This is a genomic window from Undibacterium sp. Ji83W (assembly GCF_049340385.1).
In the GTDB taxonomy this organism is placed as follows: domain Bacteria; phylum Pseudomonadota; class Gammaproteobacteria; order Burkholderiales; family Burkholderiaceae_D; genus Undibacterium.
Map to the genome: position 1 here is coordinate 1 of NZ_JBMPOZ010000023.1, position 57,148 is coordinate 57,148.

53 protein-coding genes and 5 tRNA genes (1 of these 58 cut by a window edge) are annotated in these 57,148 nt (G+C 48.3%); 22 read left to right on the top strand and 36 right to left on the bottom strand.

From position 1 onward, the window contains the following. Both ACO0LD_RS26435 and ACO0LD_RS26440 read right to left on the bottom strand, forming a co-directional pair. Positions 1 to 1,608: hypothetical protein (locus ACO0LD_RS26435; protein WP_423011578.1), on the bottom strand; the 1,608-nt coding region annotated here is incomplete at its 3' end. Positions 1,609 to 2,568: 960 nt separating this feature from the next. Further along, complete coding sequence (locus tag ACO0LD_RS26440; RefSeq protein WP_423011580.1) at positions 2,569 to 3,816, bottom strand: MFS transporter; 1,248 nt, start codon at positions 3,814 to 3,816, stop codon at positions 2,569 to 2,571. Positions 3,817 to 3,912: 96 nt separating this feature from the next. Between ACO0LD_RS26440 and ACO0LD_RS26445 the strand changes: the two genes are divergently transcribed. The 7 genes from ACO0LD_RS26445 to ACO0LD_RS26475 all read left to right on the top strand — a co-directional run bounded on the left by ACO0LD_RS26445 (position 3,913) and on the right by ACO0LD_RS26475 (position 8,092). After that, positions 3,913 to 4,881: a LysR family transcriptional regulator gene (locus tag ACO0LD_RS26445; RefSeq protein WP_423011582.1), complete on the top strand. Its 969-nt coding sequence runs from the start codon at positions 3,913 to 3,915 to the stop codon at positions 4,879 to 4,881. A 78-nt stretch (positions 4,882 to 4,959) separates the two neighbouring features. Beyond that, positions 4,960 to 5,030 (top strand) — tRNA-Leu (locus ACO0LD_RS26450). Positions 5,031 to 5,120: 90 nt separating this feature from the next. Further along, positions 5,121 to 5,194: transfer RNA gene (locus ACO0LD_RS26455), tRNA-Ala, on the top strand. A 102-nt stretch (positions 5,195 to 5,296) separates the two neighbouring features. Continuing rightward, positions 5,297 to 5,367 (top strand) — tRNA-Ala (locus tag ACO0LD_RS26460). An 88-nt stretch (positions 5,368 to 5,455) separates the two neighbouring features. Next, positions 5,456 to 5,527, top strand: a tRNA-OTHER gene (locus ACO0LD_RS26465). 56 nt (positions 5,528 to 5,583) lie between these two features. Then, positions 5,584 to 6,897, top strand: a complete 1,314-nt coding sequence (locus ACO0LD_RS26470; RefSeq protein WP_423011584.1) for an SDR family NAD(P)-dependent oxidoreductase — start codon at positions 5,584 to 5,586, stop codon at positions 6,895 to 6,897. Continuing rightward, positions 6,887 to 8,092, top strand: coding sequence for a hypothetical protein (locus tag ACO0LD_RS26475; RefSeq protein ID WP_423011586.1), 1,206 nt, complete (start codon positions 6,887 to 6,889; stop codon positions 8,090 to 8,092). The genes ACO0LD_RS26470 and ACO0LD_RS26475 overlap by 11 nt, the downstream gene beginning before the upstream one ends. Before the next feature lie 244 nt (positions 8,093 to 8,336). Here ACO0LD_RS26475 and ACO0LD_RS26480 read toward each other — a convergent pair whose 3' ends face one another. The 4 genes from ACO0LD_RS26480 to ACO0LD_RS26495 all read right to left on the bottom strand — a co-directional run bounded on the left by ACO0LD_RS26480 (position 8,337) and on the right by ACO0LD_RS26495 (position 12,107). Next, on the bottom strand, positions 8,337 to 8,816 hold the full coding sequence (locus ACO0LD_RS26480) for a TfoX/Sxy family protein (RefSeq protein ID WP_423011588.1): 480 nt from the start codon (positions 8,814 to 8,816) through the stop codon (positions 8,337 to 8,339). Between the two features lie 28 nt (positions 8,817 to 8,844). After that, on the bottom strand, positions 8,845 to 10,446 hold the full coding sequence (locus tag ACO0LD_RS26485; protein WP_423011590.1) for a hypothetical protein: 1,602 nt from the start codon (positions 10,444 to 10,446) through the stop codon (positions 8,845 to 8,847). A 208-nt stretch (positions 10,447 to 10,654) separates the two neighbouring features. After that, a complete protein-coding gene (locus tag ACO0LD_RS26490; protein WP_423011592.1) occupies positions 10,655 to 11,059 on the bottom strand; it encodes a DUF1801 domain-containing protein in 405 nt (134 codons plus the stop codon). Between the two features lie 52 nt (positions 11,060 to 11,111). Further along, entirely contained in the window at positions 11,112 to 12,107 is a 996-nt protein-coding gene (locus ACO0LD_RS26495) for an AraC family transcriptional regulator (RefSeq protein WP_423011594.1), read from the bottom strand. Between the two features lie 136 nt (positions 12,108 to 12,243). Here ACO0LD_RS26495 and ACO0LD_RS26500 point away from each other — a divergent pair, with 136 nt between their 5' ends. The 3 genes from ACO0LD_RS26500 to ACO0LD_RS26510 all read left to right on the top strand — a co-directional run bounded on the left by ACO0LD_RS26500 (position 12,244) and on the right by ACO0LD_RS26510 (position 16,058). Next, a complete protein-coding gene (locus tag ACO0LD_RS26500; RefSeq protein WP_423011800.1) occupies positions 12,244 to 13,140 on the top strand; it encodes an SDR family oxidoreductase in 897 nt (298 codons plus the stop codon). Between the two features lie 201 nt (positions 13,141 to 13,341). Then, complete coding sequence (locus ACO0LD_RS26505) at positions 13,342 to 15,522, top strand: prolyl oligopeptidase family serine peptidase (RefSeq protein ID WP_423011596.1); 2,181 nt, start codon at positions 13,342 to 13,344, stop codon at positions 15,520 to 15,522. Positions 15,523 to 15,551: 29 nt separating this feature from the next. Further along, positions 15,552 to 16,058, top strand: a complete 507-nt coding sequence (locus tag ACO0LD_RS26510; protein ID WP_423011598.1) for an NADAR family protein — start codon at positions 15,552 to 15,554, stop codon at positions 16,056 to 16,058. Between the two features lie 228 nt (positions 16,059 to 16,286). On the opposite strand, the gene ACO0LD_RS26515 is transcribed toward ACO0LD_RS26510, so the two are convergent. The 4 genes from ACO0LD_RS26515 to ACO0LD_RS26530 all read right to left on the bottom strand — a co-directional run bounded on the left by ACO0LD_RS26515 (position 16,287) and on the right by ACO0LD_RS26530 (position 20,401). After that, a complete protein-coding gene (locus ACO0LD_RS26515) occupies positions 16,287 to 16,592 on the bottom strand; it encodes a putative quinol monooxygenase (RefSeq protein ID WP_423011600.1) in 306 nt (101 codons plus the stop codon). Between the two features lie 212 nt (positions 16,593 to 16,804). Beyond that, positions 16,805 to 17,437: a hypothetical protein gene (locus tag ACO0LD_RS26520; RefSeq protein WP_423011602.1), complete on the bottom strand. Its 633-nt coding sequence runs from the start codon at positions 17,435 to 17,437 to the stop codon at positions 16,805 to 16,807. A gap of 236 nt (positions 17,438 to 17,673) precedes the next feature. After that, positions 17,674 to 18,930 (bottom strand): DUF4861 family protein, encoded by a 1,257-nt coding sequence (locus tag ACO0LD_RS26525; RefSeq protein WP_423011604.1) that lies wholly within the window; start codon positions 18,928 to 18,930, stop codon positions 17,674 to 17,676. Positions 18,931 to 18,967: 37 nt separating this feature from the next. Next, positions 18,968 to 20,401 (bottom strand): glycoside hydrolase family 88/105 protein, encoded by a 1,434-nt coding sequence (locus ACO0LD_RS26530; protein WP_423011606.1) that lies wholly within the window; start codon positions 20,399 to 20,401, stop codon positions 18,968 to 18,970. Positions 20,402 to 20,640: 239 nt separating this feature from the next. Here ACO0LD_RS26530 and ACO0LD_RS26535 point away from each other — a divergent pair, with 239 nt between their 5' ends. After that, entirely contained in the window at positions 20,641 to 21,624 is a 984-nt protein-coding gene (locus ACO0LD_RS26535) for an alpha/beta fold hydrolase (protein ID WP_423011608.1), read from the top strand. 102 nt (positions 21,625 to 21,726) lie between these two features. Here the strand turns inward: ACO0LD_RS26535 and ACO0LD_RS26540 are convergent, their stop codons facing one another. The 6 genes from ACO0LD_RS26540 to ACO0LD_RS26565 all read right to left on the bottom strand — a co-directional run bounded on the left by ACO0LD_RS26540 (position 21,727) and on the right by ACO0LD_RS26565 (position 26,859). After that, a complete protein-coding gene (locus ACO0LD_RS26540) occupies positions 21,727 to 22,041 on the bottom strand; it encodes a hypothetical protein (protein ID WP_423011610.1) in 315 nt (104 codons plus the stop codon). A gap of 107 nt (positions 22,042 to 22,148) precedes the next feature. After that, positions 22,149 to 22,478, bottom strand: coding sequence for a hypothetical protein (locus ACO0LD_RS26545; protein WP_423011612.1), 330 nt, complete (start codon positions 22,476 to 22,478; stop codon positions 22,149 to 22,151). 13 nt (positions 22,479 to 22,491) lie between these two features. Beyond that, complete coding sequence (locus ACO0LD_RS26550) at positions 22,492 to 22,779, bottom strand: hypothetical protein (RefSeq protein WP_423011614.1); 288 nt, start codon at positions 22,777 to 22,779, stop codon at positions 22,492 to 22,494. A gap of 454 nt (positions 22,780 to 23,233) precedes the next feature. After that, the gene (locus ACO0LD_RS26555; RefSeq protein WP_423011616.1) at positions 23,234 to 25,231 is read right to left on the bottom strand and encodes a sulfatase-like hydrolase/transferase; all 1,998 of its coding nucleotides are present in this window, start codon (positions 25,229 to 25,231) and stop codon (positions 23,234 to 23,236) included. Positions 25,232 to 25,579: 348 nt separating this feature from the next. Continuing rightward, complete coding sequence (locus ACO0LD_RS26560; RefSeq protein ID WP_423011618.1) at positions 25,580 to 26,137, bottom strand: hypothetical protein; 558 nt, start codon at positions 26,135 to 26,137, stop codon at positions 25,580 to 25,582. A 470-nt stretch (positions 26,138 to 26,607) separates the two neighbouring features. Then, positions 26,608 to 26,859: a hypothetical protein gene (locus ACO0LD_RS26565; protein WP_423011620.1), complete on the bottom strand. Its 252-nt coding sequence runs from the start codon at positions 26,857 to 26,859 to the stop codon at positions 26,608 to 26,610. Positions 26,860 to 26,861: 2 nt separating this feature from the next. Here ACO0LD_RS26565 and ACO0LD_RS26570 point away from each other — a divergent pair, with 2 nt between their 5' ends. Both ACO0LD_RS26570 and ACO0LD_RS26575 read left to right on the top strand, forming a co-directional pair. Continuing rightward, positions 26,862 to 28,433 carry a sensor domain-containing diguanylate cyclase gene (locus tag ACO0LD_RS26570; RefSeq protein WP_423011622.1) on the top strand — a complete coding sequence of 524 codons (1,572 nt, stop codon included), beginning with the start codon at positions 26,862 to 26,864 and terminating at the stop codon, positions 28,431 to 28,433. 266 nt (positions 28,434 to 28,699) lie between these two features. Beyond that, positions 28,700 to 28,773, top strand: a tRNA-Gly gene (locus ACO0LD_RS26575). Between the two features lie 63 nt (positions 28,774 to 28,836). Here ACO0LD_RS26575 and ACO0LD_RS26580 read toward each other — a convergent pair. From ACO0LD_RS26580 to ACO0LD_RS26605, 6 genes are all read right to left on the bottom strand, one after another. Continuing rightward, positions 28,837 to 29,826: a tyrosine-type recombinase/integrase gene (locus tag ACO0LD_RS26580; RefSeq protein ID WP_423011624.1), complete on the bottom strand. Its 990-nt coding sequence runs from the start codon at positions 29,824 to 29,826 to the stop codon at positions 28,837 to 28,839. 19 nt (positions 29,827 to 29,845) lie between these two features. Beyond that, entirely contained in the window at positions 29,846 to 30,061 is a 216-nt protein-coding gene (locus ACO0LD_RS26585; protein ID WP_423011626.1) for a DUF4224 domain-containing protein, read from the bottom strand. A 49-nt stretch (positions 30,062 to 30,110) separates the two neighbouring features. Next, entirely contained in the window at positions 30,111 to 30,479 is a 369-nt protein-coding gene (locus ACO0LD_RS26590) for a hypothetical protein (protein ID WP_423011628.1), read from the bottom strand. 373 nt (positions 30,480 to 30,852) lie between these two features. Further along, positions 30,853 to 31,029: a hypothetical protein gene (locus ACO0LD_RS26595; protein WP_423011630.1), complete on the bottom strand. Its 177-nt coding sequence runs from the start codon at positions 31,027 to 31,029 to the stop codon at positions 30,853 to 30,855. Positions 31,030 to 31,036: 7 nt separating this feature from the next. Then, the gene (locus tag ACO0LD_RS26600; RefSeq protein ID WP_423011632.1) at positions 31,037 to 31,372 is read right to left on the bottom strand and encodes a hypothetical protein; all 336 of its coding nucleotides are present in this window, start codon (positions 31,370 to 31,372) and stop codon (positions 31,037 to 31,039) included. Between the two features lie 23 nt (positions 31,373 to 31,395). Then, the gene (locus tag ACO0LD_RS26605) at positions 31,396 to 32,727 is read right to left on the bottom strand and encodes a replication initiation factor domain-containing protein (RefSeq protein WP_423011634.1); all 1,332 of its coding nucleotides are present in this window, start codon (positions 32,725 to 32,727) and stop codon (positions 31,396 to 31,398) included. Between the two features lie 135 nt (positions 32,728 to 32,862). Here ACO0LD_RS26605 and ACO0LD_RS26610 point away from each other — a divergent pair, with 135 nt between their 5' ends. Then, positions 32,863 to 33,354, top strand: a complete 492-nt coding sequence (locus tag ACO0LD_RS26610; RefSeq protein ID WP_423011636.1) for a hypothetical protein — start codon at positions 32,863 to 32,865, stop codon at positions 33,352 to 33,354. Between the two features lie 843 nt (positions 33,355 to 34,197). Here ACO0LD_RS26610 and ACO0LD_RS26615 read toward each other — a convergent pair. Genes ACO0LD_RS26615 through ACO0LD_RS26625 form a run of 3 tightly spaced genes read right to left on the bottom strand, consistent with a single transcriptional unit; the run spans position 34,198 to position 39,399 of the window. Continuing rightward, the gene (locus ACO0LD_RS26615; protein WP_423011638.1) at positions 34,198 to 35,550 is read right to left on the bottom strand and encodes a TniQ family protein; all 1,353 of its coding nucleotides are present in this window, start codon (positions 35,548 to 35,550) and stop codon (positions 34,198 to 34,200) included. After that, complete coding sequence (locus tag ACO0LD_RS26620; protein ID WP_423011640.1) at positions 35,537 to 36,646, bottom strand: ATP-binding protein; 1,110 nt, start codon at positions 36,644 to 36,646, stop codon at positions 35,537 to 35,539. The genes ACO0LD_RS26615 and ACO0LD_RS26620 overlap by 14 nt, the downstream gene beginning before the upstream one ends. Beyond that, a complete protein-coding gene (locus ACO0LD_RS26625; RefSeq protein WP_423011642.1) occupies positions 36,643 to 39,399 on the bottom strand; it encodes a DNA-binding domain-containing protein in 2,757 nt (918 codons plus the stop codon). Before ACO0LD_RS26625 ends, ACO0LD_RS26620 begins: the two co-directional genes overlap by 4 nt. Before the next feature lie 525 nt (positions 39,400 to 39,924). Here ACO0LD_RS26625 and ACO0LD_RS26630 point away from each other — a divergent pair. Next, on the top strand, positions 39,925 to 40,830 hold the full coding sequence (locus ACO0LD_RS26630) for a hypothetical protein (RefSeq protein WP_423011644.1): 906 nt from the start codon (positions 39,925 to 39,927) through the stop codon (positions 40,828 to 40,830). Positions 40,831 to 40,931: 101 nt separating this feature from the next. Here ACO0LD_RS26630 and ACO0LD_RS26635 read toward each other — a convergent pair whose 3' ends face one another. Both ACO0LD_RS26635 and ACO0LD_RS26640 read right to left on the bottom strand, forming a co-directional pair. Continuing rightward, a complete protein-coding gene (locus ACO0LD_RS26635) occupies positions 40,932 to 41,288 on the bottom strand; it encodes a hypothetical protein (protein WP_423011646.1) in 357 nt (118 codons plus the stop codon). A gap of 480 nt (positions 41,289 to 41,768) precedes the next feature. Continuing rightward, positions 41,769 to 42,152, bottom strand: a complete 384-nt coding sequence (locus ACO0LD_RS26640; RefSeq protein ID WP_423011648.1) for a hypothetical protein — start codon at positions 42,150 to 42,152, stop codon at positions 41,769 to 41,771. A 216-nt stretch (positions 42,153 to 42,368) separates the two neighbouring features. Here ACO0LD_RS26640 and ACO0LD_RS26645 point away from each other — a divergent pair, with 216 nt between their 5' ends. After that, positions 42,369 to 42,686: a hypothetical protein gene (locus ACO0LD_RS26645; protein WP_423011650.1), complete on the top strand. Its 318-nt coding sequence runs from the start codon at positions 42,369 to 42,371 to the stop codon at positions 42,684 to 42,686. Between the two features lie 75 nt (positions 42,687 to 42,761). Here ACO0LD_RS26645 and ACO0LD_RS26650 read toward each other — a convergent pair whose 3' ends face one another. Further along, positions 42,762 to 43,880, bottom strand: coding sequence for a hypothetical protein (locus ACO0LD_RS26650; protein WP_423011652.1), 1,119 nt, complete (start codon positions 43,878 to 43,880; stop codon positions 42,762 to 42,764). Between the two features lie 208 nt (positions 43,881 to 44,088). On the opposite strand from ACO0LD_RS26650, the gene ACO0LD_RS26655 reads away from it, so the two are divergent. The 5 genes from ACO0LD_RS26655 (at position 44,089) to ACO0LD_RS26675 (ending at position 48,011) form a co-directional block, all read left to right on the top strand. Continuing rightward, positions 44,089 to 44,424 (top strand): hypothetical protein, encoded by a 336-nt coding sequence (locus ACO0LD_RS26655; protein WP_423011654.1) that lies wholly within the window; start codon positions 44,089 to 44,091, stop codon positions 44,422 to 44,424. Beyond that, positions 44,421 to 45,641: a PfkB family carbohydrate kinase gene (locus tag ACO0LD_RS26660; protein WP_423011656.1), complete on the top strand. Its 1,221-nt coding sequence runs from the start codon at positions 44,421 to 44,423 to the stop codon at positions 45,639 to 45,641. The genes ACO0LD_RS26655 and ACO0LD_RS26660 overlap by 4 nt, the downstream gene beginning before the upstream one ends. Then, positions 45,638 to 46,234, top strand: a complete 597-nt coding sequence (locus ACO0LD_RS26665) for a 7-cyano-7-deazaguanine synthase (protein WP_423011658.1) — start codon at positions 45,638 to 45,640, stop codon at positions 46,232 to 46,234. Before ACO0LD_RS26660 ends, ACO0LD_RS26665 begins: the two co-directional genes overlap by 4 nt. Before the next feature lie 257 nt (positions 46,235 to 46,491). Continuing rightward, positions 46,492 to 47,166, top strand: coding sequence for a DNA adenine methylase (locus ACO0LD_RS26670; RefSeq protein WP_423011660.1), 675 nt, complete (start codon positions 46,492 to 46,494; stop codon positions 47,164 to 47,166). Continuing rightward, positions 47,166 to 48,011 carry a hypothetical protein gene (locus tag ACO0LD_RS26675; protein WP_423011662.1) on the top strand — a complete coding sequence of 282 codons (846 nt, stop codon included), beginning with the start codon at positions 47,166 to 47,168 and terminating at the stop codon, positions 48,009 to 48,011. Before ACO0LD_RS26670 ends, ACO0LD_RS26675 begins: the two co-directional genes overlap by 1 nt. Here the strand turns inward: ACO0LD_RS26675 and ACO0LD_RS26680 are convergent. The 7 genes from ACO0LD_RS26680 to ACO0LD_RS26710 all read right to left on the bottom strand — a co-directional run bounded on the left by ACO0LD_RS26680 (position 47,946) and on the right by ACO0LD_RS26710 (position 56,334). Then, positions 47,946 to 48,626, bottom strand: a complete 681-nt coding sequence (locus tag ACO0LD_RS26680; protein ID WP_423011664.1) for a nitroreductase family protein — start codon at positions 48,624 to 48,626, stop codon at positions 47,946 to 47,948. The two genes, ACO0LD_RS26675 and ACO0LD_RS26680, sit on opposite strands and share 66 nt — an antisense overlap. Next, positions 48,604 to 49,209: a 7-cyano-7-deazaguanine synthase gene (locus tag ACO0LD_RS26685; RefSeq protein ID WP_423011666.1), complete on the bottom strand. Its 606-nt coding sequence runs from the start codon at positions 49,207 to 49,209 to the stop codon at positions 48,604 to 48,606. Before ACO0LD_RS26685 ends, ACO0LD_RS26680 begins: the two co-directional genes overlap by 23 nt. Further along, positions 49,206 to 50,432: a PfkB family carbohydrate kinase gene (locus ACO0LD_RS26690; RefSeq protein WP_423011668.1), complete on the bottom strand. Its 1,227-nt coding sequence runs from the start codon at positions 50,430 to 50,432 to the stop codon at positions 49,206 to 49,208. The genes ACO0LD_RS26685 and ACO0LD_RS26690 overlap by 4 nt, the downstream gene beginning before the upstream one ends. A 2-nt stretch (positions 50,433 to 50,434) precedes the next feature. Next, on the bottom strand, positions 50,435 to 50,767 hold the full coding sequence (locus ACO0LD_RS26695) for a hypothetical protein (RefSeq protein ID WP_423011670.1): 333 nt from the start codon (positions 50,765 to 50,767) through the stop codon (positions 50,435 to 50,437). A gap of 687 nt (positions 50,768 to 51,454) precedes the next feature. Continuing rightward, a complete protein-coding gene (locus tag ACO0LD_RS26700) occupies positions 51,455 to 54,634 on the bottom strand; it encodes an AAA domain-containing protein (protein WP_423011672.1) in 3,180 nt (1,059 codons plus the stop codon). 357 nt (positions 54,635 to 54,991) lie between these two features. Then, positions 54,992 to 55,498, bottom strand: a complete 507-nt coding sequence (locus ACO0LD_RS26705) for a cyclic-phosphate processing receiver domain-containing protein (protein WP_423011674.1) — start codon at positions 55,496 to 55,498, stop codon at positions 54,992 to 54,994. Positions 55,499 to 55,548: 50 nt separating this feature from the next. Further along, positions 55,549 to 56,334 (bottom strand): metallophosphoesterase, encoded by a 786-nt coding sequence (locus tag ACO0LD_RS26710; protein ID WP_423011676.1) that lies wholly within the window; start codon positions 56,332 to 56,334, stop codon positions 55,549 to 55,551. A 113-nt stretch (positions 56,335 to 56,447) separates the two neighbouring features. Between ACO0LD_RS26710 and ACO0LD_RS26715 the strand changes: the two genes are divergently transcribed. Continuing rightward, the gene (locus ACO0LD_RS26715) at positions 56,448 to 56,921 is read left to right on the top strand and encodes a hypothetical protein (RefSeq protein WP_423011678.1); all 474 of its coding nucleotides are present in this window, start codon (positions 56,448 to 56,450) and stop codon (positions 56,919 to 56,921) included. 18 nt (positions 56,922 to 56,939) lie between these two features. On the opposite strand, the gene ACO0LD_RS26720 is transcribed toward ACO0LD_RS26715, so the two are convergent. Then, a protein-coding gene (locus ACO0LD_RS26720; protein ID WP_423011680.1) for a hypothetical protein crosses the window boundary here: on the bottom strand, positions 56,940 to 57,148 show its 3' portion. The gene runs 298 nt beyond the window's last position; only the last 209 of its 507 coding nucleotides appear in the window; the start codon falls outside the window, past its right edge; its stop codon occupies positions 56,940 to 56,942.

Below are 57,148 nucleotides of genomic sequence, written 5' to 3' on the forward strand. Positions count from 1 at the left end.
CAAAGTCGTGACGTGACCAGCGGCATTCGTCACCGTACTAAGGTTACCGAGGTTGTCGTAGGTGTAGGTGGTTTTATCGACGACGTCGGTACGGGGGCCGGTGACGGTCAACACTTGACCTATGGTGCTGTAGGTGTAGGTCCAGGTGCGGGCGTTGCCGACCACGGGGGCGCTGGCACCCAGGCTGCCATTGGTGTCGCTGGTGGCTTGTTCTGTTTTAGTGAGAACGTTGCCATTGGTGTCGTGGGTGTAGCTTGTTTTGAGCAACGGGGTGTTGATCTGGACTGGGATGCGGTAATTGGCGTGCCAGGACGTGGTTGTGGTTTGGGCATCGTAGACATAATCTACTGCTTCTACGCGCTGGGTTTCCAAATTGCGAGTGTCATAGGTGTATTTTGTGCGAATACCTTTATTATCCGGGGAGAAGGAAAGGTTGCCGTTAGCGTCAAAACTAGACTCTTTCATAAGAATCGCGGAACCTGCTGTACGCTTTTCAAAATACAGCTTCATCTGGTTCAGCACTGGGGTATAGGCGTACTCCGTATTGACGCCAAGGGGATCAGTGAATGCGGGGTTCCCGCCTGCACCACGGCTTGCAAAGGTATATTTCTCCACGCCGCCTGCATGTTCAGAGCTGAGCGCACGGCCAGTACTGTCATAAGTCCAGGTCGCAAAGCGCACACCGTTCTCGTCGGTAATCCCCGTCAACGCCAAAGGTAAATTGGCACCATTGGTCTTGTCTTGTTCGTTATACCAGTAGACGCGTTTTTTACCGTCAGGGTAAGTGACGGACGTAAGATTGTTTGATGACCCGACGGAACTCGCTTCATCATAGGCGTAACTGGTGATGCCACCAGCAGGATCTTTCATGGTTGCCATACGACCTTGCAGGTCATACGTGAAAGTGAGTTTCTGGTTGAAATGATTGCTTACCGTGAGCAACAATCCCGCTTTGGGGGCGATATTCAGTGGGGTCGATGCATCAGAATAAGTGAACACTTTTTGCATGCCGTTTCGCTGTACGACACGAATCAATCTACCGTTCAGGTCAAGATATTCAGTTGCATCAGTACTGGCTCTATACACTGCCCATCCTGTCAAAACACCATTGCCGTCCACAAGTTTCACGACCCGATCATTGATATCGGCTGGTGGATTAAGGTCATTTGCGTTGCCAAAGACTTGCACGCGACCATTGCCACGCGCCATGACGAATTCATTGGTGACAGTACCTGGTGGCTTGCTAAAAGCATTTGATACCTGAGGGAAGCAATACGGCTCATTGAAGTATGTATCGATACCTGCATAACAAGGCAGCAAGGAATACATGGTATTGGATGTGCCGTTTTGTGCAGCAGTAGCGGCATCAAATCCAACTATCTGGTAGTTATTGCTCCAGCCTTGGCGATCACTGCGATAGTCACGGACGAACTCCAAGTCTGGTGCGCCGCTGTAATCCAGTGCTTCTTCTGTCTTGGTACCGGTAGACACTGATACAGGGTTGCCCTTTTTATCCTTGGCATCACATGCTGGGCATGGATCGGGACGATAACAGTAGGCGTAAAAGTCAGGCCCGGTTATATTCCCTGACCCGCTGGATTGGGCCATGCTAAATCCGCCGTCTTTAGGACATATGGGAAACAATGTAATTCCTTGCCATTTATATTCGCCGGGAGTTAAATGGAGTTCATCAATCGCTTTTTGTGTTGGAGACGCGACCAGGTAAAACGTTCTGTGTTTGCCGTTGATCGTGACTGGATCGTCGTCGGGCTTTACTCCGCCAAATGTCCAATACTCTGTTTTCATGGTTCCATTAGTATGGAATGATATGATTCCATTTGCGGCTTCATCCATTGTTCTGTAGCCAGTCCCAAACCAGTAGCCATATTTGGGCGCGACAGTCTCTGCATGTGCAGACCATGCACTAAAGGCGAACACCAGTATCAGCAACGCTGACAGACGGAATGAAAAGGATTGCATATACTTCATAAGGTGGTAACTCCATCAGAGCTAAAACCAGCCCTGAGCGGGCGGGACAGGCTCATCGTTGAACAAAAATCAATCAGGTAAGAAAATGCAGGAAGCCAGCCAGATCCCAACAGGAATACACATCCCAGTCATGAACATCAAACGTGAGGGACAAATTAGCAGACCAACTTCCATCTAACGCTGGTTAAATTAACCAGGTGCCGGGATCGGGAGTAGTAAAAAGTATCACTACAAAAGACGCAGCTTGTGCAAACAGCTTTTACTGCCCTAACTAATTGCGCCATCAGCAATTAGTTACTTGCAGAACAATGAAAATTGTGCAGGATTATATGATAAAAGCATGTCTATTGTAAAATAATGTTTCTCATCTATTTTATTTTAAACAATTATTTATAAAATTTCATTATTGCAAAACCATCAATCAAAACAGGCAAACCTGTCAGAAATTCTCAAATTCAGACAGCCGCATGGCATTCTCCTGACGACAAAAAAGCCAGTTGAGTTTGTACTCAACTGGCTTTCATCAAATTAAACAAAATGGGCTACATGCCGCCGCTAACTAACTGGCATCTATGCTGATCATGCCCTGTCAGCAGGTACCCGCCAAAACCGGACAGTCAATGCTGCCAACGCGGTAACTGTCGCCATGCTGGTGACGCCTATCCAGCCCCATTGCGCCAGCAAGGCGCTGCCCAGTGTGGCACCTGCCGCCATGCCAACGAACATGCCGACAAACAGGACTGCATTCAGGCGGCTGCGGGCGCCGTTGTCTATGCCGTAGACGATGGTTTGATGGGCAATCAATGTGCTTTGCACACCCAGGTCGAAACCCACTGTGCCTATGCCCAGCAACCACAATTGCGCGGTTGGTGGGAACAGCGGGCTCAGGTTCATGATGGCGAATGAGGCTGCTGTCAGGCCCGATCCCAGTTTGGTCACCAGTTCTGGCCCGCGTTTATCAGCCAGGTGGCCAGCCAGGGGTGCTGCCAGTGCACCCACTGCACCTGCCAGGCCAAAAGCACCTGCCACTGCGCTGCCCATGTGAAAGGGTTCTGCATGCAACATCACTGCCAGGGTAGACCAGAAACCGCTAAAGCCCATCGCCAGCAAGCCTTGCGCCAGCGCTGCGCGGCGCAGCTTGCCATGACGGCGGACAAGATCGAACAAGGAACCCAGCAATGCGCGGTAACTCATGGAAGTAGTCGGTACAAAATGCGGCAGGCCGCGCCAGATGGCAACACCTATGAGTGAAACGCCAAGCGCTGCCAGCACAAACATGCTGCGCCAGCCAAACTGTTCTGCCACAAAACCACTGACGACACGCGACAGCAAGATGCCCATCAGCAAACCCGTCATGACGCTGCCTACTACCTTGCCACGGCGCGATTCATGCGCCAGGGTAGCCGCAGCGGGGACGATGTCTTGCGCCATGGTCGCTGTCAGCCCTATCGCCAGGCTGGCGACTAGCAAGATACCCAGCGACTGTGAGGCTGCTGCCGCCAACAAAGCGGCCACCAGCAAACCCGCCTTGATAAGGATGATATTGCGGCGGTCATGTTTGTCACCCAGCGGGGCCAGCAGCAAAATGCCCAGGGCATAACCCAGTTGTGTCAGCGTCGGCACATAGCCAATCGCGACATTGCTGACGCCTATGTCAGTGGCCAATATGCCCAGCATGGGCTGGCTGTAATACAACGATGCCACTGAAAAGGCAGCGCCGCTGGCCAGCAAAAATACCATGGACGGTGAGGGTTGTTGGTGCACCTGGCTGTCTGTAGCTGGCGTTAGCGCCGTCATATGGTCATGCGAATTTTGAATGGAAGACATGGTTTTCTCTCTGCTCTAACTGATGACTGGCAGTGTAAAGTGCAGGAATGCCAAACGGTAGTAGCAGACCACGCAGATTTGTTATACATTGAACGCATGACCAAAGCCCTGACCAGCCGCCCTGACAATGCCGCCACCGCTGCCCTGATGACAGGCGCGGGGGACCGCATAGAGTTGATGCAAACCTTTGTGCGCATCGTCGAGGCAGGCAATCTGTCTGCCGCCGCAGCGCAACTGGGCACCACCCAGCCTACCGTCAGCCGCCGCCTGCAATCGCTGGAACAATTCCTTGGTGTGCGCCTGTTAAACCGCTCCACCCACAGCATGCGCCTGACTGCTGATGGTGAACGTTGTTATGAACATGCCAGAAACCTGTTGGTCAGTTGGGCCGCCTTTGAATCTGATTTGCGCGGCACCAATGAAGAACCAGAAGGCGTGTTGCGCGTCGTCGCCCCGCACGCGTTTGGCCAGGAACGCCTGGTCAGGCCGCTGGCAGATTACCTCAGGCGTTATCCACGTGTGTCGGTAGAATGGCTGCTGCATGACGACACCTCGCTGCAGGATTTTATTTCTGAAGGCATAGACTGCGCCATACAGATAGGCGAGCTGACCGACACCAGCCTGGTTGCCATCAAACTGGCCGAAGTACCGCGCATCGTCGTCGCCGCGCCGTCGGTACTGGCTGGCAGGCCCATGCCACAACAGGCCATAGACCTGGCTGGCCTGCCCTGGTTATCGCTGCGCACTTTTTACCGCAGCGAAGTATTTCTGCACCATGTACACACCGGCGAAATCCAGCGCCTGGCTTTTACGCCACGCCTGAGCACCGACAACCTCTACGCCCTGCGCACCGCCACACTCGAAGGCCTGGGTGTCGCCATCGGTTCAACCTGGATACTGACCGACGATATCGCCGCCGGGCGACTGGTACAACTGGTACCACAATGGCAGGCCACGCCGCTACCAGTGAATCTGGTGTATCCGTATGCGCGCTTTTATCCTGCGCGGCTGCGACGGTTTATTGAGGTTATCCGGGCTGCGGTGCCGACGACCTTGCATGGCTGATGCATGCGCGAAAACCTTATAATGCAGCTTACATCCTGATCAGATGTCGCTTACGCAGACCCGCTATAATCTACAATGGGGACGATGGTGTAATGGAAGCACACCTCGACCAAGAGGAGATGGCGTCGGTTCAACCCCGACTCGTTCCCAATCCATTCAGATTGCAGGGTGCGTTGTAACGCACCCTTGTACTGACCAGATTTCACTGGAGCCAAAGACACTCAGTTATAATCCATGCCGGGAACGGTGATGTAACGGAAGCATAGCTCCACAGCAAGGGAGAAAGCGTTGGTTCAAACCCAACTCGCTCCCAGTCAATTCAATATAAACATTTTTGTGACATGGCGTTTATATCCTCGAAATGATCTTTGAAATATTTTTAGCTTTCCAGATTACTCCGCTATAATCCGCGCCGGGAGCGATGGTGTAATGGAAGCACATCTGCATTGCATGCACAAGGCGTTGGTTCAAACCCAACTCGCTCCCTTCAATTCAAGATGTATGCCTCATGCCGTCATGTGCAAGGCCGGGAAATTTTGACCTTTGCAAGCCTGCACCGCTATAATCGTCGCCGGGAACGGTAGCGTAATGGAAGCGCGTCCACATATGCATGAGGGAGGTGTTGGTTCAAGTCCAACCCGTTCCCAGCACTCAGCGCGCAAATTCCCTGCGCGTACAAATGGACAGACGAGGATACCCGCGGTGGCATTTACCGATGAAGAACTGAACATCGCCTTGAAGGTGCTGCAGTTGATTGCAGATGAACCTTCGCAGATGGATGATCATCCGCGCTTCAAGACCCTGATTGCCAAGATACAAAAAGGCGCCAAGCGCGGGCACAGGCAGACACGTGCCGAGACCGCAAAAGAGCAATTGCGCAATGCGCGCTTGCAAACAGGGCTGGTGCGCTCGCAACAAGCTGAAGTCTTGCCTTTGATTTCAAATGATGCCAATGACGGGGCACTATGGTCGCAACGCTGCTATGTCTGCAAACAGGGTTTTCAGCAACTGCATCATTTCTACCATTCCCTGTGCCCACTTTGTGCTGAGAAAAACTGGAAAAAACGTCAGCAGCGTGCCGATTTGCGCGGGCGTTACGCACTGGTCACTGGTGGGCGCATCAAGATAGGGTTCGAAACTACCCTGCGTTTGTTGCGTGATGGTGCCCATGTCATCATGACGACCCGCTTCCCGCAAGATGCAGAACGGCGCTTTCTGGAACTGCCGGATTCCGGCGAATGGGCAGAGCGCCTGAGCATCAGGGCACTGGACCTGCGCTGCATTCCTGACGTAGAAGAATTTGCCGATAAACTCTGCCAGGAACTGCCTCACCTCGACATACTCATCAACAATGCGGCGCAGACCATCAAGCGGCCACGCGAATTTTATGCAGCCTTGATGGCTGCTGAACCTACCCCATGGTTGCTGGAAGCAAGGCAGCAATATCTGGGGCAGTTACCCAGCTATGCAGACTATTTCCCGCAGGCTGAACTGGATATTTACGGGCAAGCACTCGACAAACGGCCAAGCAATTCGTGGTCGCAGCAATTGCATGAAGTGTCCACACTAGAAATGCTGGAGGTGCAGTTAGTCAACGCAGTGGCACCGTTTCTGTTGACGGCGCGCCTCAAGCCCGCACTGCTGCGCTCGCCGCATGCACGCCGCTTTGTGGTCCAGGCTTCGGCCATGGAGGGGCAATTCAACCGTGCCGGTAAAACAGAATTTCATCCGCATACCAACATGGCCAAAGCCGCGCTCAATATGATGGTGCGCACCAGCGCCCAGGAATGGGCACGCGATGGTATTTACATGAATGCCGTTGATACCGGCTGGATCACTGACGAAAAACCTTATCCACAAGCCATGCACGTGCGGCAGACTCACGATTTTTACACTCCACTGGATGTGATTGATGGCATGGCACGCTTGCTTGATCCCATTGCCCGTGGCATCAATGAAGCCGATACGCCACTCTCTGGCCACTTCCTCAAGGACTTTGAGCCCTATGCATGGTGATTCGCTACAGCCTGCCTCGATTACTTTGCCTGATGGCGACGCCTTGATTGCGGATAGTGTTATTCAATGCCCGATTCACCGTGTCAGTATCACGCCATGTGACGCAACTGAGCTTGATCCCTTGCTGCACTATCTCAAGGCCAACCTTGCAGTGCAAGGTAACCAGCAATTCCTGCGCGGCACGCTAACCGATGATGGCCGCCTGGATTTATGCAAGCAGAGTCTGGGCACAGACCACTGTCTGAGTATAACCAAAGCACTACGGCACAATACCCAGGTGCGCAGTCTTATGCTGGGTACCGATGCGATTGGTGATACTGGCGCAGCTGCAGTGGCCGGGTTGGCAAGCGCCAATACTCACCTTGAAGTGCTCTACCTTGGCTGCAACAACATCGGGCCTGAAGGTGCCCAAGCGCTTTGTGCCACGCTGGCAAGTAGCACACAAAACATCACCGGACTGTGGCTGAAGCGAAATCCACTAGGCCCGGATGGTGCGGCAAGTATCGCCCGCATGTTACGTAGCAATAGTCAGTTACGCGTGCTGGACATGGTGAACACTGACTTGCGCGCAACAGGCGTACGCGCCATTGTCGATGCCCTATGCAGTGACAACAAGAGTTTGCAATGTCTCTACCTGAGTGGCAATGGATTGCAAGCATCAAGCGCCACTGACCTGGCGCGACTACTGCGCGAAGCACCACATCTCAAGGCACTGTATTTGAGCGTCAATAACCTGGGTGATGAAGGTGCAATATTACTGGCAAATGCACTGCGCCAGAACCGCACATTGCAAACCCTGGAACTGGCGAGTAATGGCATAAGCCTGCAAGGTGCCAGCGCGCTGCTGGATGCTGCCTGCGACTCATCCCTGCAAAACCTTAACCTTGGCTATGCCCCCTCCACTAAAGCCCTCGGTGCGCAAGCAAATTGCATCGGGGACGAAGGCGCCATGCATGCAGCGAACTTGATCAACACCTCAAGCACACTGCGCAAACTCAATCTCACGCGCAATAATATGACTGCAAAAGGCCATGCATTGCTAATCGATGCGGCACTAAGCAGCACACGATTGGCCTACCTGATCATGGATGGGCGCATACCTGATGATCTGGCCGGGCATTTAAAGCGTAATCAGGCATTTTATGATGAAGAAGTTTCATTGGATCAGGCTATGATCAGGAGTGTTTACCGCTAAGCGCATGGACTGAACTATTTACGTAGCAAATAATATGAATCATGCTCCACCGGTGAAAGCTGACTCCAGCTTCTCGTCAATTTTAGCGCTCGACTTCTATGCTGCAGCAGAATCCGGTAATGCTGGCAAAAGGATAATCGTAGGGCGCATTACAATGCGTCCTACGTCACTGCGATGTTGGAAAAAAGTATAGCGATGATTGCATGCTGACGATTACGCTGGACTAACCCCATCTACATGCTGATCATCTTTTTTTGGGTAGTGTGCGAACAAAAGCTAATGCAGCACTGATCAAGCGTCGGCGAATTTCATCGTCGCCAAAAGCGCGAGCGTCTGCGCGCACCCAGCCAGCCATTGGTTTTCCGCGTGACAGCATGGGGACTACACCAACTAATTGAAGTGCCCAGCTGTCATGATCTTTACCTAGCCGAGCCAGCATTCCATCTTCGCGTGCGCCACATACTAAATGTCCACCAGACAACCATGCCCAGCCACCAAACATTGCTTTTGCAGTAATCCCTTGCTCTGCTTCCAGATCATTGCTAATCAATTCTTCCAGCCCTTTGTCGCGCGCCATAGAGTCGTTCCACATTCTATTTCGTTGATGAGAAACGATGTTCTCAAGTCTGTCAGAAAGGTGCAAACATCTTTCATACCCGCTATCATTCAACATTCTCTGCCCTGCGGTAGCTTGCAAATACAAGACCAGGGTCAGATTCAACATTGCCCTGTTTTGATAGCAATCTCCCTGCCTATAAATCCAATTTCTGCATCAAGCGCTTCATATCAACTGCATAAAATTGCGGTATCTTGAACTTGCCTTTGCACGGCACGAACAGCGTTTCACCACTTTGCAAACCCAGGCTGACTTTGCCTTGTGAGGTACAGGCTTGTATCATTTCATCAGCGACTAATGATGAAGAAAATAAGTTCTTGCCTTCCATTTTCTGGATTTTCATACCTTCTTTAAATACACGACAGCCCTTGATTTCACCTACGAGGAAGGCATCTTTGTCAGTATAAAAACTGGCGCTGCCATTGCAGTCTTCTTCCATCAGAGATGCAAATGCCATGCGCTGGATATTGGCGTATTGTGCTGGCGGCGGTGGGGCAGGTTTTGCTAATTGTGTACTGACGAAAAAATCTGACCAGGCTGTTGACATCGGCTGTTCACCCATTAGTTTGGGTAGCCATTGTGGAGTGCAGTCTTTCTTTTTCCCGCATTCCAACGCTTGCTCAAAACTAGTAACTTCACCTGTTTCAAATCCATGATAATAATTATTTATTTGCTGCAATGAGCTAGCATCGTTCTGCCTTACCGCCAGGCCCATGACATGTAAAGCCAAGCCACATTCATAGGGTACAGAACCGCTGTTTACCAGGTTTTTTGGTAATGTTTTCCAGCTATATCCAGCTGCCCTGGAGATGCAATTGGAAATGGCCGTGCTGAGTTCTGTTGCGGCATTCTCAGGGCTGGACCATTTGGTTTTCAAGCTTGCTGTCCAGCGCAGATATTCTGCACCACCTTCACCAATAAAGGCCGCACGCGGCTCGCTTTCTTTGGCGGTGGGCGCTTGAAAGCGATGGGCAAATTCATGCCAGACAAATTTTCTTAGCCGCGCGTCACTATCAGGCGTGGGATGCTCTGGCCAGTTATACAGCGCCAAGCGCAGAACATCACCGGCATCGCCCCAAAAATTGGGTGTGCCACCGTCTCTCGCCATGGTTGCTGCCAATATGGGCTTGCGAAAAGCAACATCCGGTAATGCACGATTATAAAAATCTACTGCTTGATCGGCCATGTTCTGCAATAACTGAATATTTTCTGCACCCAGCGCTGGATTGAAATAACTGATGGTTCCAGATTTTGATGCAATCTGTTTTTGCAATAACAGCACGGCCATGTAGTTGCCACCCTCAGCCTCGTAAGACGCATTCTCTTGAAAGAGCTGGCCCTTGAAAGCGATACTGCCGGGGGCTGAAAACTGGTAGCCTACACTGCCGCACTTGTCGCTGACTGCATAACTGGTGGTGTGGACATACATGCCTTCACCCATAGGGAAAGAGCCGGGTGATACACGATCATAAAACTTGCTCGTTGCAGGCACATTAAAACGTATATTTGAACATGCCTTGTTGGTTTTGATAAGTGTCGTCCCGTCAGCAGTACCACAATCATCCACAGCTTGCCATGCTGCACGGATCTCGCTACCAAATTTTGGCAAGGTTTCCTCGTTCAAAAATGGAATAGCGTCACATGTCTTTGGCAATTGGTAAGAGACTTCCAGCTTTTGTGGAGAGATCAGTTTAAGGTGGACGGTGACGTCAGCGGCATGACTTTGTTGAGCCAACAAACATACGCCTATTGCAGCAACGAATAAATGAAATTTCATGATGAAGATTTTTATTGGCCTGTTTAAAAAAAACCGTCAGTAGAGTGCGACGCGCGCAGCATTTTAATCGCGAAATATCGCAAGAAATTTACCAAAAAAAATGGTGCGCATGGCGCACCCTACAACATGTTGAGCTCTGGAATGTTATCTCATATTACCGGCATCTGCCTCATTTTTTCGCCGCGACTGCTTCCTTTATCAGTATCTCCAGCACCTTGATATCAACATCACTCAATTTCCTGATGTAGAGGCAGCCTTTGCCGGATTTGGTTTTACCCAGGCTGGACAACAGTTGCTCGTGATTGGGCGCTGCCTTCAAGCCATAAAGACTGATGTCACCCTTGCGCGAAGAAAAGCCCAACAGGCAGCTATCTCCTTCACGACCGCTTTCATAGCGGTAATGATAGCTGCCAAAACCAACGATACTGCTGCCCCACATGACAGCGGGCTGTTTGGTCGCCCTGGACATGAGCTTGATCAATATTGTGCAGTCTTTGCGACGGGTTTCATCTTCAATGGCAGCGATGTATTCATCCACGCTATTGTCTGTTGCTTTGGTTTTGTTTTCTGCCATGACGACTCCCTGGATGTAGCTATGTAACCTGCTCTTAGAATACGCGTTCCAATCATGATACTAAGGACTCAGCTTCCAGCGCAATAAGTTCACCCAGACTGGAATGAGATACATCGTCCACCTGCATGTCGGGGCTAGTTGTCTCATCGCCTTTGCCATACTGCCTTGGCGAACGACCCATGACACGTTTGAATGCAGTGCTGAAGGCACTTTCAGATTCATAACCTAAGGATAGTGCGATGACGGCAATTGCTTCATTGCCATTCACCAGCCGTTCGCTGGCCAGCATCATGCGCCAACGGGTCAGGTATTCCATGGGGGATGCGCCAACTTTTTCTTTGAACTTGAGAGCGAAGGATGAGCGTGACATGCCAGCCGTTTGCGCCAAGGTTTGCAGGGTCCATTGCTGCGCCGGGCTGGCATGCATGGCACTGATGGCAGTGCCCAATTTTTTATCAGCCAGGGCAAACAGCCAGCCTGTGCCATCGCTTGCGCCTGCTACCATGTGCAAGCGCAGTGCTTGCACCAGCATCATATGCGCAAGGTGTTGGGCAATCAAATAACTGCCGGGCTGTTTGTCATGCAGCTCATGCATCATGCGTTCAACCGACCAGCGTAATGCCATCTGGTCTGTGACATTATGGATATGCACTATCGGTGGCAGCATGGCCAGCAAGAGGGTGGCATGTGCACCATCGAGCACAAAGCGGCTGCCGACCAGGAAAAAATCGCCACCACCATTATAGGTAACAACACCATGCACGCGTGTGGCAGAAAACACGGTGGCAGCCTCAACTGACGGCAAGGCAAGGTCACTGGCAAGGCGGAAAGGCCAGCCCCTGGGCAGCAAAAAGCAATCGCCCGCTTGCAGATGCACAGCCTCAGCGACGCCCTCGACATACAGCCAGCATGCGCCAGATACCACGGCATAACACTTGATGCCCGCATTCTTGGGGAAGTGGATAGCCCACTCGCCACCGGCGTCAAAACCGGCAGACAAGTAGCTGCGCGGCTTTAGCAGCGCTAACACATCGGATAAAGGATCCATGGCATTTCTGGACGATTGCGAAGATATTATGGACTATACAGCATAGATCGTATCAATTCCATCCTTTACAGTAAGGGCTGGCTGTCAGAGGTGAACAAGTCCTCGTACGGCAAAATTAAATTAAAAAGGAATGATGATGCGAGTTTTTGTGACAGGTGCTACAGGTTTTGTGGGCACTGCCGTGGTGCAGGAATTAATCCAGGCTGGCCATCAGGTGTTGGGGCTGGCGCGTTCTGACGCAGCGGCTGCGGCGCTGCTGGCTGCCGGTGCTGAAGTGCAGCGCGGTGACCTGGAAGACCTCGCCAGTTTGCGACGCGGGGTGGCAAATGCCGATGGTGTGATACATACAGGCTTCATCCATGACTTCGCCAGGTTCCAGGCAGTCTGTGAAACGGATGAGCGTGCCATTGAGGCTATCGGCGCTGAGCTGGCAGGCAGCAATCGCCCTTTCATCGTCACCTCTGGCGCTGCGCTGGTGGCACCTGGCCGTATGGCGACGGAAGCGGATTTGCACCAGGCTAAATCCGCAACTTACCCGCGTGCGTCTGAACATGCTGCGATGGTGCTGGCAGCCAATGGCGTCAATGCCTCGGTTGTACGTTTGCCGCCGTCAGTACACGGGGCGGGTGACCATGGCTTCGTGCCTATCCTGATCAATCTTGCGCGTGAAAAAGGTGTGTCGGCTTATGTGGATGAAGGCCTGAACCGCTGGACGGCAGTACACCGTCAGGACGCTGCGAAAGTATACCGGCTGGCACTGGAGCGAGCCTCTGCAGGTGCGCGCTATCACGCTATTGCTGAAGAAGGTATTGCCTTCAAGGAGATTGCAGAAGTGATAGGCAGGCACTTGCATATCCCTGTCGTTGCCAAGTCTGGTGAGGATGCGGCCAAACATTTTGGCTGGTTTGCAGGTTTCGCTAAAATAGATTGCCCGGCATCAAGCCAGTTAACGCGTGAGGCTTTGGGATGGCAACCGGAGCAGACAGGCTTGATAGCCGATATAGAGACTGCAGATTATTTCAAAACTGAGTAAATAGCTTTAGGTCATAATCCTTAGCCATCACTGGTCATGAGCCAGAGGTGGCTTCGTACATGCGGACATTGATAGGCTGCACAGTAATCTGATGAATAAGCTTGCTTCAGTTTTTACTACGCTCAATCTATCCTCCATTGTCAGCCGCTCACAAATCCATCTATACTTCCTGACACGTCCAATACTGAGAGGTAGCAGATTATGATTTCCCGTCGCAGGTTTGCCTTGTCCTTGTCCGCATTTGCCCTCTCACCCCTCAGTGCACATGTGCATGCTGCAGTCAGGAAAACACCCACGCCCCTGCTGCCACCCTTGCCACCGCTGGCACGCGAAGAGGCAGTGACCGACAACTTGTGGGGCAAGAATATCGTTGATCCTTACCGCTGGATGGAACAAAAGCCGGACACTGCCGAATTCACCAACTACCTCAAAGCACAAGGCGGGTTTGCGCGGCAAGTGCTGGACAAGCTGCCGGGTCGGCGCGCCATAGAAGCGTCCTTGCAGCGTTTCAGCGCAGCGACGACAACGCTGGCTATACGCCAGGTCACTACTACCCAACTGATTTTTGCACGCCGCTCGCCAGACCAGCAGGTACTCAAGATTTACGCTATTGCGCACGCGGGTGGCGCAGAACGCCTGTTGATTGATCCGGAAGCAGGCAACAAGGGTGGCCAGGGCGGCCAACCCAGGCGCGTGACCGAAGTGCTGATGTCTCCCGACAACAAGCATCTGGCTTACGCCATCGACAAGGGTGGTGACGAGATGCATGAGTTGCATGTGCTGACACTGGATAGTGGCAAGGACGTGCTGATCACCCGTTTGAATGGCATGCCAGCAAGCTGGCTGCCCGATTCCAGCGGCCTGTTTTATGCCCGCCTGCGTGACGGTGCAGTCAAGGGCAAAGTCGATTTCTCATTCGACACGGCAACATGGCTGCACAAAATGGATAAAGACCCTGCGCAAGACACACTGGCCTTCCGCTGGTCAGATGGCCCTGCCATGGGCCAGACAGAACGTGAAATGCCGGTCGTGCATGTGAATACCGCCAGCGACTGGGCACTGGGAGCCATCTACAGCAATGGTGAATGGCCAGCCTATGGCATGGTCGCACGCCTTAATGACCTGCTGGCAGGCAAACCCGGCTGGGCAGAAGTGTTCCGCAAGGACGATATCGCGACCCACGCACTGACCGTGGGTGACGATGTGTATGTACTGGCCAAGGGCAAGTCTGAGCGTGGTGAAGTGTTTAAGGTCAGCCTGCGCGAGGCAGACAAGGGCAAACGTGTCGTGGTGGTGCCGCAAGGCGATTATGTCATCGACAGCCTGAGCCTGGCCAAGGATGGCTTATACATCCATGAGCTGCGCGGCCAGGTCGGGGCCTTGCGACGTTACGGCTTTGCCACAGGCAAGGTGGAGGATGTGAAACTGCCTTTGACAGGTGCGGTATGGAATATACAATGCCACCCGGCCATAGAAGGTGCCTGGTTTGGCATGGACGACCTGACCTGGTCTGCACGTACGCTGCAAACAGGGCCCAACCTGGTCGCCAAAGACACGGGCCTGACACCCAAAGCAGCATTTGACACATCCTCATTCCTGACTACCCGCCAGGATATCAAGGCACGTGACGGCACGGCAGTACCGGTAGAAATACTGCACAAGAATAATACCAAACTGAATGGCAAGAACCCTCTGCTGATCATTGCCTATGGTGCTTACGGCATCATACTTGACCCTGGTTTTCAAGGGTCCATGCTGGCTTTTCTGGATCAGGGCGGCGTGATCGTGTATGCCCATGTGCGCGGTGGTGGCGAGAAAGGCGAGACCTGGCACACTGCCGGGCAAAAAGCCAGCAAGCCAAATACCTGGCGCGATGTGATCGATGTGGCAGAAGCGATGATCAAGGATGGCTGGACTGCACGCGGCAAGCTCGCAGTATGGGGCACCTCTGCCGGTGGCATCATGGTGGGCCGCGCCATCACAGAAAGACCAGATCTGTTTGCCGTAGCAATCGGTGAAGTCGGAGTATTCAACACCCTGCGCTTTGAGCTGACATCGAATGGCCCTGGCAATGATGAAGAATTTGGCACGGTCAAGAAAGAAGATGAATTCCGCGCCCTGCTGGAGATGGATGCCTATCATCATGTAAAGCCAGAAACCAGTTACCCGGCTACGCTGCTGATGACCGGTGCCAACGACTTGCGGGTAGAACCCTGGCAAATCGCCAAGATGGCTGCCCGCATGCAGAAAAATTATGATCCCAAACGCCCGGTATTGATGCGGGTTGATTATGATTCAGGGCATTATTCCACGACCAAGAAAAGTGGCATTGCCAAGCACCTGGATATGTTTTCTTTTATTCTTGGGCATACACGGGGTTGACATTGCTTACATGCATGTTGGACCATCGCATGCATGATGGCAGATTTCCCCCGCCATTTTTTAAAGCGAGCTTACTTATTTTGAACGACAGCAATTCAGACACAACCATCAAATTCTATTCAGCAGAAGATGAGTATGGAGAGTTTTCCAACTTTGCACGATACTCAATTTCCATGAAAGGCAAGACCTGGCCCACGAGTGAGCATTATTTTCAGGCGCAAAAATTTGTGGATGCGATATATAGAGAAAAAATACGCAAAGCCAACACACCTGCCATCGCAGCGCGCTTAGGACGGGCGCGCACAGAAAAACTTCGTCCAGACTGGGAGTCTGTCAAAGTGCAGGTCATGCGTGATGCCGTTACAGCGAAGTTCCAGCAGCATGAGGATTTGAGAGCCATGCTGTTAAGTACAGGATCGGCGAAGCTAATTGAGGACACGACCGACGACAGTTATTGGGGATGTGGCAGTGATGGTCGCGGAAAGAATATGCTGGGCAGGATATTGATGGAAGTCCGGGCAACATTAGCCCAATAAGCATGCGCCTTTGCTAGCAGTCAGTCTATAAACCAGCCTGTAAATTCAGGGTGGGCTGGCCCTCATTTTACGACTCGAAACAAACACGGCATAGCAGACAGATGCCCCCTTTTTTGATGCTTCCCTCAGAGCAGTAGAGTGCGTTTTAAGGCCTGCCCTGCGCTCCTGCTTTTTCTGGTGATCCTATATTGCCTGGCAACGATTCTTGCCATGCATCGTCACATATCGTCATACAGTTTTCGACCACATCGGCGTCAATGCGGTCACCTGCGGCGGGCCTGATAACAGAGGTTCAACCTCCAGCAAATAAGCGGCATAGCTATCTGTCTTTAAAAATTCCTGCGATGCTTCAAGACTGGTGTATTGCTGAAAAGCGCAGATGGAATCGGGGTCGGCATTGTCAAAACAGTAGAAATAAGCAGTGTGACCGGGGTTGGCAGCGATGGCCGGTGCCATATGTTTTTCCCAGACTTTGCGGACTTCGTCGCGTTTGCCAGCCTGGGTTTTATGCTTGATGATGACTGCGAAACTCATTATTGCTCCACATAGTTTGATATCAATTTATGTCTGTTCGCCTTGATTCCATTTCGGATTCCAGAGCATTGCGATAAAAATGCAAGGACGCCTCCAGATCGTTGACACCTATGGTGATGACGGTGATTCGTGGCTTCATTGATCTACCTTAACTGGAAATAAAACCAGGAATCAAACGATCTGACTGATATGAATAAACACCGATAAGTCTTTCAGCAAAACACAATTGCAGTCTTGTGTTCCAGGCTTAGACGGGCAGCTTCGAACAAGACCATCCATGTTTCCAGCTCGCGTTGGCAACTGTCTTCTTTTTCAGTCTGTACATAGATGCGCTCCACTTCTGCATCTGACAATTGCCCGTTGTCGAGATGGATGCCAAGTGCCGGGGCAACCAGTACCAGTTCTTCCATCAGGCGATAAGTCGAGCCGAGCATACCGCCTGGCAGACCTGCATCTTCGCTGGCAAACAGGACTTCATCAAAATCTACTGGCACATAATAGCCTTCTGCATCCGAATGGCAAAGCAGATGGCTGTTCATGTAATCATACTCTGCTTGCAGTACTTCATCCTGACCGGGGTCCTGGTTGTCTGCCAGTGGTGTTGCTATCCATGTGGGGTCTGCCTTGCGACGTGCATAAGCACGGCGCAAATAATGCAGGAAGGAATATGGAAACCCATCAAGCTGGGCACGCGATTCCAGCACAGGTAAAGACTGTGGCTCTACGTGCGCAGGCAAGCCTGCTTCTGTCAGCACGACATTGATCGTTGCAAAGTCTGCACCTGCAAACTCCAGCTCTTCTTCATCACATTCTGCCAAGCTTCCAATGGAAATACCCAGACCCATTACTCTCTCCTGTTTGTGCAATACACGGTGCAATGAAAACCATTGCTTGAAAATGACAATGGTAGCTTGTCAACCGAGGGGATGCAATCCAGGTAAAAAAAATAAAAGCCAGACATTTACAGCGCAATGTCTGGCCCTTATTTTTTAAATTTTCATTGATGCAAATCAGTATGTTGCAGGTGGCGTTATAAGGCGCTGCCTGGCATTCCCGATCAACAATCAGGAGTGAGCAAATATCACAGCTTGCTCACAGCAACAATCTTGATCGGATGCTGCATTCTCTCAGCATGCGCCTTGACATAGGCTTGCCATTTCTCATTGCTGTTATAGGGGCTGGCCTTGTCCCAGGCGGCACCTACGTAATAGCGCAGTGGTTTGCCGGACGAGACTGTCGCCAATATCATGTCGTTGAGTTTGTCTTCGGCATAGCCCTCTGCTGTTGGCAAGATAATGGCCGTGCCGATGGAGCCATTGCTGGCCTGATCTACCCATTGGGTAATGGATGGGGTGGCCTGGTTCTTGGTCAGCTTGATGACGGGGTTCTGACCTTTGTCTGTCGGCGTCTTGTTCAGGCCCAGTGCCACCTTCAATTGCGCCGGGCCGGTAAAGCTGAAGGTGCTTTCCATCTGATCAAACAAATGACCGGCATCAACAGTGAAGCGTTTGACTTCAGATACTTTGACTCCTGCCGCGTCCCAGTTGTCGTAATTGAGCTCAAACACGGTACGTATGGGGCCGTTGGCGACAACTTTCCAAGTGGCGTAGTTGGCGCTGGTGTACAGGTTCTGGCCATCCCAGATGCCAGTACCACCGCAGCCGCGTGAACGGCCGACATTGTACATGTCCATGCCCTCGCCTTCGTCCTTGTGGTAATGGTCATGGCCCTTGTTGTACCAGCGGTCGACGATAGGGTAGGACACGCGCTTGAACCAGATGTCCAGGCCACTGCTGCGCAAGACTTCTTTATTGCTGCCTGCCGGCGCGGGCGCTTCCAGTGCCGGGCCATAGGTGCGGTGGCCTATCTTGTCATTCTCCCAGGCGAAGTCATCCAGACGTTCTGGAATGTAGCGGGCAAAGGCCTTGGTTTCAAATACGGGCACCAAGGTATCAATTTTTTCAACGCTGAAGACTGCCTGTTTTTCACCGGGAGCAAAGTCGTACTGAAAAATCAGTTCGCCATAGGCAATGCCTTCACCCTTGGGGTCTTTGGACAAAGGCGCGACATTGGTGACCTGATGTGCCAGCACTTTTCCTTTTGCATCCTTGACGGCAATGCGTTGTATCAGTGCGCCGGGCAAGGCCTTGTTGACTTCTGACCAGGGCAGCGTGATGGTCTCGGACGGACGCGCCGCGTCGAGATCATGGCTGACTTGTATGGAGAGCTTGTCGGCAGCATGGGCTGCGCCCGTGCCAAACAGGCTGAGCAAGACAAGTGGAAGTATCTGATAGCGCAGAGAGAGATGCAAAGTCTGTTTCATGGCGATGGATTTCATTGTTGGTGTCCTGCTGGTGTCCGTAAGGTGTAAGGCATCAATGGTGTTCGCGATAATCTGTCTTGCTATTGCCAGCAGGCAGATAGTGGTAAGTGCGTACCTTGTGCTGGATTTCAATCGCTGGATTCTTCAACAATTTGATCATTTCAGCACCGGCCAGCAACACAGGGCCATAGCCATGCAAAGTATCTACACTGGTCGGTCGGTTGTAGTAATACACCTGGTCGCTGGCAAAGGTAGTACCTACGCAAGTGCCTTCGACCTGGCCTTTGGCATTGATGCGAGAGTACAGGGCGTTCCAGCCAGCCTGGGCGATGGAGCCATAAGTCGTCGGGCTGACCCACCCTTGGTTGATGGCGTGGGCAATCCCATACACGAACATGGCGCTGGCCGATGTCTCAAGGTAAGAATCATTGCGGTCCAGCATCTGGTGCCACAGGCCCTGGCCTGACTGCAGCTCGGCAATGCCGTTCAGGGTGGCACGCAGTTGCGCCAGCACTTTGGGGTAACCTGGGTGATCCTTGGGCAGCACATCCAGCACATCTGACATGGTCAGCACCGCCCAGCCATTGGCACGCGCCCAGTAAAAACGCGGTGCGTCAGGATTATTGGCATTCCAGCCGTGGGTGTAGATACCAGCCTGCTTGTTGAACATATAGGCCGACATTTGCAAGACGTTTTTGACGGCATCATCAAAATACGCCTTGTCCTTGGTCAGGTGGCCAAACTCTGCCAGCGGCATGACACCCATGTACATATCATCAGACCAAAGGGAAGATGCTTGCGGGCGCTTTCTGGCCAGGGTGCCGTCAGCCAGCCTGTACTGCTGTTTGGAGACGAAATTGCTGCACACCTTGATCATATTGCCGAGGTCAGGCCCGATATTGGCAAACTTCGCCCTGATCAGTGCCGCACACATGGAACCAGCATCATCCAGCGAGCGCGGATCGAGGAAGCGCGCAAAACTGTTGGCACGCTCCAGGTGGAACTGCTTTTCTTGCGCATCAAAATAAGGCATGGTCTTGGCAAAAAACTGCAAGTGGCGTTCAGTCATTGCAGTGAATTTTTTGTCGCCCGTGACTTCAGCCGCCTTCATCAAACCAGCATGCACCACGCCCATTTCATAGACCAGGATGCCAAAGTCGCCCTTGCTTGGCTCAAAAATCGCATCGGCAACTGGTGGCTTGCTGAAGTCTGTGATCTCTGCACCACTGCTCTTTTGTATCACACGGGTAGGTGTGACCGATTCCATATAGGCACGTATGCGATGCAGGGCTTCAGTGATTTCGGCCACTTCCGGCTTCTGGTAAGGCACGGGATAAGTCCCCTCACCTGCATCCTTCAAGTCTTTATTGTCGCGGTTGCGGTAGCCCCCGTCAGCATGAGCAATACCACACAAGAATAAGGATGCGATAGCGGTTGCGAATAGGGTCTTGGCAAAAGTATTAACAAGGATGGAACTTGATTTCATATGCGCCTGCCTGGAAAGTTTGTTGAAATGTCTCGTTTATTTGTTTTTTCTTGCTTCAATTACTTATATTGCGATAATTGGTCAGACCATTTTAAATTGGCCTGTCCAATAATGCAATGTGGACTAGCCGCTTATTGCATGATTATGCGATAATTCCTGACTGCTGCCCGATAAGCTTGGACAGAAACCTGCCATGATCAGACCGGATTCATTACCAAAATCATATGATGGAGTGGAGCTTGAATCGATTTATCGCCACGCTGCTTGCAGCTACATCGCTGGCAGGATGCGCCCAGCCCGGCCAAGCTGCGCCTGCAGATAGCGTCTATACGGCAGAAAGCACCTACCAAAAGCTGGCAAGCAATTACCCTTTCATCCAGATCGCCAGCAAGACGCCGCCAGCAACCGTCAAAGTGTTACGGGATATCGACTACGTCAACAATCAAGGCAAGGCCTTGCAACTGGATCTGTTCATGCCCGCACAAACCGCCAAGCCTGCCTTGCCTGGCATAGTCCTGGTACATGGCGGCGGCTGGCGTTCAGGCACACGTGACAATCTCGCCCCCATGGCGATACGCCTGGCCGAGCGCGGCTATATTGCTGCCACCGTCAGCTATCGCTTATCAGGCGAGGCCAGTTACCCGGCAGCCATCCATGATGTCAAGGCAGCGATAGGCTGGCTGCGCACGCATGCAGCTGACTACCAGCTGGACCCCAGGTACATTGCCGTTGCCGGTGGTTCGGCAGGCGGCCAGATCGCAGCCCTGGTTGGTGTCACCAATGACATGCCTAAGTTTGACCCGCAGGCGCAGTTGAGCACTGTCTCCAGCGCTGTACAAGCCATCATCAATATCGATGGCCTGTCTGACTTTACGTCAGAAGAAGCACGAAAATATGAAGATGACCCAAGGAAAACCCCCTCCTCCGCCGGTGCCTGGTTTGGTGGCACTTATGCAGAAAAAACCGGGCTATGGAAAGAGGCATCGCCACTGACACATGTTGGTAAAGATACCCCGCCCATCCTGTTCATAGGCAGCGCGCAAAAGCGTTTCAGCCTTGGGCGGGATGAGATGGTGCAAAAGATGAATGTCCTGGGTATCGCAACACAGACGGTGCTGATACCGGATACACCGCACAGCTTTTGGTTATTTGATCCGTGGTTGGAGACGACTGTGGATGCGATGACGGAGTTTTTGGGGAGGCAGTTTGGCGTGTTGCCTTGAACACGGGATTGCAGGCTTGTGCAATGTATCAACACGCGGCATGCAAATCAAAGCCATGCGGCGCAATACATTGCGCCCTAGCTTACGGCATCTCTTTACCGCTCAGTTGGTTGGAATATAGAGTTTGTTCAGCTTTGCCCAGGCAAGAAATGCCTCGGGGTCTTTAGGCGTCACCACCATCTTGCGGTCAAGCCAGCCAAGTCTGGTTTCAATCAAAAAGCTACGCGCCAGAAAATGGGTTTTGGCATTGGCACCATTCTGCATTCCATCAGGTTTCCAGCCGACTTCTGTCACTGATTTGATGTCTTCAATTTTCAGCGAGCGAAATGTCCATAGTTCAAACAAAACAAATCGAATCGCTTGTGGATCGAGAGCCACATCAAAAAGCCAGGAAAACAAGTTGATTGGTTTATTCATTCTCGTGTCCAAAATTTATTGGCCGTTGCCTGGAAAGCCCCACTTTAGCATGCGTGACAGCAATGCCGAACGATGAATTCACAGAATAAAATGTAGCGTTCACATTTTCAATGGCCAATAACAAGCTGAAATCTGCCAGTATTGTCATCAATGATCACCATGCAGCCCCCATCAACCGCCATAGTTTTATCCATGAAAAAAACCGTCCACGACTGATCTTTTCTCACCAACTCAAAATGCACTTCCGGGTCTTGAAAACTATCCAGTTTTAGACCATGTTTCTTTACGGCGAACCGGGCAATCTGCAAAACCTGGTCTTTACTCAACTTGCTTTTTGATGCTACCGTGGTTATTGATTTCGTGATTTCAGCTTCACTAGGCAGTGTCAGGCAACAAAGTGCAATAGAAATTATGGATAAACAATGTCGGACTTGCATTAGCTTAGCTTCTCTATAAATCAGGTTTTCGCTTGTGCCCGCAATTGATTGTTTTCCCTTGTTGCTGCACGATGAAACTGCATGATGAGTTCAGATAAATTTGCATCAAACCATTTTTTCTATGTATATCCATATCAGCTTCTGCACTGTCGCAGATGATCTGGATATCTTCTCCCGGCTCCAAAGTAAAATCATGCGCCCAGGGTTCGATCCAAACGATCAGATAATCTGTGTCATTATTTGAGACGGCAAATTTAAATGAAGGCTTCTGGTTAAAGAACATTTTGAAGAAATTTCTCATGCAGGAATTGAACAAGTATAAATCGCTATATTTTATGGAGTAAGAGAGCTGTGATTTTGTAGAGTGCGCCGTGCGCACCTGTCTTTCGCGATTATATCTGTTAGCTTAAATTATTTTCTGGAGTGATCAACCGAACCCCATCCCTCACCCTGCCTCTCCCTTGAAGGGAGAGGGGTTTAAGGCAGGCTCATTCGCAAGTTAGAGATATCTGCACTTGCTACATCGCGCTGAGCTTGGCAAACCTTAGCAGACACTGACAAGTAGCGTCGAATCAAGGCCGTGACTTAGGGCGCATTGTAATGCGCCGCATGTGAGTGTCGCAATCCAAAATCGAATATCTTTGCAAGATGCTCGCCAGCCAGTAGAGTGCGCCGTGCGCACCACCTCCGCAAATATTTTGCAAACATGAAAATCAACATCAGGTGCGCACGGCGCACCCTACAAAATCTTCCCCTTAGCCCGGTGCCTGCCCATCTGCCACGATGCCCATATCCTGCATATTCTGCGGCGTATAACCCGCCTTGATCAGGGACTGGTTCAAGGCCTTGCGCAGGTAATTCAAATCGAATTCAGTCTGGGCCAAATTCAGCCCCAGTTCAACAATCTGGCCTGAACGCAAAACAGGTGCTCCAGTGGCTTTATCCCATTGCAGCAGGTTGTGGTTTTCATTTGGGTCGGCATCGAGGTTATACAATTCCCACTGGGTGTTGGTGGGATTTTGCGGTTCCCAGTAGCGCACCAGTTTCCATGGTTTTTCAAAATAAGATTGCACATGGTTGGGTTGCACTACCGGGCCTGGTGCTGTCAGGGGATGTCTTTCCGTAGGCTTGCCGGTGGGACTGGTCAGGCGTTCTGTGATATCGACATACCATTGGTATTTGTCGGGCAGGTAGTTGGTGTCCAGCGGTGCGGTGATGTTGTCGTCAGAAACAAACAGCACGCCACGACGTTCTGTCTCTTGCGCTGTACCACGGATGATGGGTGCCAGGTCTTCGCCTGCCAGTGGTTTGACATCATGTCCCTGGATAAATTTGGCCAGCGCCTGCCTGTCGTTCTGGTCATAGCCTGCCAGGCCCAGCAGGGTTGGCACCCAATCGACATGGGTGGTATGGCATTGCACGGTGCGCATGTTTTTGTCGCTATTCACCAGAGGTGAAGAAATGATGGCGGGGATGTGTGTTGCCTCTTGATAGGCACCACACCATTTCTCTATCTGGCCGCCATGGGCACCGGCCAGCTCGCCATGGTCAGAGGTGAAGACCACAATAGTGTTTTGATCGAGGCCGCTTTCATACAGGCGCTCCAGTATGGTGCTTACTTCGATATTCACCAGATATTGCAGGTAGAGATAAAACGCCAGGTAGTTGCGATACCAGTCTTCTGCATTGCTTTGCATCTTGAAGGGGTAAGGCGAAGGGACGACAGCATATTGACCACGCAGGGTTGTCAGTGCCAGTTGGAACTTGTAGGAATAATCGTACTGGCAATCTGGCTTGCTGGACAAATCACCGCGCCAGTTGGCTGGCAGCTTGACTTCGCCGAGTTTGAAGCCGCCAGGATTCAGTGGCACGCGATAGGTGGCCTTGAATTGATTGGGGGCATTGCCATACACTGGTGGCTGGCTGAGCGTGCCTTTCACCGGTGCGCCATAAGGTGCAATGATGTCGCCCAAGGTCGGCGGTGTTGCCGGTGTTTCTACTGCTGGTTGCCACGGAAAAGGATAGGCACCTATATCATGCGGATTAACAAAAGATGCCACCGCCAACCAGGGCCGCAGCTTGAAGCTGGCATTGGTGGGATTGTTACTGTTGATCATATTCGCTTCCACCCCCACGCCCTTGCGGCGCAGGAAGGTGGTGACGAGATCAGTATAAGTCTTGTCGCGATACACACCCAGATTGGGCGTACCAAAACGTTGGTCGGATGGTGTTGAATATTCCCAGTCACTGAATCCCCAGTTTTCCAGGCTGCCATCGGGTGGATTTGATAAATCCCAGCGGCCAAAATAATGCGTCTCATAGCCTGCCGCACGGAACCAGTCACCCATCGTCGGCACGCCGTCTTGCGGCAACCAAGGAAAGGCCGGATCGGTATCAACCTTGAACATGCCCTCAGTCTGCGTCACCCCGCTACGCGCACTGTATTGCCCCGTCATGATGGTGGCGCGGCCTGGCACACAGGCGATGCTGGAGCAGGTATGGTTTTGCAGTGACACACCATTTTCACGCAGCTTGACGAAGCCGGGGAAGAGTTCTGCATATGGATTATCTATCATGCTCCCCTCTTCGAAACGCAGAATCTGATACAAAGGGTCCAGCGGATCATCTGAATAATGCGGCGGATAACGCATCTGATCAACCATGATGAACAGGATGTTTGGCCTGTCTGGCGAGTTACTGGTATCGCTGGTCGATTTTGTAGAATTGCTGGCTGTTGGGCTTGCTGTGCTCATGATCATCCTTTTTGCGGTAAGGGGCAGAACATCGAGGGCATTGCAGCAAGGGCAGATCAGGCCTTCCCTTGCACAAAAATTATCTAATTGTTAATTTTAATACTACTTGTCGAAAAAACAAAGATATAAGTGGGACGTGCACAAAAATTTTCAATTGGCGCGGGGCATCAAAAAACGATGTTCCAATCGCCCTGTGCCATTGAAATGCGTTGAGCTTGTTAAGTGCAGCAGCGTACCTGGCGTGCATTTCAACCAGGCAGGCCATGAGATGGCAAAGTGAGCAATGGATAAATTTCTGCGCAACAGCCCAATGGATTTCAATCACGGCTGAGGGTTGATGAGCCTGATTTAATTCGAAGTTTTCAAGCGCTGTGTATACAAATACTTTAAGTTTTTTTCATACGGAGCTTCCGCATCAACACGGGTAATCAAATCCAGAGCCAGCAACATGTGCTGCCTGTCACGATTGCCTCTTGTTCCATAGCCATTCAACACTAACACTTGCTGGTCAATCTCTTCAATCTCACCGATAAAACATACGTCATTACGCATGCGCTCTGTATGCAGACTGACATAGCCAAACTGTGTCTGTATCGACATCAAGGCATCATTGAGCGAGTTGATAGGAATAGACGGAATCAGCGGTTTGGATTGATTGAGCTTGATCAATTCATTCAATGACTTCAAGTAATTACCACCCCAACGAATTCTTGTAATATCTTCCCCGTAAATTAGACTGAATCCGTTAGCTACACCTTCTTCACTAAACAAACTTAGAAGAACAAATTCATCAGAATAATCTGAAATTATTCCGGTTAATGTATTGCCATCAAGACCATCGCGAAACAGGTCTATCAGTTCCTGCGTTTCCTTCAATTTAATTATTGTTGCATGATGCAAGCTCATTTTTTTAACCTTTCAATTATCTGGCAAGTTATTACTATCATGAGAATACCAGATGGTCCGATTAGTCCCCTGTTCTATAATATGTCGACGGCAGAAACTGATAACGATGCCTGATGAATTGCAACAGCTGTTTTTGTAAGCAAAATCAGGAAAGAGAATTAATCAGTAAACTGGACGTGCGATTTCTGTCAAATCAATCGTTCAAGCAAGCACAAGATTTGTTAGATAGCCTGATAGCCGTTGAGCTTTTCATGGTTAGAAACAGAGCGCAATATAGTGCATCCCGATCAGGCAATCTTGGACGGTCTGCAAGTCGGACCTGCCCCCTAAAAAATCTCAGCATGCACGTCAATTGCCAGAAATGACGCACGCACACAATTCATGAGAATTTGGATTAAATTGCATCACCTTTTGAGCCCATCTCGCAGTCCGAAAACGTAAGCCTGGCTTGGTGGACGGATGTTTGTGCATTAAGGGCTTAAAACTGCAAAATATTGCAAATTGACAATAATCGCAATGTGAAGTGTATGAATCCCCATGATATAAAGGTCTTGCGAAAAGATGCGTTTGATTATTCTTGAATCACTTTGTTCGCATTCCCAAGCCGAAAGAGTAATATGCTTCAATGGATTTTGCATTGTCGGGAATGTCTTCAATGATTGATGTGCTGCAATAACTGAAATAAAAGCAGTAGGAAAATACGCTACATTAATTTTGAGCATTTATGAATAGCAAAGTGACTTCGATTAAACAGGCAAAGCCAACGCCCAGAAAGAAATCCCTCAAATGGCTGGCAATGGGATTTGTTATTTTTGTTTGCGTGTCACTTATATTTATGGATGGCTGGCGTAGCTGGACGGCAAGAAAAAATCAATTGCGTGAGATGGAAGTTTCCACTGCCAATATGGCGCGCGCAATAGCACAACATGCAGACGATACGATAAAAGCGGCTGATGCAGCTCTATTGGGAATTGACGAAAGAATCCAGGCGGACGGTACCAGTCCTGGCGCTTTGGAACGTCTCCACAATTTATTAGTACTAAAGACAGCAGAATTATCCCAGCTCAAAGGCTTATTCGTTTATGACGAGAATGGAAGATGGTTAGTCAATTCACTGCCCTCTACCCCATCAAATGTCAACAATGCAGATCGCGACTATTTCATCTATCACCGCACTCACCAGGGCAATGGCACCTATATAGGGGCGCCGATACTAAGTCGTTCCAGTGGTATATGGATCATAACTTTGTCACGCAGGATAAATCATAGAGATGGAAGTTTTGCTGGTGTTACGCTTGCAACGATAGACATTGACTATTTCAATAAATTCTACAACAGCTTCGATATTGGCAAAGCCGGGGCGATCGTACTAGTATCGAACAGCGGCACCATGATTACTCGTCGCCCACTTTTACCTGACTCCATTGGTAAAAATATGAAGACGACCACAGTTTTTAAAGAAAGCTCGTCCAAGCCAAAGGGAACATTCACCGTAAAATCAGCTCAGGATGGAGTCAAACGACTAAACAGTTTTCAGCGTTTGGATAAATACCCCCTGTTTGTCTCTGCTGCCGTCTCTGAAGATGAAATTCTTGCCGATTGGCTGACAGATACATTGTGGCATGCAGCAGGTGTCACCTTGCTCGTATTCATACTCAGTTCTGTAGGATTTTATCTGATTGCGCAGATGAAATTGCGCTTCAATGCTGAAGCCGAGCTCATCAGAGCGCGAGACGCAATGATTGATCTTAATAAGACTCTAGAGCGCCTGTCTCTTCAAGATGCGCTGACTGAGCTTGCTAATCGACGCAATTTCGATATCACTTTAGAAGAGGAGTTTAGTCGAGCTATAAGAAATGCCAGTTCACTGGCACTCATCATGATTGATGTTGATCACTTTAAACAATATAACGATCTCTACGGCCATGCTGCCGGCGACGAGTGCCTGAGAAAAATCAGCCAGGCAGTTAAATCTTGCCAGAATCGTGCTGGCGACCTGACTGCTCGATATGGAGGTGAAGAACTTGCGGTTATTCTCCCAACCACTGACGTCCAGGGTGCTATATTAATTGCAGAAAAAATACGTCAGGCAATTCACGATTTAAGTATTTCACACGCGGGTAACGAAGCTGGAATTGTTACTGTCAGTGCAGGTGTTGAAGCGCTCACCCCCGCAAGGAATTTGCATAACCCGGTAGAATTGATCGAAGCTGCAGACAATGCACTCTATGAAGCAAAAAAGAGCGGACGCGATCGTGTTTGCAGCAACATTCGTTTGAAAAGCATGGCCAGCTAGGTAAGTCGAAAAGTCGACGCCAGCCAACGACTTCCCGCAGCAATTGCTTCCATTCTTCCCTGGCTTCAACAAGAATTCCTTCCTCCATTTCTTTTCATTGCTGCTTGCAGTTTCTGATAGTCGTCACGGCATTTGATATTGCAAAACAGTTCCTCGCACAGAGTTAAAATAACGGTGTCAACCCGATAATTGCGGAAAAAATTCAATAATTGCGGGAGAAATGGAGATTGCTAAATCTGCAAAAAACACCGTAGAATAAAGCTTGCGCGGGTGTAGTTTAATGGCAGAACGGCAGCTTCCCAAGCTTCATACGAGGGTTCGATTCCCTTCACCCGCTCCATAGGGAAAATCAACGGTTTTAGAACTTCGATTTCCTCCCCAAAAATCTAGCTTCTCCCCAAAATCACTTTGTAGAGCCAACAATCTTGCCTCGGCGCAAGTAATGGCGCTGCGTCGTTTTCACGTTTCCATGACCAAGCAAGTCACTTGCGGCCTGCTCGCCGCGCAGATCGCTAGTATCATCTGCCGCCTTAGCGCGGAGGTCATAGAAGTGGAAAGCCATAATCGCATTCGCCATTTCGGGGTGAAATGCCGCCGCCTTTTTTCTTGCATCGTGGAAATGATTCCGTAATACGGCTGGTGTAAGAGGCATTCCATTAGCATTGATCAACAAGCCTCCGCAAATGCTCTTGTAAGATGCCTTACGTGCAAGAATCCGTGCCATAAGCTCTGCCAGCTCTCCCGCAATGCTGATACGTAGCGGCTGTTTCGTTTTTGACTGTGTGATGATCAGGCAACCATCAATAATATCGTCCTCAGACATACGCAGTGCATCCGCTGGCCGCTGACCAGTAAGGTAAGCCAAGTCCATCGCATCACGCAATGGAGCACTTCCCTGAGCGTATACCGCGTTATACATCGCATCTGTGACGTAAAGCATTCGTTTATCCAGCGAGTGACCTTTAATGCCTTCGCAAGGGTTTGGCAAGTCTGTGTAACCCCACCCGCGTGCGTGATTCCACATGGTCGAGAAAAGGCGTTTGCAACGATTTGCCGTTGTTGGGATAGCCGCACGATCATCGAGGAACATGCGAATATTCATAGGTTTAATCTGATCAAACGGCGCATCCTTAAACGTGTTAAGAAGGTGTCTAATGTCAGACCTGTAAATCTTGGCAGTATTCTTGGAGAGCTTTGGAATAACTTCAGCTAGGTATCGCTTTTCCACGTCAAAGAATGTAACGCTGTGGCGCGGCGCGTCAATGACAATCAGCTCAGTGTATTTTCTAAGCGCGAGGATGAAGTCGTTGCCAAGCGGGATTTCTTTGCGCTTACCGTCGATCATGCTGCGAAGATAATAATATGTCTTGCCTCCCCACTGGCGGCTACGCATGTAGGGCGGCAAATTCAAATTAACGGTTGGTCTTCGACCCATATTTCACTCTCGGCATTATCCATGTCTTTTCTTTAGATGCTTCATTACGCCCTTCAACTGCCGCGACAGTCACAACGGGCTTTCCGATAGCGTTTATCCAAAACGGTAATCTCATCTGCAATAGAGCTTCAATTTGTTTAGATTTCGTTTTGCGTCCGGTCAGTTCGAATAAATTTTCATTAGTCAAAAACATGTAGTTTCCACTTCTCCCAAGCATGTAATGTCCGAAACGCTCTGCATTGCTATTCATCCAGCGCCACAAAGCGAACTGCGTCGAAATTGATGCGAGCGAATTCAAATGCCACTTCAACCGTCAAGAATGGGCCATGTATCACCGTGTTTTCATGCTTTCCAGTTGATACAAACCAATCCCCAATTTGAAACTTCAACCCCGACTGCTGACATAAGGCATCTTGATTGAGCATTACAATATTGGAGACCAAGCAGACCAGCGCATCTTCAGGCACATCACCAGGAAATTCATCTTTAGACTGCAGTCGATTGAATCCTAGAAAGCGTTGTAAATCATCGGTTGAATTGAACCTCTGATTCCGTTGCTGGGCCTCCTCTTTCCGCTGCTGCTGCGTTCCCCTGCTCTTTGCTTGTCCCATTTTAGAGCTCCGAATAATCATCGACCGTCTCGCAAAGATCAAGCGTAATTCCGAGAGGTCTGAGATTTTCATCATATGCGCTTCGATGAAGCTCAAGTTCATCCAATGGCATGACAGAACCGCTTAATAAGCAATTGCATGAAACGTCTTGGTCTTTATTTGCCAAGTGGCCACGACTACGAATTTCAAATGCTTGGGGGTTTGAATAAGCATCAACTGCTGGCGACAAAACCACCGTGTAACGCCGACCTCGATACGTCCGGCAACTCACAACACGCCCTCGTATATTTACTGACAGAGCATTACCAAAACCTAAAAATTCTCGAACGTCTTGCATATAACCTCCCTAATAATTTCACTATTAATTCACCACTCATTGAACAACTTGGGTGACTGAATAACCTTCGTGACAGTGCAGCGCAGCGGTATCGCAAGCCTCGGCGTAACCGTCAAATCGTCCGGCCTCATGAACCCAAGGGGTGAAGCTGACATCACCTTCCTCGGGCATCAGGAACAACGCAGACTCTTTGTCCTGCACGATAAATTTCAACTCTCGCTTAAGGCAGCACATTTTTTCCACCAGAGGCAGAAGCCTTTGCGGCTTCGACTGGCTTCAACGAATGAATGATAGTTTTCTGGGTCTTGCCATTCGTGACGATTTCCATTTCTGCGTTTGCCATGAACGGGAAAGCAGCCGCTAGGTGCCTGTACTTCTGGTATTCCTCTGCTTTGCCAAGACTGTATTCAGCGCACGCTGTCCCCATGGCTGTGTCTTTACTTGCATCAAGTTCCGTCTCGACAAAAACCTTCGTACTGTCGAATGCCTGGCCGTTATCCATCGTTCCCTTGGAATACTTCATGCCAGTGACTTTGATCGTTGAGGTGAATTTCATTTTGTGCTTTCGATTTGAATGGCCTACGCAAAACCGTTTTCCCCATTGAGGCCGAAACATGGGACGGTGGTAATAAACTGCAAGAATGAAGGAATATTGATAGGCGCTTGTTTATGCACAGGCGTGGAGCCTGACGTTGCGTCACAGGTCAACGACTTCATACGCTTCGGCCAATAGTCTTCAGCCTCATTGCAAATCAGGTCGAGCGCTTTTTTATCGCCCCACAGTTCACGGAAAACACGGATGTATTTTCCAAACTGGTGTTTGGTCACTTCGATACACGCATCAACAGTAATCTGCGCGGTTTTGGTTTTGACAACCATGCGCTGAGGTGTTTCGACCTGGACGAAATGCGAAAAGCAGGGATAGGCTGCGGCAAAAAAATCTGTAGGATTCAGAAGCACGTCAAATGGAATAACGGTGTTTGTGTTTTTGAACTCAACTTCACAACGACACCAGCCGCTGTCTTTGTCGCCTTCTTTCTTGCCCTTCTCGTAGAAGCGGCAAAATTTACTGGAAGAACGCAAGCCAATGGTGAGAGTCCGCCCCTTGCCCGTTGGTCGATTCCAATTGCCTATTCGCTCGATATTTGGAGGGCGACCTCCGACCTTCTGCGTATAGCCGTTGAGCTCATATTGGTCATAAGCCCAGTCCACCGAGAGATACTCGCCTTTAATATCGTCATGAGCCAAATCAACTCGGGAGATTGATGGCCGTTGAGCCACCTTGGTAAGGAAGTCAAACAACCGCTTTTCCCATCCTGCAACCGCGTTCAAACACCCTTGCCCCGTCAATGTCACCAACATGGTGGCGCGTTGACCACCGAAGCATACGAATCCCATCTGATCGCCAAGCACCCACGAATCGCGATAAAAATTCATGCCACGATCACGTTTTTCAGTAATACCAAAACCGAAAATTTTCTCAAACTGCCGACTTGCCTCATTAATGATCTGATCGTCAGAAATTAAAGTTTCCCGAGCCGTCTTGTGAAACGTGGTTTCCAGCACTGTGAAATTAACCCAGTCGATTATGCAGGCTTGTGTACTTGATGGTTTGCGTACCATCATAGTTTTGACTTTCCCTGAATCAGTCATCACAAGCGACACTTCGCCCATGTCGTCATCTGACACACTTGCCCATGTGTCGGTATCGTCGCCGCCAATTAGGTTTTCCCCCATGTTATTAATGGGGCGATCTACATCCGAGCAATCTTGCGTATTTCTCGGCACTATCCCAGCCCTTACGGCCTCGGCGGCGATCCGTGCCGGCAGTGCTTGCGCGCTGGCGGTACGTTCGCCGCCGAGTGACGTCTCATGGTCAGTGTGTAGCACAGGTGTAAAATTGGGATGCATTTCAATCCATTTAGTGTGTATTGCACATTTTATGGATGGAGATTATCACTATAAGTTTGTATGGTCAACTATTTAGTGTGTATTACACCCCGAATGGATACAATAACCTCCCTTAGGAGGTCCAAAGGAAAAAAGATGGATAGGCATAAGCGAAAATTAGCTGACAGAATGAAAGAGCTCATTGATACACAAGCAGACAAGCGAGGAAAATTCGCGCAGCTTGAGTCTCTAACCGGCATCCAATCTGAGAACTGGAAGAGCTTTTACTATGGGCGGCAGCGTCCAAATCCAGACATGATTGAAGCGCTTGCGCACACATGGCCGGAATTTGCATTTTGGTTGGTTACTGGCATTGATGACTTTAATAAAGGCCATACAAGCCCTCCAACACCACACCCCTCCAAACTTCGGGAGAGAGACGCCGCTAGAGCAGTCTTTCAAAAAAAGATCGAATTTCAACGATGGCTAGAATCCGCTGATGTGAATGAAAATGACTATCAAGACATCAAATTGAACTTTTACAAAGAGATCAGTGATTTGAGCAGCATTCGACTTTCACAAGAAGACATACTTGAAAGTATCGAAGAAAAAGAGAAGATCACTCGGCCTGATTCAGGTTTAATTTAGCATTAAAAGTAGCGAAAATAAAATGACGATCGAAACATCACAACCGTGACTTGCCCTGGATATGTCACACCAAGTAAGTCACACTTGTGACAGACTTGGTGTGACTTACCGGTACCGAGTCACAGCAAATCAATCACAGTTTCAACAACATTCGAACGATTAAAATCCCTCGTCACGGTTCTATATAAAACCCAACTCGCCGTTGAGGCAGACCTGGGCAATGTTATACATTGCCCAGGCCCTGCCAGAGCTTATTTTTTTTTGTGTCGATCAAGGAAGCGCTACGCTCAAATCCTCACCCGTTCGGTCCTCGCTTTGCTCCGGTCCGCGTGCGGCTTCCGGTTTGTCCTTGACGAGTTGTGACTCTCAGTAGATCGAAAAAGATACGTCTAAAGCAGATATAAAGCACTCCCCAAAGTGTATTTCTCATTGAGTAATCGTAGGAGGTTTATAAGTCAAATTTGTAGATTTTGGGGTGGGCAATTCGTCTTGAAACCCACGTGATTGTTGAATTCTTTGGTTAGCTTCCCAAGCTTCATACGAGGGTTCGATTCCCTTCACCCGCTCCAGTTTATCAATGTCCATACAGCCTTTTTGTCGCTGGAATCATATCTTTACCGCCGCGGCAAGCTTATGCTTCCAAAACGCCTTTGGCAATATTATGCTTCCAAAGCGCTCGTGTTGATGTTCATGTCTGTAACAATCAAGCGCTGCTGGGTTATGAATAGTTGGATTGACGTTTCTGAAGTAACCCTAGACTAGATCTAGAGATTAGAATTGAGGGAGCGCTGCCGCTGGTCATATCACTATGCCATTGGCAGCCCCCCCTGTTTTCAGCAATGCTTACGAGTTCGTGGCCGACCTGAAAGCCTCATAGAGATGCTGCGACGTCAGCAACATGCGTTCACCTGCAAGTCGTCGATTCACTTGCGTGCGTGAAGGGTTCTTACCCGCCAGGCGCAGTTCTTGAACGATCTCCACAACCCGGCGAGTCTGCGCTGCTTGGTAAGTGGCAGATTTTCGCGCTCGAGCCAATTGAGCTCGCTCGGACAAATCGCGACACAGATCGGGAAACCAATATCGCAAACATCGTGCCGATAGACCTAGTGCAACAGCAATCTTGGAAACAGGCGGGCTATCTGAATCATGCAAATATATCTCCAATTGTGAACGTATCAACTCCCTTCGGCAAGATGACGGACGCTGATTCTGCTGGCGCTTCCTCCGCCCATTTTGGGCTGACGGTAGGGTTACCGGTATTTTTGTTTGACAAAAGTTGCCGAAACTTGCAGGCAAACTTCCTATGCCAAAGCAAAAATCTAACAGTTGCACCATACTTGGCCTTTCTCCTTTCGATAGCCATCCTTTGAGAGCTCCTGTTGGCAGCCCTACGTGCCGACAAAGAGCAGCCCGATTTCCTGCGGCGCAAGACTTTACGACCGCGGTCACAAAGACTCGGAAATCCTCCACACTAGGCAAAGTTGGAGTCAAGGCATGCAGCGCAATCAAGTTCGATACAGCATCGGCGCACCATCTCTCGTACTCGCTTAACTCCTGACATCCTTCACTTGTAAATTTTTTTCCGGTGACGAGACATCCCAAACATTCGCAGCAAATGCTGACATCTGGATAACGGGGAATGAAGTGCTGATGCTTTCCACAATGAGGGCATGTTGTTTGAAGCCGACGACCATGAACTACACAAACCTTGCACGCTTCTAGCGCCCAGACTAGTGGGTAGTAAGCTTCTGCAAATTCGTTATACTGCTCCACAAGGCAGTCGGGACACCATTGAGGATGCTCGGCGAGCATCCCCTGCCCGTTGAAGGGAAATAGGTTGCTCCAAGGTAGTACAGTCAAACGCTGCAAATCTTCGACGCCCGTTGACAGTTCGAGAGCAGTAGAAAATCGCATCGCATGCTGACCAAGACCATTGACGGTCTTTGCAAATTCCTTGAAAAAACCGGCAGAGGCCAGATCTCCAATCTTTGGATCAACCGTTGACAGTACTTTTCCAACCAGATGGCGTGGGTTGATTGCATGCGCCCGGCTAGTTCGAATCAAGAAAGACAACAGGCTTTCCTGCATAGGCTCGCCGAGCCGCATTGGCTTCAATGAGTAAAGAAGCGTCCTGCCCGGTGATTGGCCGAGATCTGTAAATCGTGGCAAATCCCAAAAATCGTTATTTCGTTCCATGGCTATGCCCTCCAACAGGATCTCGTTGCGGCTTGCGTTTCCCTGGTTTGCGCCTGACCATTCCGACCGGTTTGTCGTTGCGCGTATCTAAAAGCCCATGCTTGAGTAAATCGAGCAACAAATCGTCTCCAACATCTGCAAGCTCTGACTCGCCCCATACCGCCTCTTCCAATATACGCATGAGCCCCCTGTTTGGCAGTGCGAATCTATTGGCAAAGGTCGCATCGATTTGTGGTGCTTTTTCCTGTATGGCGTGGTCAAGGCACCTGGTCATCCAATCCTTCAAAATGCCGACACAACCAATAGATTTCTGGTAAAAATAGTCAACATCAACATTCAGTTTGGTGGGCACGTAAGCGGAAAGGAGATGTTCAATGTAAGTGAGCGTGCGTTGGAAGTTGTGTGCTTCCTTCTTGCAACGCATGTCGTACCGACCAAAATTGACCACCTGACTTCTTCGCGTCAATTGTCCACTGTGCAGCAAGATATTCAACAAGCTGTAGGTGCCAGATAGAAGAATCGTCGTACCTGTCTCGATAGCCAAAGACTTCAGTGTCTCAAACTGGCATTCCAGTCGATGCCCGTTGCTGACCATCAAAAGATGATGCGCTTCATCGATGATCAACAGTTTGGTGCGGCGACGACGCAAATATTCTTCCACTGACCGACGAAGGCAATTCGTAACAGAGTTTTCAAGATGATCAGTGGACGCGCTATCGTGCAACAAGGACATCTGTCTCGGCACATACAGTTTTCGATCTGAAAAAGGTTCGCCCTGCTCACTCAATAACCGGATATAGAAATCTTTCCAGTCAAAGTTACCACTCGTCGGCGGCACGGCACGTAGTGCAACCACCGGCACAAAATCCCGCTCAACCTCCATTCGAGACCTGGATTTATCGAGAACAGCCTTTCCAACCGCAGTGGCCACCGTACTCTTTCCGACACCTGTCGGCCCAGTCAGGATGATAATCTCCGAGGAAAATTCGTTGCCCATCGCTTGCAACAGTCCCTCGTACGCGGCAGTCGCCGATGGATGCTTGAACATCTTGCCCTTAAATTCCTCAACTGGTGTAGTGTGTTTTTTCTCGCTCATTTCAATTCTCCAAAAAGTTCTAGGTTCACGGCATTGCCCCAAGGGTCTTCAGCAACTTCAATTGCGCCCGGAATAGTGAAATGATCCTGGGATGGAGGTGCATCGGGTTCCTCTGCCATGTTTTGCGCGTCTCGGCGCTGCTGGCGTAGTACTACTTCCGTCTCGTAGGCGCCTTCAAGAAACGCGGCGATGTCGCCAGCCTTGACACGTCGGTGGACGTCTTTCTGCACGTGCCGGGCCCTAATTTCCTGCGAAATCATCATGATTTCACGCTCGGTTCGTCTTTCCAAGACAGCTCGATATTGCGACCTGCACTCCAGCCATTCACGGCGTAAGTAGGCATATGCAACGGACACGTCAAAAGGGTCATAACGGACTGGAAGGGTCTTAATGGCACCAATATCCCTGAATGCCGGATGCCAGTAGTCAATCCTGTTGATAGAAATTCCTTGGCCAGCGTGAACTCTGGCACTCCCCTTAGATGTGGTCGGCAGGCATAGAAACCTGAAGTCGGCGGTGAATGGAATCGCCAAATGTTTCCGGCTGCCTGTGATAGCTAGACCACGCGCCATCGCCTCTTCAGGCGACGTGCCTAGCGCAGAATGCCGCCATTTAGCATAGTGCTCGTAGGCGTATCGCTCAAACAAGCCATTGAGCGCGGATAGAGTCCACACGGCCAACTTACGTGGATCGTGCGATGGCGACATGCTCCGAGGACTTTGTAGTGCCTGGCTGTTACCTGACAAATTATGGAAGAAGGTTTGATTGGCGACACCAAAGAAGCGTTCAATCAACGACCCGAAGCGAGACTTTGCGGCGGGACGCGACTTCTTATGGCACGCCAAGCGCGCCAGCAGTACCTCGAAGTACGCGCTCTCAAAATCGCTCCCTCGATCTACCACTATCGTCGAGGGAATTCGCCCGTGGCGTCTTACGCATTCCCTGATCACCGACATGCAGCTTCGGTAGCTAGGTGGGTCAAAGGTCAGGAAAAAAGCCAGCACCATCCTCGTAAACGCATCCAGCAGGACAGTCAGCCACGCACGTCCCAAGTTCGCGCCTGTCTCTCCGTCGACCATTTCCAGATCAACTTCCGTGTGATCAATATGACCAACTCCGAAAGGTCGTTCGCCGTGGCGTGGAGTCGACTGATCTACCGACCAGTAGAACTCCGTTTCTTTATAAGCAGCCTTACGTCCTTCTCTTGCCAGAATGCGCGCGTCAAGCCGACGTTGCGAAATTTCCTTGCGAAATGTTTTTTCCGAAGGACAAATCCAGCCCTTTTCCCTGCAAACGTTGACCAAATCTCCGTATGCCGCGAGGATTGTTGGCTGAGCTGATGTCAACACCTTGTTGTCTATAACCTCGCTCATCAGGTTGATGACCTCATAAGGCAATCTCCGGTTTCTGTTGCCTCGTGAACTGATGCGCGAAACCAGGCCAAGAAAAGGGCTACCGAAAGCCGCCGCGCCCTGGCGGGCTTGTGCCCTCCAATAGCGCAGCGTCCTGTCTGACACAGCGGAGCCAAGTTCTACGTTCGCTGCCACATCCAAATGAGCCAGGCAATTTGTTGCACGTTGAAGGTCGATCGGCGATGCCTGTTTTACCAGTTTTTCGGCCAGCGATTCCTGCTCATTCATCTCAGGCAAGCCAACGATCTTCCCTTGCGCCACCAAGCTCTGGAACATCGTAGATTCCAAGTGAACAATATCCTTCCCCTCGAACATGAGGAAGATTTCTTGGGCACCAACGTTGACGATTCGCCAGGGCTTGCCATCCCACATGATGTCGGTTTGTGGCTTCATCTTGATAGTACACAGATCTGATGCAGCAATTTGCACCCGTCCTTGTTTTTGGCACACGTATATCTTGGCACTTTCCGAGTCACGGGAAATCGACGTGTAATTTGGTTCAGTCAGCAGTTCGTTGCATAGATCAGCGAACAGATTGCCGTTGGCGATCAACTTGTACACGGCGTCGGCAACAACACCTTCCTTTTGCAGCAGGTCGCGCTGTAGCATCCAACGCTCGTCCACAAGCGCGTCGCGAATCTTCTGTTCATCGCCGCTGGAGGGCATTGGACATGTATCGACAAAATAATCCGACAGAAATTCCAGGTTTCGAACCAAAATCCAGGGGTTCTCTTTGGATGATCGAACCCTGAAGCAGAGTCCATATTGGCGGGCATACTCCTCACCAGCAGGACAGCGCCAGCCACCGTTGTCATCAGGAATAAATCGCTGGCAACCACTTTCATGCGAGGCGATCAGCCATTCTTCGGTCTTACACTCCACCCAGCCTATCCAGCCTTTCTGGATCAGGAAAAAATCAGGTGTGGAAAGGTGTGTGGATTTTTTCTTATTTGCGTTTTGGTAGCTGATCTTGATTGGTGGCGGTTGGTCGTAGAATTCAAACGTCGCTGGGTCGTGCTCCCACAAATAGAGCGCCGGCAGTTCATTTTTGTGACTCTCAGCCTGGATGGTGACTCCCATCTTGCGGCTGGCGAAGCGGGTTGTGACATTGTGCGTACCGCCACCAGTACGACGGCTCGGTTCTGAAGTGCGGATAGCATTGATTATTTGACGTCCCATAATTGGGATATTTGGGGACACCAATAGGTGCTCCAATTCTTCATAAGAAAGCATGGCTTCCTCCATCATTGTCTGCTGCTGCGTTGCCCAGTTCGAAATGGGCAACATAGCCGCAAAAGTAGTTAAAAATCGGGGGAATAAAAGAAGGCCATCGGCTGCCAAGCAAACTGCTTGACAACCGTGTGAACAGCGCAGACAATGAACTCGTAGGAAGCGAACCTGAGAATTCAGTGCGGAAAAAGGCTGGGAGTTGCTGCTCTCGGCCTTTTGCGCTTTTTGGCCCTCGAATCGATAAATGGCCCTAAGTCATGCGTACCTCTCTTTCTTTAATGAAATGCGACCACATCAGTCGCCGATGTGTTCCTGACGCAACGTTGCTAGCCATGCGGCAACGTCACTCGTAAAGGCAAATTTCCCCCTTCTATTTGGAATACTGAATATTCGTATCCCAACTGCATCCATCCTTACCGCTCGCGCAAACGCTGGCTCCGTCCTAAAACCAAGCGTTCGGCGCAGTTCTTCTCCCCCCATTAAGGGGCCAAATTCTTTCAGCATGCGCTCTGTCAAATCGTGGCTGCTCATGGTTGACGTCGATTATTTATGTTTAATTGCGGTTAATTTGTTTACTTAATATCAAATTCGGATTAGGTTTCAAAGTAGCTAGAAATATGGTAATTTCATGCCACCATGCCAAAAACACAAATCCGCAAAGAGCCAAAAGCAAAGGGAAGCCCCAAGAAAGATCTCGTTGAACGCTTACGTGTTACGTTATGGTATCTAGATGTTAAGCAACGGAGAGGCTGGTCTGATTACAGACTGGACCAAGAATTTGCATGGGTGACCGATAGAGACCTGCGCAGTGGGTCAGATAGATTGAGGGTATTTGAAACTGTTCGAAGGCGCCGTGTTGTGCCATCTTCAGGGGACCGGTTAAAAAGAAGTTTCGATCTTATTTCACGTGTCGACTCTCATGCGGACTTTGCCGGTACAGAGGAGTTATTTAATTCACCATTCTGGAGCCTGCTAAAAGGAGATCCAATGGATCTTCCTGAGGCAAAAGAATTCGTAAGCCATTTATTGCCAAAACACAAACTTCACCGTCCCTCCAACGAGCTCTTTATCATAATCAACTTGATAGCAGCTGGTGTGTTAAATGAGCACAGAGATTCAGCTCCCATTACCGCTGCCCAACTCTATGAAGTATCTCTAACCCAAGCAACAGCAGGCCTCTCAAAAAATCTCGATTTCCTTGCTTTGCTCGGAGGATTATTTCGAGAAGCATATCTCGTTTGCGCCCTTGAAGTTTCGGTTGTGCTGAAGCGACTATTCCTTACCGCACTTGAGGATTATTGTTCACAAGATTGGCTAAAGGAAATAGCGACTGATCTCATGGAACTTGGGGAGCGTCGGGTATTGCATTGGCAAATGGCCGAGCATTTTGATGGATCAGGTCTTTATCCCGATTGGCCACCAATAGTTGTCGAACGACCATTGTTCAAACTCGACGATGCAATGCTACAACTCATATCAAAAGAACAGGAGATTTCGGATGCGATGTGGGCAAATTTTGTAAACATAAAACCTGATCGCTAAGCATGATAACTTGGTCCGGAAAGCAATGCTTAGCGCTTAAGCAGGATTTTTTCTCACCAGATCGAGAACTTTCTTGCCACATCACAGAGGCTTCATATGCCCTATTCGAAGCCAATTTCTGTTGAGCGGACAATCACGCTGCGTTGCTCCCAATCCTGCCCTTTGAGCTTCGTGCGTACCTTCAGTTTAATGTTGGCGGGGGCACGCACAATGTCATCTTGGATATAGATTGTTCCTTCTGCCATTAAATCAGTTGCTTTAGCCATTCCGCGTTTAATACCTCGAATGTACCATTCGATGGCCTTCTCTTTGATCGCTTCAGGGATTCCCTCAATTGCAGTCTCAAAATCTAAGCTTGGGTACATGGAGTGGGAGGGTTCTTGATCAAGTGCTTCCGCAATGTCATTAACAGCCTTACGGTAGGTTGCTGAAGCTGCTGCGACAGGTGATTTGCTCATGTGTTCATTTCCTTTTTTTTAGTACGTCGAAAAAGCAAAATTAAGTTATTTTTTGTTCACCAATGATGCCTAAGTAACAACTGCACGAGGTTTTCCTGGCTTGCTACTACTTCGAATCTTCGCGACAAATGCCTCAATCGCCGGGTAGTTGTCCTTTACGAGATCATGTTTCCTAAATTGCTCTAATATGTAGTGCCCCTTCTTGTCGGATACTACATACTTAAACTGAGCTTCGATAATCCCCGCGTCTGCAATTCCATTGAACCAACCCTGTAACGCGACCTCTATATGATTAAGATGACCAGAACATAATGCTCGTTCACGCTTTAGATATTTAGCTGAAGTATCATCGATAGAAAATCCAATTTCTGTATAAGTTGAAGGTCTGTTTGGTTCCGAGCATGCGACCAGTCCTTTGAGCCTACAAATTTCGCAAAAAATTTTGTGGTCGCATACATCGCTTATCCACTCAGAATTTTCCTATCCGTAAATTATTTGTGGCATCTGACGCTGTTTGACCCATTCGACAATATTGTCAGCACGGATTTTAAAGCCACGAGCCCGTAAAGCATCCGCGTCCTTTTGGTGCAATTTGAACTTGCTCCCATGGCTCGGAGAGCCGTTTAAATTCACAACACCGAGCTCGTTACCACGCCGTCCCATAACGTGTGCGTGGGTTTGTCCATCACTTTGTAGGTGGGTTGGTTGATCAATACCAATGTTGCGTTCGAAGCGTCCAGTGATCCATTTTCTATCTTCATTTAGAGTCTGAATGCTGGTGGGGTTGTCTAGTACATCCGCCAGCAGTACCTCATCCAAATACGGTGGTCGGGCGGACTTGTCGTAAAGTTCTTGTAATCGCATGTTACTCCTCGGTACCGTCTTATTAACTTCGGGGATGTATATATCTTCAAGTAAAGCAAAAACTATAGCGATGGTGCAAAGACCGCAGTCGTATCAGTGGTTGATGCTGTGCGACAACCTATTATCAGTGCCTAGTAACTCACCTCAATACTTTCTAAATTTAAATGCAAAAAACATACTGTTAGTGTCATATTGGCATTATCAATAATATAGCAATTGTGCACGCATGCCCACCAGAAAATTACCAGCAATCCGGTTAAGGTCACTGGCACAACACCGGATGGACAGCAATTTAAATCGACTCTTGAAGAAGATTTTTTATTTCTTACCAGACTCAATCGTCTGGTAGAGCGCGTTGAAACTCAGACCATCACGATTGGTTGGGCAGATACCAGCGGCGGAATACGCACATACACGCCAGACATTATTGTTTATTACAGGAAAGATTTGGAGGAGTCCAAAGATTTACCGACAAAAATCGCTGAGGTAAAACCGGATTTCAGTGAGAAAGACAAGGAACGTAAACATCTTTAGCTACAGCGATCAAGTATTGTATGAATTGGAAAAAAAATTTGAATTTGATCTCTTATTCAAGGTAGAGGAAACTCATTAGCCATTAGATTTGTCTGTGGCATTACTTCTTATAGAAATTAGGTCCGAGAGCATATGCAAGAACGGGAGCGCTACGGGAAGGAAGAAGTTCTTTGTTTCGTTTAATGTTCCCGGAATATTTGATTCTATCATGACAACACCAACGGCACTTTGACCAGCAAGCGCCAAGAGAGATGGACTCCATATGTTTTTTGGGATAGCCAAAGAAACAAAACTCTGAACCCCTTTAATCATTGCACTATTTTTATAAAAGTTTTTTATATTTTCAATATGATTTTGGTTGGCATATTTGGGTATAGCATGGTCAATAAATTTATTTATGGATTCGGCTCTATACCAACTATCAACAAAAGCTCGCACAGCGCCATCTAACATATTGGACGGGGCATGCTCAGGATATGGCACTGGTAGAGCGTAGTCTTTAAATTGTTTTGAAATAATCGTTTCCTGATTACCATCAGAAAATGTAATGCAATGTCCTGGATTACTTTCAAGATGTCCGATAAAGTCATCTTTGTGTAAATGGACGATGTTGAAAACATCTGCAAATTTATCTATGTTCCAGTTGACGGAAAAAAGCAACAGATAGACGCGATATTCACTGTTGGCTTTTCCATCAAAATTATTTGCAAGCTGTGCAATGGAAGTAAGAATGAGACGAATTGACTTATCTATTTCATCTAAATAGATTGGTCCATTCTGAGCTAAAGCCATTGCTTGCACTCTTGTGACTTCATCGTGCGATTTTTTATATTGCTCCCCTAGCTTTTGCAAAAAGGCATCGGGCGGCATACTTACTATGTCTTTTAAGGCAATGTTTAAATAATTCCTGTGCTCATTGTCCGTTGTACTATCTGCATATTTGCTCCACGCAAATAGCAGTGCAGCAAACAACACCAGGAACCAAAAAGCCAGCGCTTCGGCAGTCAAGTTCAAATTTGCATAAGCGAATGTGTTCCCATGTGTGGGGTCGCCTGGCAATGCAAGAGAGGAGCGGATAGAGCTCGTAAAAAAAGATGCAAGCGCACCAGCAAGTACAGACATCACTGCGGCGACACCATTAATGAATGGATGCGTCCCAAACTTAATAAATTGAGATTTAATATTCATAAGCATTAAGTATTTCGTTGATTACTGCTGTAGTTGAATTTCTTCACTCGATACAATGAGTCATAATGATTTGTCGTTTTACTTGTAAAAAAAATGCTAACATACCAATAATGTTGTCATTTGATAATTTAATTCATTATCTCTGATTAAAGAAGCGATATTAAGAATTAAATCATTCATGTAATCAATTTACACACACTTTAATAAGGTAAGTATGTCTGGAACAGGTGGTACGGTATACGATGCTACCCCGCCGGGAAGCACATGCGAACGCTTAAATTTTCGAACTATTTTAAATTCCCCTGTTCCCAGCGTAGTTTCTGACGTTGCTAAGTTAGCTGCGATGCAACCAGTGATTTTGGAAATAAAAATTGAAAGTCGTTCAAATTTTAAGGTGGCTATAGCTTATTTTGAAGATAGGCGTGTTGGGGCTATTACTTCAGATGCCTTGATTCGACTTATTGAATGTACTATCCAAGGGTATGCATATGTTGCTGAAGTAAAGAGTGTCTCTGGTGCTCGAGTTGAGGTTCAGGTTTATCTAAAATGACAACACTTAAAATTGCTGGTGGAATTTATCGAGAAATTTGCCAATTCCCTGAGCGTCGGGAAATATTAGGATCTGGTGGACGTGCCGCAGCTGCATTATCAGAAATAAATGATGATATTGAGCTTCATGGATTCGCTCCAGCAGATGAACAAATTAGGTTCGAAATTCAGTCCAGTTTGGCAGTCTATAATTTCCATATCAATTTATATGACTCCACCAACTTTGTAGCATTTCGTTGGCTCTATGGTCTTGCAAGCCCACAACAAGAACCTACATTTGGTCCAGGCGAAAAAGAAATTCAAATGGCCATTAATGGGGACGTGATCCTTCGTTATGGTATGGTTGAAGGAAATGCGGTAGTCAATGCCGATGTAGTCGTTTATGACCCACAAGCACCTCTGCGAGCTCAGTATTTTACTAAGAATGGTTCTACAGCAAAGAATTTAGCTTACATCATCAATTCCTCAGAAGCAAAATTACTAACGGATCAAACAGATCCTTATAAACAACTGAAACAAATACACGAGCTAGAAAAAGCTGCCGTCGTTGTGTTAAAACAGGGACCACACGGTGCTATTGTTTCAGACGGAATACGAACAAGTAGGATTCCGTGTTTCAAAACACCGAATGTCTGGTCCATTGGGTCAGGTGATGTGTTTTCCGCAGTATTTACCCATTATTGGGGAATCAAAAATATGTCTCCGGAAAATGCCGCTTATAAAGCATCACTGGCGACAGCGTTTTATTGTAATGCCGCGTATTTGCCCTTGCCTTTAGATTTTGCTGCCAGTTTTGTTCCCAATCCTTGCGTTCCAACGGTACAACTTGATGGTAGAAGGAAAATATATTTGGCAGGCCCATTTTTTACTGTTGCTCAACGATGGTTGATTGACAGTTTGAGAGAAACATTTTTGAGGCTAAATATCGATGTTTTTTCACCGATACATGATGTTGGAGAAGGCCCTGCAAATATAGTTGCGAAAGATGATTTGGCTGGAATCGTTAAATGTGATGTTGTATTTGCAGTTTGCGATGGATTAGATGCAGGTACATTGTTTGAACTTGGGTATGCAGTTTCAATTGGTCGACCAGTAGTTGCATTTACTCAAATAGAAAATGAAAGCGATTTGACGATGCTCCGCGGAACAAATTGCATGATCGAGAAAGATTTGGATACAGCAATTTATAAGGCTATTTGGTTAGCACTCGAAAAATGATATCTGCATTATTACTATCTGGTGGACAGGACTCTACGGCGATTGCATATTGGCTCCGCCCTGAATTTGGTATCACCGTCGATTACGGACAACGCCCCTCTCAAGCGGAATTGAATGCAGCAAAACAAATATGTACCGATTTGCATATGGAACACGTCGTTGTTAAAGCGGATTGCTCTAGACTTGGTTCGGGCGATTTGAGTGAATCACCGGCCTTATCCGTAGCGCCATCCTCCGAATGGTGGCCGTATAGAAATCAACTAGTGATCACTCTTGCTGCTGGTGCTGCGCTAGCACACGGTGCTCAGGAGTTACTAATTGGCGCTGTCGCTAACGATGCGGGACATGCTGACGGACGAATTGAGTTTTTTAAGGCTATGGATACGCTTATGAGTATGCAAGAGGGAGGGCTACGTGTTAGAGCTCCGGCCATTGAATTGAATTCGACGGAACTAATAAAAAAATCAAAAATTCCCATGGAAATTCTTTGCTGGGCACATTCATGCCATAGATCGAATTTTGCATGCGGCCAATGTCGCGGTTGCGTAAAGCATAAGAACGTTATGTTTGAGTTAGGCGTTTCGCCGTACTAATTGCAGTTCAGAGTTTCGCGTTCTTCATGTAGATAAGGTGCAGAAATCACATTTATGTATATCTGTTTTTGAAGACATATCGCAGTATTCCCCGTACAAAAAAGCTCAACTGAGCAGCAACTGACCCTAAGGACGGAAACGCACCTGGGCGTCGATGTTCGCCAAAAAATCATTTTAAGCAACCCTTTACAAGAGTTTCGATTGAAGCATTTCAACTATTTCTTGACATCATCGTCATAATTGACGATGATGTGGAAATGAGATATCCAGGCGGAAAAGGAAAATGTTATCAACGGCTGATCAATTTGATGCCGCGTCACCATACGTATATAGAATCTCATTTGGGTGGCGGTGCGGTTCTTCGCAATAAACTTCCAGCAGAACGCAACATTGGCATTGATGTAGATCCGAAAGTAATTTCTACATGGGAAGCAGAATGCGTTGGCTTATATGAATTAATAAAAGCTGACGCACTGGGATTCTTAAAATCTTTTGCTTACGACGGCGGGGAACTTATATATGTGGACCCGCCTTATCTGCCTAGTACTCGTCGGCGTCGCAGAGTGTATACGTATGATTACTCTGAAGAACAGCATGAAGAATTACTGTCTTTGCTCGTCAGCCTGCCATGCATGGTGATGTTGTCGGGATACGACAGTGAACTCTACCGTGATCGCCTATTAGGCTGGCGAAAAGTTACTTTCTCAGCTAAAACACATGCAGATGTGCGCGAAGAATGCGTTTGGATGAACTTTCCAGTGCCTCACGTACTTCATGATGCACGACATGTAGGTGAAACATATCGAGAACGTCAAACCATCAACAGAAGACGTACAAGAATCCACGAAAGAATCAGCCGAATGGAAGTTACGGAGCGAAATGAACTCATAAAATGGATTCACGAGACTTACATCTCGACAGGAGCAATATAATGCAATTAGGTGCTATTTTTCTGGATAACGCCGTAGTCAACATAGAATTTCCCGCAGCAGACCAAGAGGTCTTACCTGGTGTGCAATGGGGTTCTATTGATGCCTTTCCCAGTCCCGCATATTGGGCATATCAGGTCTATGCGCGTCGCATTATAGGCACGAAAATAAATTATAAATTAGGTTCTACCTTGAAAGAAGAAGTAGGTGCATGCCTCCTTGGTGGACACGGAATTCCAGCAAATGTTGGCGTTGCGGCCTTTAAGAAAATGAAAGCGCTCGGTGTGTTTGGCGAGGTTCCGCCTCATGAAGATACACTGCACGTATGGCTGTCGGAACCTCTACAGATTGCTGGGAAAGATGTGCGCTATCGCTTTGCAAAACAGAAGGCCAAGTATTTGGCGGCTGCTCTAGATAAGCTTCAAAACGACGCACCTCCAAGTGATTCTGGCAAAAGCCTAAGAGATTGGCTACTTGCCATACCTGGTATCGGCTATAAAACCGCGTCATGGGCAGTACGAAACTGGTTGGATGCCGATGATGTCGCAATTTTAGATATTCACATATTGAGAGCAGGTTTGATCGGTGGTTTTTTCGATACCAAGCTGACAGTTGAACGCGACTATCTAGTACTGGAACAGCAATTCATTAGCTTCAGTCAGGCATTAGGAGTCAGAGCTTCAGAACTGGATGCACTCATATGGCTGGAAATGATGTCGTCTCCAAAAAGTGTGCATGGTATCTTGGAGTCTCTTACTCTTTCTCCAACCGAAAGAAAAAAATCATTTGTTCCAAGAAGAACCAAGCAACGCCATACCGACGCCAACCAAACGACCCTCCTCATCTAGGTGACTGGCCCACGGTTCACCAGTAATTCCCAAGGGGCAGAAATTTAAATCAAGCGATTCAGCAACTAGACTCATATATCCAAGTAGTACGCCAGCATCACGCCAGATGAGGCTGCAACCATCGGCATATTTTGCAAGAGTTTTCCCGGGTTCCGCAATGAAAAGCAATATGGTACCGTCCTCTGGTGGTACAACATTTTCAACTGCCTCCCTGATTTTTTCAGGACTTAGAATTATTGGTTCAATGCCAGCAAGCGTATGGTCAGTGGGAACATATCTTTGCCAGGATCTGTTCTTTTTACTACTTACTAAGACATGAATGGGATGTATCGCCCCAGCAGATGGGGTTGGTCGAAAACAAAGCTGCAAACCAGATGCAGAGTTAGACCATGCTTGTCCGCGACACGTCAGCCACAATAACGTACAAAGATCTTCATCGCTAACTTCATCAAAAGATCTTCGTGTTCGCCGATGTTCCAATATTTTTGAGAGCGGTTTTGTGGGTAATTTTTCTGGCTCAAACAAATAATATATATCGCCAAGCGGCCAACAAAACGGGACGTATATCTTAGGTTCCGGGTGGGGGCGCGGATTACCTAGATCGATCCAAGTCATATCCCAATTCCTCAAATACCGCAAAATACTTATTGCACCCTCGACATTCTCCACACGGTACATTAGATGTGTGGCAGCTATGCGCCCATGCCAAGTATTCACTTGGGACTTCTGACAACTTAACAAGTTCAGCAGTTGACAGTGAGATAGCCGGAGCTTCTATTATCATTTCGCCTTCCTGAAAGTGCATTAGCCGATTCATGAGGTCGATAAATTCTGGAGTTCCATCTTTATGGCTGCCGTCGGATTTTACGGTACCTATCCACAAATGCGTCACTCCAAAAGCAATGGCTTTCATTGCTGTGAGCGTAATGAGTAATTGATTTCGATATGGCCACCAATCACTGGCAGGAGCTAAAGGGTCTGCTCGGGCACCAGCCATGTCGCCTGATCCAAGGGATCTACAATCTATTTGAATAACATAGTGCAAAATGTTTAAACGCTTGCAAATCGCTGTGGCTGCAGCGATTTCGGCTTGCGCTGGGATTTGGCCATAATCCAAAGTAATTGCCACGTCAGGTTTTTTCCACCACGCTAGCGACAATGAATCCATTCCACCTGAAAGAAGTAATGCGGTTTTCATAAACTGATTGCTGTCCACAAAGTTTTATAAATTGCAGTGACGTAGTCTGAGCACAAAATACAGCCAGAACCCTCCATCATCTTCTTGTCCCCGCTTGACTCGTTTTCACAATACATAATGACAGGTTTTCCCTTCGCTCTGGCGTAACCTATTTCATATATTGTGCCAGGATCCATTGCATCTCCAATTGCAAACATGAGATCACATTTGTCTATTGCTTCTAAGTCCTTTTGAACTACATCGTCTGCCGAGCCATGTCCAACATCGTGATAAGGAGAAAAAATCTGCAACCCCATATCACGTAAGTTATTCATTATCTGCTCAACAAGCCAAAGCTGATTTAAGGTAAAAAAAGGACCCGCAATATAGACCATGGGTGAGTAGCCATTTTTAAATCGAGATGATGGAACAATTGGAGGTGGATCGAATCGTTCCAAAGATGCCTTACTCGGAAAACCAGCATTTTCACAATAAAAAGCGGTGGCCTTTGATGCTAAACGTGCCGCCTCGATCGCTGCCAACCCTTGCTGCATCCACTGATATGCGAAATGGGCGACAAATGTGTCACCTGAACCAATTTTCCAAACATGATTCGTACTAAATGCCGGGACTAAACCGATTTCCCCTTTATCGTAAATCAACGCTCCAGACGGCCCCATTTTAATAACGACGATTTCAGCTTGCTCCTGAGACGCAAGTAATGCTGCTATTTCTGAGATATCTAGATCCATTCGCTTGCACATCACCGCGGCCTCATAGCGATTAAGGACTAGTGCTAAATGAGTAGCGGTTGATCCATTTGCTCGAAACGAGGCTGGGTCAGTTACATTTTGCGGGTCATAGACTGCAAACGTTGCTTTAACAACTGCATCACCTTCAATCAAACCAAATTTTACAACCCGCTCGGCATTAATTTGAATATCTGCATAATCGTCCAGTGGCAGATTGATTGTTGGGTTATCGAGGCCATGCGTATAGTGAAAGCTACATCCTTTATTAATCTGTGTAGCGTTTAGCAAAAAACCTTCCAAGGCAGCCCGGCTTTCTATCGCCTCTTTGTTTGCTTCGCTTATATAGGAATGGAGGCGAACCTCCGCACCCATACGGGCAAGTGCCGAAGCTGCTCGACCGCCAGATCCATAAACCTCCAGCCAACTAGGTTGCATGCAGCGTTCGAGATATACACCTCCAACAACATCGATAACGTACTCTTCTTTTTCCATGGTCACATACGCCTTGGTTCGATCCGAACGCGTACTTGCCCATCTCTCTTTTCTTTAACGGTGGCAAAATATTCAGTATGCTGTTCGATACATTCACGCAGACGCTGGACTTTCGGTGAAGCCAATCCTCCAGCAATCTGCCCTTTGTACAAGACGACAACGACACTCCGATCATTAAGCTGATTGATGGCAACTTCTAAGATATCGCCAACATTAATTTGCTCAATAACGTTTTCTTTGGGGGAACTAAGTTGAGTGTCTATAAATAGCTTTTCACATGCATCTTGAGGGATTTCAGGGCCGCCCCCACCGCCTCCGCCACCAGTTCCAGACATAATTATTCCCTTCCAATAGCAAGATCATTAAAGTTAGAGCATCCATTATTTCTTGTCATACCGCGAGCAAGATTAACCTGGGTCAATTTGCATGCAAATTCACTTTAAGTAACTCCCGTTACTTATTTTGAACGTTACGGTAGTTTTGTGTAATTTGCATGATTCTCTTTCAGAATAAATTAAAAATTAGATAATTTTTTGTATTTAACATTCGTTGATTATTGATTAATTAAAAATCTTAATTAAGTTGGTAAAATGTATCATTTTTACAACAATAAAAAGCTGGAGTAATTTTTTATGAAAATATAAATGTGGTGAGCACACTGACTGGTTGGAACACATAATCGCGTTTCGCTTTTACAATCAGGTCGGCATATATTCCGCACGCCTTGCTAGCGGTATGGCAGTACCCTGAGTAGGGATAGATGCAAGATTTTTTCGAAAAAGAGTATTCCTGTTATGTGTGAGGAATGCAGAATCGTTCGATTGTTAAAGGAAAATCCGTCAAGCATGGAAAGGAAATTAACGCCCTTGGTGATGGCTTGGTTTGCATGAAAAAAAATTTAAAAATTCCCGAATCGCTTGCGAATCGATCGGGGGTTGTTGCAAAATCGCAATATGCTGGACAGCAGATCTATATTCTAGTGTAACCAGACTCCGGCGAACTTCCCAGTTAAATTGAAGACCTCAGTTTAGGGCTCTAGCCAATGCGGCACCAAATGTTGTAGCACACCAAGCTCTCTTATTGCCGATGACATACAGGCGTCGCTTTGCCCGAGTAATCGCCACATTAATAATATTGGGCTTGGTAGCAGCCCAACTTCTGGCACCGGCTGTTTTCCCACCTAGAACGAAAACCACGGATTCGCATTCTTTGCCTTGAAATGTATGTACGGTACCTACATGCGAATTAAGCCAGTTAGTCAGCGTTTCGTCATTAATGCCGCTCGCCCATTCATTAACCCTATCTTTCAGCAAGGTGCTGATACCCTCAGCAACGGATTTAAAGGGGGAAATAATATACAGCTCAGGCAGGCCGGAAACTTGTTCGACTAAACCTTGTCGAGCGAATTGCTCAACAATATTAAAAGCATAGTTTGCTTCAGTTGCACTGTAGTGCTCATCAAAATCATCTGCAACGATATCGATCCATCGTGACGGGCCTATTAGCGGACGTTCGGCAGTTCGCTCAATTTCTTCCTCCGGGCGTGGTCCAAACACCATTTTATTGTTGTAGGCGATTTCATTTGCGACTGAGAACATAGGATCGACGCATCGGCGATGAACGCGTAAAGGAGAACCTATCCAAAGTTCTGAGCCATCATATTGCGTAACTATTGCGCCATATCGATTCTGACGATCTGCCAGGTGCTGTGCTGAGTATCTTGTCAGCAAGTGTTCTTCGGGGGCCTGGTGATAGGTAAGTATTTCATAGTCTAACTTCGTATCCATTTTAATGACTGGCTCCACCTGCAAGGGGTCACCGACAATCAAGACACGTTTGGAACGCCAAATAGCTCCCAATGCATTCGATGGCACGGCTTGACCGGCTTCATCAACTAACAATAAGCCGATCTGCCCTTCTTGGAGATTACAAAAACACCGTGATATCGAGGCAAACGTGCTGGATACAACAGGCACAACAAGAAAAAAAGCGGCCCATAGATGAGGAGCCATCGTTGGTAAATGATTTTGGATATAGGTTTCTTGCCCAAGCATGGCTAATGCCAAGCGGAAATTGGTTTCAAAAGGTTTCCCAGCATTTTTTATGAATGCTTTATGCAAATGCATGGCAGTCAAAAACACTTCTGCTCGCGCAGCATGGTAAGCTGGATTGCTCCGAATCAAGGTCTTTTGCTGATCCTCAACAGCTATTTCTCGAAATTTCTCAGGATAAAACGCAGCGACACCCAGTGCAGAACGCAATGTATTAAGTTTGTTTTCAAGCAACGCGATTTCTTTTTCATGTGCGATGCGTGCGGCATGCGTCACTTGTAAATCGGCTTGCGTTTTAGTTGCATGGTTCGAGGCTTGAGCGATCGAGCGTTTCGATTCAGAGCGTTGTGATCTTAGTGTCGCGTACTCTTCTTCCAGTTCAGCACGGCGCAGATTGACTTGTGCGTATTGCGTCGAGTTAAACAGGCGAGCAATTAGCAAACGCCACCAAGGCCAATCCATCGCATACTGCTTGCGCTCTTCAAGATTGTCTTCAACTTGACTTTCTATAGCTTGAAGTTCCCTAGTGTGTTGTTGAACAGTGCTTTGAGCATGGCTATTTTGGAGTTCTGACTGCACCTCTGCTACCTGCAACGCTGCAAGCTTCTCCTGCGCTTCACGCGATAAAGCAAGCGATTTATCGAATTCCTCCATGAGCAACTGCATGTCAGTAACACGCTTAACGGCTTGTTTAAAGCGAGTTCTGGCATGGCTCCAGTCTAAATTACCAACATCTATACTCTCCAACGATTCTGCTATCCCACATTCGCTGAATTTTCCCAATTTATCGATAACCCGATTGCGGTTTTTTTTGTTGCCGAGTGCAGCAGAAATAAGACCCCAACACTTGATTGTTTCAACGCTTTCGTCACTATCATCCTCTGCATTGCTATCTATAGTCTCATCTAGAGGGCTCGAAGAGTCCTGCTTGGGTGGAGCTGATTTTTTCTTATCGGGATTGATCAAAGCTGTTGCAGCCTGCACGAAATAATCAAACGGTTCCCCATCAAACTTCAAGAATTCTGAGGAGACCTTGGTCAGATTTGGCAACTCGCGAGTAATATTTTCAACAGCTTTATTGTTTGCGCTGGCAACGACAATACCAAAATCGAGTAGTTTCTCATCAAAAAAAAAGCATGGCCCATTTACTGATGTGCCCGATTTATTTGGGGGATAAGTGATGAGATTGGGGTTTTTTGAAAAAGCCTTTTCTGGGTTGTCAAATTTTGCAAGCAGCCTTGCTCGCTCAACGATGCGTGCGGCGATCACATCCATCAATAAGGTGGTCTTCCCAGTTCCTGGCGGGCCATTAACTGAAAACATTCCGCCATCTTTCAAAGTATTTAAGGCGGTATTGACAGCGACCTGCTGCATGAGAAACAGTGGAAATTGGCTGGGCCATCGTCCGACTGGGAAGCTTCGGGAAGCAAGCAATGAATTGATAGTATCGAGTGATGTCACATCCACTCTTTTACCAATCTTTTGTTCTCCTTCAAGGTAACGCTGTACCTGAATCGATCCAGGGCCGCTTTGAGCGGCGTTTCGAATACGCTCTATATCTTCCAAGTAGAAAGAATTGATAGGATCCATTTCTGGTGGTGGCTGAATTGGTTTCCCTTTGCTATTGATGATAGGAACGCGATGTACATATATCTGCTCCTTTGCCATTAGCTCACGCGGCTGCCAATCCAGTTCAGAAATTAAGAAATCCGTAACCTGAATGAACCACTCAGCATTAGCGAATAATGTGTCAGACTCGGAAAATATTGTTTTGATCTTGTCTTTCAAGGACTCCAGGATTGTTGCGCAACCTAAGATCTTTTGATGTTTTCTTTCTGCGAATGCTACGGCGAATGCTGCAAGCTGCAAGGTGGAGACAATTGGTATGCCTTTGGCTGATATCTCGATTGAGCATAGGAAGGTTTTACCTGTCTTGGGTCTCGTATGATTACCTCCAATATCTTCCTCTGGGGACGTGCGAAACAATTCGAATAACTCGGTTTCCAATATTTTTTTCTGCACCAGGCCGAAGTACACAAAGTATTTGTGATCATCTACTACTGGGCTATCTGTTTGACTCCATGGGAAAGAATTCTCATATCGCAGTGTGTAAGTGCGCCGCCTACCAGGTTTCGGTAGATCGGGATACATCAGGGCTTCTACGTCGAACCAGTAGCGAAGTGTGTTTGTATATGATGCAGGCATGCAGACTCTCTAAAATATTTCAAATATTGTAACATTTGCGGGATATTTGAAGTCGATATAGGCGGAATCGTGTGATTCGGTTTTTATCAAATCAGAGATTGAAGAAAATGCTAACGATAGGAAAAAACCAGAGTAAGGAATACCTGTAGCGCTATGGTCCACGCTCAGTTCGGACGCGATCTACGCTAGCTAAGATAAAGGCACAGTCATCCCACCACGACAAATCCATTTCAGAACGATGCTCATAGAAATGGCAAGTAAAGGTTCAAACCATTTCGTTCGTCACGAGGGGCGCACGTGTTTTCAATCGAAAGGCTTATTGTTGACTAGCCTGTTAATCGCCTCAATCCCGGCTTCCATCTTTTCTCGAGCAGAGGAATTGGCCGAATGCACGCTCATCTTGGGTGGCTTGAAGCCATGCAATGCGACAGTTTCCTCTATCCACAGCACCACATCATAGCCAGTACCACGTTGATCATCACCCAGGTCATGGTCCAAGCTAATTTCGACAACCGCATTAGTTTTCAGCAGGTCAATGGCTTCGTTCGGCCAGTATACGCGTACCCAGCCTTCCGGCGTGGCACGTTCATCGTCCAGAAACACTCGTAGCGCAAGAGAAACTGGATTGGGTGAAGTCATGGCAGTGTGAACCAAATTGTCGTGCGCCATTAAGCGCTCATAGTCCTTACTGCCAAATTCGCGTCCGACAGGTGTGACATTCGCCCAGAAAGAATCTTCTTTTCCCAATGCGGGATCAGGAGGCTGTTTGAGGTAATCATCAATAAGCTGTTTCTGCGTTTTATTAGTCATGGCAAAACTTCCTATGCTCGCTATCAAATGTCGAAATCGTGTTTTTAGAACTATGTTGGAAGTTCAATAATGAGGTTTGGGTCGAATTGACCATTCTCAGGCCTACCTGCGCGGGTTTTGTATCCGCATGGATTGCATACAACACGGCATTCTCCAATTTGATAATCAAATGACTCATGCATATGCCCATGGATCCAAACATCGGCCTGAGAGGCGATCTCATCTAAATTGGAGGCATAGGCCGCAGACACCATTTCATTGGCATAGCGCTTCGAGACGGATTTCATGGAGGGTGCCATGTGAGTTACGACCACCGTTTTCCCGGTGAAGGGCTCGGCCAATTTTTGCTTAAGCCAAGATTTATGCTGTGAATGAAACTTTGCTGTGTCTGCTGATCTGAGTTTGCGATAGCTGGCGCTGGCCAAACGTATGCGCTTGTAATCAACCATCACTGCTTCTGCCTCGCGCATAGCAAATTGCCGATCACCATCTCCAAATAACCGAAAATCCGTCCACAGGGTTGCACCGAGGAATCTGACATTTCCAAGAACGAATTCACTGCAGTTCAAGAAATGTACATTACCTGCCGCTGCGCAGGCAGTCTGAATATCTTCCTGCACGTGTTCCAGATGTTTGCCATAGGATTCATGGTTGCCGTGCACATACAGCACAGGAATACCCGCAAACGTCCGTGCAGCCCATTCCACTGCTTTCGCACCGGTATCAATATCTCCGGCCAGGACCACCACATCCGGTCGACTGATGGTAGGATCAATGATGGGCGCTGCGTCACGCCACAACTCATGATGAAGATCTGATAAAGGCAAAATACGCATGGTCACTTTCAATAATTAAATTCCTCTTTGTATAACGGATGGAAATAAGTTCACCTTTAAGTGCTGAACTCGGATGTTTGAAAATAAATTTCGCTTCTGTTCATTAACTACTTATGAAACGCATATTCATCGACACAGAATTCACGGACTTCCTCGACCTGCACCTCATTAGCATAGGGCTGGTGAGTGATGCAGGCGAGGAATTCTATGCCGAGGTTCCATACCCTGATGCAAGCTGCAGCGCCTTCGTGCGTGAAGCGGTCATCCCGCTGCTAGGTAGGATACCTGGCGCAGCAATGACAAGAGATAGTTTATGCCAGCAGCTTCTCGTTTGGCTGACTGCCATTCGCCCAGATAGCGAGAATATAGAGATTTGCTACGACTACCAGACGGACTGGGATCTGTTTATTGATGCCCTTGATTATCAAGTTCCGGCCTGGTGTTGTCCGCGTCTAGTTGCTAGCGATATCAATGAAGTTCTGAAGTATGAATTTTATAAGAAGCATGGCCTACCTCAACATCATGCTATCTATGATGCCAGGGCAAATCTGGCAGCTTTTCAAGATACCATCAACGATCCTCAATAATGTGCTTAAGATGTCTTTTTATTTTCTATCTGGCAGCTTTTTACCCGCCAACAGCAGATTGATACGATGGCTCCAGTCGTCCGCAGCGGCATTGCTACCCACTTTCATGGTCACCGAGGTGGACTCCAAGTCATTCAGATAAAACTTGAAACGATAGTTGCTGCCTTTGACCTGGTGGACACCTCCCTGATTTTTGATGTCGTTGGTCCACAAAATGTCCCAGTTAC

Excerpts from the sequence above, each read along its gene's own strand:
- ACO0LD_RS26605 (WP_423011634.1), bottom strand. The coding sequence starts at position 32,727 with ATGCATCCCAATTTTACACCTGTGCTACACACTGACCATGAGACGTCA.
- ACO0LD_RS26505 (WP_423011596.1), top strand. The coding sequence starts at position 13,342 with ATGATTTCCCGTCGCAGGTTTGCCTTGTCCTTGTCCGCATTTGCCCTC.
- ACO0LD_RS26440 (WP_423011580.1), bottom strand. The coding sequence starts at position 3,816 with ATGTCTTCCATTCAAAATTCGCATGACCATATGACGGCGCTAACGCCA.
- ACO0LD_RS26565 (WP_423011620.1), bottom strand. The coding sequence starts at position 26,859 with ATGCTCAAAATTAATGTAGCGTATTTTCCTACTGCTTTTATTTCAGTT.
- ACO0LD_RS26530 (WP_423011606.1), bottom strand. The coding sequence starts at position 20,401 with ATGAAATCAAGTTCCATCCTTGTTAATACTTTTGCCAAGACCCTATTC.
- ACO0LD_RS26670 (WP_423011660.1), top strand. The coding sequence starts at position 46,492 with ATGAGATATCCAGGCGGAAAAGGAAAATGTTATCAACGGCTGATCAAT.
- ACO0LD_RS26710 (WP_423011676.1), bottom strand. The coding sequence starts at position 56,334 with ATGCGTATTTTGCCTTTATCAGATCTTCATCATGAGTTGTGGCGTGAC.
- ACO0LD_RS26540 (WP_423011610.1), bottom strand. The coding sequence starts at position 22,041 with ATGAATAAACCAATCAACTTGTTTTCCTGGCTTTTTGATGTGGCTCTC.
- ACO0LD_RS26635 (WP_423011646.1), bottom strand. The coding sequence starts at position 41,288 with ATGAGCAAATCACCTGTCGCAGCAGCTTCAGCAACCTACCGTAAGGCT.
- ACO0LD_RS26665 (WP_423011658.1), top strand. The coding sequence starts at position 45,638 with ATGATATCTGCATTATTACTATCTGGTGGACAGGACTCTACGGCGATT.
- ACO0LD_RS26515 (WP_423011600.1), bottom strand. The coding sequence starts at position 16,592 with ATGAGTTTCGCAGTCATCATCAAGCATAAAACCCAGGCTGGCAAACGC.
- ACO0LD_RS26480 (WP_423011588.1), bottom strand. The coding sequence starts at position 8,816 with ATGTTGAATCTGACCCTGGTCTTGTATTTGCAAGCTACCGCAGGGCAG.
- ACO0LD_RS26545 (WP_423011612.1), bottom strand. The coding sequence starts at position 22,478 with ATGCAAGTCCGACATTGTTTATCCATAATTTCTATTGCACTTTGTTGC.
- ACO0LD_RS26580 (WP_423011624.1), bottom strand. The coding sequence starts at position 29,826 with ATGCGTAGCCGCCAGTGGGGAGGCAAGACATATTATTATCTTCGCAGC.
- ACO0LD_RS26690 (WP_423011668.1), bottom strand. The coding sequence starts at position 50,432 with ATGGAAAAAGAAGAGTACGTTATCGATGTTGTTGGAGGTGTATATCTC.
- ACO0LD_RS26590 (WP_423011628.1), bottom strand. The coding sequence starts at position 30,479 with ATGGGACAAGCAAAGAGCAGGGGAACGCAGCAGCAGCGGAAAGAGGAG.
- ACO0LD_RS26495 (WP_423011594.1), bottom strand. The coding sequence starts at position 12,107 with ATGGATCCTTTATCCGATGTGTTAGCGCTGCTAAAGCCGCGCAGCTAC.
- ACO0LD_RS26570 (WP_423011622.1), top strand. The coding sequence starts at position 26,862 with ATGAATAGCAAAGTGACTTCGATTAAACAGGCAAAGCCAACGCCCAGA.
- ACO0LD_RS26705 (WP_423011674.1), bottom strand. The coding sequence starts at position 55,498 with ATGACTAATAAAACGCAGAAACAGCTTATTGATGATTACCTCAAACAG.
- ACO0LD_RS26445 (WP_423011582.1), top strand. The coding sequence starts at position 3,913 with ATGACCAAAGCCCTGACCAGCCGCCCTGACAATGCCGCCACCGCTGCC.
- ACO0LD_RS26500 (WP_423011800.1), top strand. The coding sequence starts at position 12,244 with ATGCGAGTTTTTGTGACAGGTGCTACAGGTTTTGTGGGCACTGCCGTG.
- ACO0LD_RS26685 (WP_423011666.1), bottom strand. The coding sequence starts at position 49,209 with ATGAAAACCGCATTACTTCTTTCAGGTGGAATGGATTCATTGTCGCTA.
- ACO0LD_RS26585 (WP_423011626.1), bottom strand. The coding sequence starts at position 30,061 with ATGTTTTTGACTAATGAAAATTTATTCGAACTGACCGGACGCAAAACG.
- ACO0LD_RS26715 (WP_423011678.1), top strand. The coding sequence starts at position 56,448 with ATGAAACGCATATTCATCGACACAGAATTCACGGACTTCCTCGACCTG.
- ACO0LD_RS26695 (WP_423011670.1), bottom strand. The coding sequence starts at position 50,767 with ATGTCTGGAACTGGTGGCGGAGGCGGTGGGGGCGGCCCTGAAATCCCT.
- ACO0LD_RS26510 (WP_423011598.1), top strand. The coding sequence starts at position 15,552 with ATGCATGATGGCAGATTTCCCCCGCCATTTTTTAAAGCGAGCTTACTT.
- ACO0LD_RS26475 (WP_423011586.1), top strand. The coding sequence starts at position 6,887 with ATGCATGGTGATTCGCTACAGCCTGCCTCGATTACTTTGCCTGATGGC.
- ACO0LD_RS26640 (WP_423011648.1), bottom strand. The coding sequence starts at position 42,152 with ATGCGATTACAAGAACTTTACGACAAGTCCGCCCGACCACCGTATTTG.
- ACO0LD_RS26630 (WP_423011644.1), top strand. The coding sequence starts at position 39,925 with ATGCCAAAAACACAAATCCGCAAAGAGCCAAAAGCAAAGGGAAGCCCC.
- ACO0LD_RS26490 (WP_423011592.1), bottom strand. The coding sequence starts at position 11,059 with ATGGCAGAAAACAAAACCAAAGCAACAGACAATAGCGTGGATGAATAC.
- ACO0LD_RS26655 (WP_423011654.1), top strand. The coding sequence starts at position 44,089 with ATGTCTGGAACAGGTGGTACGGTATACGATGCTACCCCGCCGGGAAGC.
- ACO0LD_RS26650 (WP_423011652.1), bottom strand. The coding sequence starts at position 43,880 with ATGCTTATGAATATTAAATCTCAATTTATTAAGTTTGGGACGCATCCA.
- ACO0LD_RS26680 (WP_423011664.1), bottom strand. The coding sequence starts at position 48,626 with ATGACTTGGATCGATCTAGGTAATCCGCGCCCCCACCCGGAACCTAAG.
- ACO0LD_RS26675 (WP_423011662.1), top strand. The coding sequence starts at position 47,166 with ATGCAATTAGGTGCTATTTTTCTGGATAACGCCGTAGTCAACATAGAA.
- ACO0LD_RS26600 (WP_423011632.1), bottom strand. The coding sequence starts at position 31,372 with ATGAAATTCACCTCAACGATCAAAGTCACTGGCATGAAGTATTCCAAG.
- ACO0LD_RS26550 (WP_423011614.1), bottom strand. The coding sequence starts at position 22,779 with ATGAGAAATTTCTTCAAAATGTTCTTTAACCAGAAGCCTTCATTTAAA.
- ACO0LD_RS26555 (WP_423011616.1), bottom strand. The coding sequence starts at position 25,231 with ATGAGCACAGCAAGCCCAACAGCCAGCAATTCTACAAAATCGACCAGC.
- ACO0LD_RS26660 (WP_423011656.1), top strand. The coding sequence starts at position 44,421 with ATGACAACACTTAAAATTGCTGGTGGAATTTATCGAGAAATTTGCCAA.
- ACO0LD_RS26610 (WP_423011636.1), top strand. The coding sequence starts at position 32,863 with ATGGATAGGCATAAGCGAAAATTAGCTGACAGAATGAAAGAGCTCATT.
- ACO0LD_RS26700 (WP_423011672.1), bottom strand. The coding sequence starts at position 54,634 with ATGTATCCCGATCTACCGAAACCTGGTAGGCGGCGCACTTACACACTG.
- ACO0LD_RS26620 (WP_423011640.1), bottom strand. The coding sequence starts at position 36,646 with ATGAGCGAGAAAAAACACACTACACCAGTTGAGGAATTTAAGGGCAAG.
- ACO0LD_RS26560 (WP_423011618.1), bottom strand. The coding sequence starts at position 26,137 with ATGAGCTTGCATCATGCAACAATAATTAAATTGAAGGAAACGCAGGAA.
- ACO0LD_RS26520 (WP_423011602.1), bottom strand. The coding sequence starts at position 17,437 with ATGGGTCTGGGTATTTCCATTGGAAGCTTGGCAGAATGTGATGAAGAA.
- ACO0LD_RS26615 (WP_423011638.1), bottom strand. The coding sequence starts at position 35,550 with ATGGAACGAAATAACGATTTTTGGGATTTGCCACGATTTACAGATCTC.
- ACO0LD_RS26525 (WP_423011604.1), bottom strand. The coding sequence starts at position 18,930 with ATGAAATCCATCGCCATGAAACAGACTTTGCATCTCTCTCTGCGCTAT.